General features: G+C 72.7%; 53 protein-coding genes, 2 pseudogenes and 1 riboswitch. Of the genes and pseudogenes, 18 read left to right on the top strand and 37 right to left on the bottom strand.

Annotation, left to right across the window (positions count from 1 at the left end):
- Positions 1–1,318: 1,318 nt before the first annotated feature.
- Together QI554_RS09920 and QI554_RS09915 are read left to right on the top strand one after the other, a co-directional pair.
- A complete protein-coding gene (locus tag QI554_RS09920) occupies positions 1,319–3,280 on the top strand; it encodes an AAA family ATPase (RefSeq protein ID WP_281468200.1) in 1,962 nt (653 codons plus the stop codon).
- Positions 3,281–3,699: 419 nt separating this feature from the next.
- Complete coding sequence (locus QI554_RS09915) at positions 3,700–4,902, top strand: winged helix DNA-binding domain-containing protein (protein ID WP_281468198.1); 1,203 nt, start codon at positions 3,700–3,702, stop codon at positions 4,900–4,902.
- 138 nt (positions 4,903–5,040) lie between these two features.
- Here QI554_RS09915 and QI554_RS09910 read toward each other — a convergent pair whose 3' ends face one another.
- From QI554_RS09910 to ribD, 8 genes are all read right to left on the bottom strand, one after another.
- A complete protein-coding gene (locus QI554_RS09910) occupies positions 5,041–5,523 on the bottom strand; it encodes a PH domain-containing protein (RefSeq protein WP_281468196.1) in 483 nt (160 codons plus the stop codon).
- Positions 5,524–5,573: 50 nt separating this feature from the next.
- Positions 5,574–6,422, bottom strand: a complete 849-nt coding sequence (gene hisG, locus QI554_RS09905) for an ATP phosphoribosyltransferase (protein WP_281468707.1) — start codon at positions 6,420–6,422, stop codon at positions 5,574–5,576.
- A 102-nt stretch (positions 6,423–6,524) separates the two neighbouring features.
- The gene (locus tag QI554_RS09900; protein ID WP_281468194.1) at positions 6,525–6,788 is read right to left on the bottom strand and encodes a phosphoribosyl-ATP diphosphatase; all 264 of its coding nucleotides are present in this window, start codon (positions 6,786–6,788) and stop codon (positions 6,525–6,527) included.
- A gap of 100 nt (positions 6,789–6,888) precedes the next feature.
- Complete coding sequence (gene ribH, locus QI554_RS09895) at positions 6,889–7,392, bottom strand: 6,7-dimethyl-8-ribityllumazine synthase (protein WP_281468192.1); 504 nt, start codon at positions 7,390–7,392, stop codon at positions 6,889–6,891.
- Positions 7,393–7,478: 86 nt separating this feature from the next.
- Positions 7,479–8,774 (bottom strand): bifunctional 3,4-dihydroxy-2-butanone-4-phosphate synthase/GTP cyclohydrolase II, encoded by a 1,296-nt coding sequence (locus tag QI554_RS09890; RefSeq protein ID WP_425527948.1) that lies wholly within the window; start codon positions 8,772–8,774, stop codon positions 7,479–7,481.
- Positions 8,771–9,484, bottom strand: a complete 714-nt coding sequence (locus QI554_RS09885) for a nicotinamide mononucleotide transporter family protein (protein ID WP_281468190.1) — start codon at positions 9,482–9,484, stop codon at positions 8,771–8,773. Before QI554_RS09885 ends, QI554_RS09890 begins: the two co-directional genes overlap by 4 nt.
- Entirely contained in the window at positions 9,481–10,122 is a 642-nt protein-coding gene (locus QI554_RS09880) for a riboflavin synthase (protein ID WP_281468188.1), read from the bottom strand. The genes QI554_RS09885 and QI554_RS09880 overlap by 4 nt, the downstream gene beginning before the upstream one ends.
- A 1-nt stretch (position 10,123) precedes the next feature.
- Positions 10,124–11,362: a bifunctional diaminohydroxyphosphoribosylaminopyrimidine deaminase/5-amino-6-(5-phosphoribosylamino)uracil reductase RibD gene (gene ribD / locus QI554_RS09875; RefSeq protein WP_281468703.1), complete on the bottom strand. Its 1,239-nt coding sequence runs from the start codon at positions 11,360–11,362 to the stop codon at positions 10,124–10,126.
- A gap of 178 nt (positions 11,363–11,540) precedes the next feature.
- Positions 11,541–11,686, bottom strand: a riboswitch (FMN riboswitch).
- 193 nt (positions 11,687–11,879) lie between these two features.
- Here ribD and rpe point away from each other — a divergent pair.
- From rpe to QI554_RS09840, 7 genes are all read left to right on the top strand, one after another.
- Positions 11,880–12,566 carry a ribulose-phosphate 3-epimerase gene (gene rpe / locus QI554_RS09870; RefSeq protein ID WP_281468185.1) on the top strand — a complete coding sequence of 229 codons (687 nt, stop codon included), beginning with the start codon at positions 11,880–11,882 and terminating at the stop codon, positions 12,564–12,566.
- A gap of 536 nt (positions 12,567–13,102) precedes the next feature.
- Positions 13,103–14,647, top strand: a complete 1,545-nt coding sequence (locus QI554_RS09865; protein WP_281468183.1) for a pyridoxal phosphate-dependent decarboxylase family protein — start codon at positions 13,103–13,105, stop codon at positions 14,645–14,647.
- Positions 14,644–16,218: a phenylacetate--CoA ligase family protein gene (locus QI554_RS09860; RefSeq protein ID WP_281468182.1), complete on the top strand. Its 1,575-nt coding sequence runs from the start codon at positions 14,644–14,646 to the stop codon at positions 16,216–16,218. The genes QI554_RS09865 and QI554_RS09860 overlap by 4 nt, the downstream gene beginning before the upstream one ends.
- A gap of 37 nt (positions 16,219–16,255) precedes the next feature.
- Complete coding sequence (locus QI554_RS09855; RefSeq protein WP_281468180.1) at positions 16,256–16,702, top strand: hypothetical protein; 447 nt, start codon at positions 16,256–16,258, stop codon at positions 16,700–16,702.
- A 40-nt stretch (positions 16,703–16,742) separates the two neighbouring features.
- Entirely contained in the window at positions 16,743–17,585 is an 843-nt protein-coding gene (locus QI554_RS09850) for a hypothetical protein (RefSeq protein WP_281468178.1), read from the top strand.
- Entirely contained in the window at positions 17,585–18,016 is a 432-nt protein-coding gene (locus QI554_RS09845) for a hypothetical protein (protein WP_281468176.1), read from the top strand. Before QI554_RS09850 ends, QI554_RS09845 begins: the two co-directional genes overlap by 1 nt.
- A 30-nt stretch (positions 18,017–18,046) precedes the next feature.
- Entirely contained in the window at positions 18,047–18,601 is a 555-nt protein-coding gene (locus QI554_RS09840; RefSeq protein ID WP_281468174.1) for a hypothetical protein, read from the top strand.
- Between the two features lie 75 nt (positions 18,602–18,676).
- Here the strand turns inward: QI554_RS09840 and QI554_RS09835 are convergent, their stop codons facing one another.
- A complete protein-coding gene (locus QI554_RS09835) occupies positions 18,677–19,291 on the bottom strand; it encodes a hypothetical protein (protein WP_281468172.1) in 615 nt (204 codons plus the stop codon).
- 454 nt (positions 19,292–19,745) lie between these two features.
- Between QI554_RS09835 and QI554_RS09830 the strand changes: the two genes are divergently transcribed.
- The gene (locus tag QI554_RS09830; RefSeq protein ID WP_281468701.1) at positions 19,746–20,324 is read left to right on the top strand and encodes a hypothetical protein; all 579 of its coding nucleotides are present in this window, start codon (positions 19,746–19,748) and stop codon (positions 20,322–20,324) included.
- Positions 20,325–20,667: 343 nt separating this feature from the next.
- On the opposite strand, the gene QI554_RS09825 is transcribed toward QI554_RS09830, so the two are convergent.
- The 4 genes from QI554_RS09825 to QI554_RS09810 form a co-directional block, all read right to left on the bottom strand.
- Complete coding sequence (locus QI554_RS09825; RefSeq protein WP_425527953.1) at positions 20,668–22,095, bottom strand: RsmB/NOP family class I SAM-dependent RNA methyltransferase; 1,428 nt, start codon at positions 22,093–22,095, stop codon at positions 20,668–20,670.
- Between the two features lie 8 nt (positions 22,096–22,103).
- On the bottom strand, positions 22,104–23,081 hold the full coding sequence (gene fmt, locus QI554_RS09820) for a methionyl-tRNA formyltransferase (RefSeq protein ID WP_281468168.1): 978 nt from the start codon (positions 23,079–23,081) through the stop codon (positions 22,104–22,106).
- Between the two features lie 4 nt (positions 23,082–23,085).
- The gene (gene def, locus QI554_RS09815) at positions 23,086–23,631 is read right to left on the bottom strand and encodes a peptide deformylase (RefSeq protein ID WP_281468166.1); all 546 of its coding nucleotides are present in this window, start codon (positions 23,629–23,631) and stop codon (positions 23,086–23,088) included.
- Positions 23,632–23,732: 101 nt separating this feature from the next.
- Entirely contained in the window at positions 23,733–26,294 is a 2,562-nt protein-coding gene (locus QI554_RS09810) for a primosomal protein N' (protein WP_281468699.1), read from the bottom strand.
- Between the two features lie 354 nt (positions 26,295–26,648).
- Here QI554_RS09810 and QI554_RS09805 point away from each other — a divergent pair, with 354 nt between their 5' ends.
- On the top strand, positions 26,649–26,984 hold the full coding sequence (locus QI554_RS09805) for a hypothetical protein (RefSeq protein ID WP_281468164.1): 336 nt from the start codon (positions 26,649–26,651) through the stop codon (positions 26,982–26,984).
- 244 nt (positions 26,985–27,228) lie between these two features.
- On the opposite strand, the gene metK is transcribed toward QI554_RS09805, so the two are convergent.
- The 9 genes and pseudogenes from metK to QI554_RS09760 form a co-directional block, all read right to left on the bottom strand.
- Positions 27,229–28,422: a methionine adenosyltransferase gene (gene metK / locus QI554_RS09800; protein WP_281468162.1), complete on the bottom strand. Its 1,194-nt coding sequence runs from the start codon at positions 28,420–28,422 to the stop codon at positions 27,229–27,231.
- A 199-nt stretch (positions 28,423–28,621) separates the two neighbouring features.
- Complete coding sequence (coaBC, locus tag QI554_RS09795) at positions 28,622–29,842, bottom strand: bifunctional phosphopantothenoylcysteine decarboxylase/phosphopantothenate--cysteine ligase CoaBC (protein ID WP_281468159.1); 1,221 nt, start codon at positions 29,840–29,842, stop codon at positions 28,622–28,624.
- A gap of 121 nt (positions 29,843–29,963) precedes the next feature.
- On the bottom strand, positions 29,964–30,989 hold the full coding sequence (locus QI554_RS09790; RefSeq protein ID WP_281468157.1) for a TIGR03617 family F420-dependent LLM class oxidoreductase: 1,026 nt from the start codon (positions 30,987–30,989) through the stop codon (positions 29,964–29,966).
- 221 nt (positions 30,990–31,210) lie between these two features.
- Positions 31,211–31,474 carry a DNA-directed RNA polymerase subunit omega gene (gene rpoZ, locus QI554_RS09785; RefSeq protein WP_281468155.1) on the bottom strand — a complete coding sequence of 88 codons (264 nt, stop codon included), beginning with the start codon at positions 31,472–31,474 and terminating at the stop codon, positions 31,211–31,213.
- Between the two features lie 75 nt (positions 31,475–31,549).
- Complete coding sequence (gmk, locus tag QI554_RS09780) at positions 31,550–32,116, bottom strand: guanylate kinase (RefSeq protein WP_281468153.1); 567 nt, start codon at positions 32,114–32,116, stop codon at positions 31,550–31,552.
- A gap of 53 nt (positions 32,117–32,169) precedes the next feature.
- Entirely contained in the window at positions 32,170–32,490 is a 321-nt protein-coding gene (gene mihF / locus QI554_RS09775) for an integration host factor, actinobacterial type (RefSeq protein ID WP_281468151.1), read from the bottom strand.
- 249 nt (positions 32,491–32,739) lie between these two features.
- Positions 32,740–32,928, bottom strand: a pseudogene (locus QI554_RS09770) (two-component sensor histidine kinase); the annotation flags it as partial.
- Positions 32,874–33,311, bottom strand: coding sequence for a hypothetical protein (locus QI554_RS09765; RefSeq protein WP_281468752.1), 438 nt, complete (start codon positions 33,309–33,311; stop codon positions 32,874–32,876). The gene QI554_RS09765 and the pseudogene QI554_RS09770, both read right to left, overlap by 55 nt.
- 9 nt (positions 33,312–33,320) lie before the next feature.
- Complete coding sequence (locus QI554_RS09760; RefSeq protein ID WP_281468149.1) at positions 33,321–33,470, bottom strand: hypothetical protein; 150 nt, start codon at positions 33,468–33,470, stop codon at positions 33,321–33,323.
- Positions 33,471–33,702: 232 nt separating this feature from the next.
- On the opposite strand from QI554_RS09760, the gene QI554_RS09755 reads away from it, so the two are divergent.
- Positions 33,703–34,047, top strand: coding sequence for a hypothetical protein (locus QI554_RS09755; protein ID WP_281468147.1), 345 nt, complete (start codon positions 33,703–33,705; stop codon positions 34,045–34,047).
- Positions 34,048–34,053: 6 nt separating this feature from the next.
- Here the strand turns inward: QI554_RS09755 and pyrF are convergent, their stop codons facing one another.
- The 8 genes from pyrF to pyrR all read right to left on the bottom strand — a co-directional run bounded on the left by pyrF (position 34,054) and on the right by pyrR (position 44,269).
- The gene (pyrF, locus tag QI554_RS09750) at positions 34,054–34,884 is read right to left on the bottom strand and encodes an orotidine-5'-phosphate decarboxylase (protein WP_281468145.1); all 831 of its coding nucleotides are present in this window, start codon (positions 34,882–34,884) and stop codon (positions 34,054–34,056) included.
- Positions 34,885–35,046: 162 nt separating this feature from the next.
- Positions 35,047–36,162, bottom strand: a complete 1,116-nt coding sequence (locus QI554_RS09745; RefSeq protein WP_281468697.1) for a quinone-dependent dihydroorotate dehydrogenase — start codon at positions 36,160–36,162, stop codon at positions 35,047–35,049.
- A gap of 120 nt (positions 36,163–36,282) precedes the next feature.
- Positions 36,283–39,594 (bottom strand): carbamoyl-phosphate synthase large subunit, encoded by a 3,312-nt coding sequence (gene carB, locus QI554_RS09740; RefSeq protein ID WP_281468143.1) that lies wholly within the window; start codon positions 39,592–39,594, stop codon positions 36,283–36,285.
- Positions 39,587–40,762: a glutamine-hydrolyzing carbamoyl-phosphate synthase small subunit gene (carA, locus tag QI554_RS09735; protein ID WP_281468141.1), complete on the bottom strand. Its 1,176-nt coding sequence runs from the start codon at positions 40,760–40,762 to the stop codon at positions 39,587–39,589. The genes carB and carA overlap by 8 nt, the downstream gene beginning before the upstream one ends.
- The gene (locus QI554_RS09730) at positions 40,759–41,373 is read right to left on the bottom strand and encodes a PH-like domain-containing protein (protein WP_281468139.1); all 615 of its coding nucleotides are present in this window, start codon (positions 41,371–41,373) and stop codon (positions 40,759–40,761) included. Before QI554_RS09730 ends, carA begins: the two co-directional genes overlap by 4 nt.
- Positions 41,370–42,659, bottom strand: a complete 1,290-nt coding sequence (locus QI554_RS09725; RefSeq protein WP_281468138.1) for a dihydroorotase — start codon at positions 42,657–42,659, stop codon at positions 41,370–41,372. Before QI554_RS09725 ends, QI554_RS09730 begins: the two co-directional genes overlap by 4 nt.
- Positions 42,656–43,621 (bottom strand): aspartate carbamoyltransferase catalytic subunit, encoded by a 966-nt coding sequence (locus QI554_RS09720; protein ID WP_281468136.1) that lies wholly within the window; start codon positions 43,619–43,621, stop codon positions 42,656–42,658. The genes QI554_RS09725 and QI554_RS09720 overlap by 4 nt, the downstream gene beginning before the upstream one ends.
- Before the next feature lie 3 nt (positions 43,622–43,624).
- A complete protein-coding gene (gene pyrR, locus QI554_RS09715) occupies positions 43,625–44,269 on the bottom strand; it encodes a bifunctional pyr operon transcriptional regulator/uracil phosphoribosyltransferase PyrR (RefSeq protein ID WP_281468134.1) in 645 nt (214 codons plus the stop codon).
- A 431-nt stretch (positions 44,270–44,700) separates the two neighbouring features.
- Between pyrR and bldD the strand changes: the two are divergent.
- Positions 44,701–45,183, top strand: a pseudogene (bldD, locus tag QI554_RS09710) (transcriptional regulator BldD); the annotation flags it as partial.
- 126 nt (positions 45,184–45,309) lie between these two features.
- On the opposite strand, the gene QI554_RS09705 reads toward bldD, so the two are convergent.
- The gene (locus QI554_RS09705; protein WP_281468132.1) at positions 45,310–45,765 is read right to left on the bottom strand and encodes a winged helix-turn-helix transcriptional regulator; all 456 of its coding nucleotides are present in this window, start codon (positions 45,763–45,765) and stop codon (positions 45,310–45,312) included.
- Positions 45,766–45,925: 160 nt separating this feature from the next.
- Here QI554_RS09705 and QI554_RS09700 point away from each other — a divergent pair, with 160 nt between their 5' ends.
- Together QI554_RS09700 and QI554_RS09695 are read left to right on the top strand one after the other, a co-directional pair.
- Entirely contained in the window at positions 45,926–46,789 is an 864-nt protein-coding gene (locus QI554_RS09700; RefSeq protein ID WP_281468130.1) for an NmrA family NAD(P)-binding protein, read from the top strand.
- Positions 46,790–46,923: 134 nt separating this feature from the next.
- Positions 46,924–47,130, top strand: coding sequence for a hypothetical protein (locus tag QI554_RS09695; protein ID WP_281468750.1), 207 nt, complete (start codon positions 46,924–46,926; stop codon positions 47,128–47,130).
- Between the two features lie 209 nt (positions 47,131–47,339).
- On the opposite strand, the gene QI554_RS09690 is transcribed toward QI554_RS09695, so the two are convergent.
- Both QI554_RS09690 and QI554_RS09685 read right to left on the bottom strand, forming a co-directional pair.
- Positions 47,340–48,989: an amidohydrolase gene (locus tag QI554_RS09690; protein ID WP_281468128.1), complete on the bottom strand. Its 1,650-nt coding sequence runs from the start codon at positions 48,987–48,989 to the stop codon at positions 47,340–47,342.
- A gap of 114 nt (positions 48,990–49,103) precedes the next feature.
- Positions 49,104–50,537: a purine-cytosine permease family protein gene (locus QI554_RS09685; protein ID WP_425527947.1), complete on the bottom strand. Its 1,434-nt coding sequence runs from the start codon at positions 50,535–50,537 to the stop codon at positions 49,104–49,106.
- Between the two features lie 243 nt (positions 50,538–50,780).
- Here QI554_RS09685 and QI554_RS09680 point away from each other — a divergent pair, with 243 nt between their 5' ends.
- Positions 50,781–51,335 carry a TetR/AcrR family transcriptional regulator gene (locus QI554_RS09680; RefSeq protein ID WP_281468692.1) on the top strand — a complete coding sequence of 185 codons (555 nt, stop codon included), beginning with the start codon at positions 50,781–50,783 and terminating at the stop codon, positions 51,333–51,335.
- Positions 51,336–51,453: 118 nt separating this feature from the next.
- On the opposite strand, the gene QI554_RS09675 is transcribed toward QI554_RS09680, so the two are convergent.
- Together QI554_RS09675 and QI554_RS09670 are read right to left on the bottom strand one after the other, a co-directional pair.
- On the bottom strand, positions 51,454–52,470 hold the full coding sequence (locus QI554_RS09675) for a LacI family DNA-binding transcriptional regulator (protein ID WP_281468126.1): 1,017 nt from the start codon (positions 52,468–52,470) through the stop codon (positions 51,454–51,456).
- 256 nt (positions 52,471–52,726) lie between these two features.
- Positions 52,727–53,434: a TetR family transcriptional regulator gene (locus QI554_RS09670; RefSeq protein WP_281468125.1), complete on the bottom strand. Its 708-nt coding sequence runs from the start codon at positions 53,432–53,434 to the stop codon at positions 52,727–52,729.
- 156 nt (positions 53,435–53,590) lie between these two features.
- On the opposite strand from QI554_RS09670, the gene QI554_RS09665 reads away from it, so the two are divergent.
- Together QI554_RS09665 and QI554_RS09660 are read left to right on the top strand one after the other, a co-directional pair.
- Entirely contained in the window at positions 53,591–55,204 is a 1,614-nt protein-coding gene (locus QI554_RS09665; RefSeq protein ID WP_281468123.1) for an MFS transporter, read from the top strand.
- Positions 55,205–55,312: 108 nt separating this feature from the next.
- Positions 55,313–55,813, top strand: coding sequence for a MarR family winged helix-turn-helix transcriptional regulator (locus QI554_RS09660; protein ID WP_281468121.1), 501 nt, complete (start codon positions 55,313–55,315; stop codon positions 55,811–55,813).
- Between the two features lie 24 nt (positions 55,814–55,837).
- Here the strand turns inward: QI554_RS09660 and QI554_RS09655 are convergent, their stop codons facing one another.
- Positions 55,838–56,164 (bottom strand): DUF202 domain-containing protein, encoded by a 327-nt coding sequence (locus tag QI554_RS09655; protein ID WP_281468119.1) that lies wholly within the window; start codon positions 56,162–56,164, stop codon positions 55,838–55,840.
- A 7-nt stretch (positions 56,165–56,171) separates the two neighbouring features.
- Positions 56,172–56,534: a YidH family protein gene (locus tag QI554_RS09650; protein WP_281468117.1), complete on the bottom strand. Its 363-nt coding sequence runs from the start codon at positions 56,532–56,534 to the stop codon at positions 56,172–56,174.
- Positions 56,535–56,869: the final 335 nt, after the last annotated feature.

The raw sequence follows: 56,869 nt of genomic DNA, 5'->3' as shown, positions 1-56,869 counted from the left end.
CAAAGGCACCCGCGCACCGCCGCCCCCAGCCCCCTCACCGCCCCGCGAACCACCGGCAGCGAGTTCGCCACCGTCGCGCGGAGCGCCGACGGCGAGGTCGGCATCCCGGGACGGGCCGTCCAGGTCCTCGCCCCAACCCGCGGTTCCCCCGCGCAGTTGTGGCGCCCCCGACCCGACCGAGCCGTCGTGCCGCGCCGAACGACCCGATCGGCCGCGCGGGCCGCGCCCGGGCTCATCTCCCGCGCCTTCCGCATCGCCGACGGTGTCCAGCTCGCTTTGCCCGGCGTCGGCCACGACTTCGCCAGTCGTCGCCTGTCCCGGTCCTCCGGTCGGGACCTGGTCGGTCGCAGCCTCACGCGTCGCCGCCTCGCCCGCCTGGCCGTCAGCCCACCGGGTCGGGTCGGGAGTGGTCCGTTCGTCGGAGGCCGGCACGGTTACCGCGGGCGCGTTCCGCGGTTCGGTCGCGGCTGCCGTGCCGCCTCTGACGCGGCTGGGGACCGGGAGGGGGCGGGCTGTTTCCCGGGTTGTGCCTGTGACGTAGCGTCTGGGGTCGGGGGTGGGGCTCGGACCGTCCGGGGTCGCGGGCGTTCCCGACTTGGCCGCCTTCGCCACCGCGCCCGCCGCCTTTCCTGACGTGCCGATCGTTCCGACCGCACCGCCGGAACCACCCGAACCGACCATTCCGCACACCTCGGACGCCCGCCCGGGGGCCGTGCCGGGCTCCGGGCGGGCACCCCGGCCGGCCGGGACCGCGCCAGCGTCCACCGCGGATACCCCTTCGTCGCCGATGCCCATGTACCGACCGTATCGGCGCGAACACACCCACGTCAGCTCTCCCGGGAGCGCGCAGGCAGCGCGCCACCGGAGTGCGCCCGGCGCGCACGCTCGCCCGATCGCGGTCAACCCGAAGCGCCCGAGCGCCCAGTAGTCCGGTCAAGCCGCCCCGTCGTGGGTACCATGCGAGTGCGGTTCTGTGGCGGCCCGGGCACCTTGGGTGACGGCATGTCCGGTGGCTCGTCCGCGCCCGGCACCGCAGATCGCAGCGAATACGGGCAACCCCGGCGGTCGTTCCGTTCATGGACTGCGACCGGCCCGTATGGGGCAGGAACGTCAAGGGGAACACCTGGTCGGGCGGCCTGGTGGGGACCGCCTGAGGAACGCAACGAACGGCACACGACCAGTACGGGCGCCGGAAAGCAGCAACGGGATCAACCACGGACGACACGGGCACGACACGTCCGGTCACGGTCGACCCGTTTCGTCCACCGGGGGCGGCGGCGCCCGGGGGCGGCGCGGGAGGGTCGGGGGAGGGAGCCAGATGGCGCACAGCGAGCGGGGCGCGGGCGGCGGGAGTATCGCGGAACACGCCTGGCTACGCGGGATGGACGCGTACGTCTCCGGCGAATACGGCCATGCCGAGCTGGAGTTCCGGAGCGCCGTCGAACACGATCCCGGCATGGCCGACGCCTGGCTCGGCCTGCACGCGCTCAAGGTGGACGTCGCGGGCGCCGTCGTGGCGATGCACGCGCACCGGGCCCGGTTCGGCGAGCAGCGCGCCAAGTTCGGCCGTCCGCTCAACTCCTGGTACTGGCTGGGCTGGTGGGTGCAGCTGGTGCTGGAGACGCCGCGTGACCTCGCGCTCGCGCACGCCTCGCACTGGCTCGACGGCCGCCATCTGCCGGAGTTGGACGTCGCGCTCGCACACTGTCCGCCACCGGAGAGCGACCCGGCGACCCGTTTCCTACTGGCATGCCGCGCCTACCTGGGCAAGGACTGGCAGCAACTGCTGCGGCACACCGGCGGGTTGGAGGACGATCCGCTGCTGGGCGTGGAGGCCGGCCTGTTCGCCGGCATGGCGCGCGTGCGGCTGGGGCTGTACGACAAGGCCGAGCACGTGCTGGCGACCGCGCTGGCGCGCTGCCGTTCGGAGCACCCGCAGCGCAAGGAGCTGCGCTACTGGCTGGCGCGGGCGTACGAGGAGACCGGCCGCGCGCCGGCCGCGCTCCCCCTGTACCGCGCCGTGCACCAGGCCGACCCCGCGTTCATGGACACCGCGATCCGGCTGACCACGCTGGCCGCGGACGGCGCCGACACCACGTCGACGATCACGCTGGACGCGTTCGACGCGACCGCCCGCCTGTCGCCGCCCGCGCTGGTGGCCGACTCGTCGACGGGCCTGGCCGCGCCGCAGCCGACCGCCGCGCTGACCACCCCGCCGCCCGGCTCGCTGCCCGCGCCGCGGACCGGACCGGCCGACGTCCCGCCGGGGAACGGCGACGGCAGCTCCGACGAGCCCGAAGCGGCGGACGAGACCGGCGAGTTCGAGCCCGCGCTGCCCGCCGCCGAGGCGGATCCGGGCGCCGCGCAGGACGACCCGTCGGGGTCCGCCCCGCGCCGCGGGACCCGGGCGAGTGCCGCCGCGGCCGCCGAGGACCTGGCCGCCGCACTCGACGAACTCGACCGCATGGTGGGCCTGGAGCCGGTCAAGCAGCAGGTGCGGGCGCTGTCGGCGCAGATGCGGATGGCCCGGCTGCGGGAGGCGCGCGGGCTGCCCGCGGGCTCCCCCAAGCGGCACTTCGTGTTCTCCGGCCCGTCCGGCACCGGCAAGACGACGGTGGCACGGCTGATCGGACGGGTGTTCCACGCGCTGGGCCTGCTGGAGTCGGACCGCCTGGTCGAGGCGCAGCGGCCCGACCTGGTGGGCGAGTACCTGGGGCAGACCGCGGTGAAGACCGGCGAGCTGATCGACTCCGCGCTGGGCGGCGTGCTGTTCGTCGACGAGGCGTACGGCCTGGCGGGCGCGGGCTACGCGAAGGGCGATGCGTACGGCGACGAGGCGTTGCAGGTGCTGCTCAAGCGCGCCGAGGACGACCGCGACCGACTGGTGATCATCCTGGCGGGCTACCCGGAGGGCATGGACCGGCTGCTGTCCTCCAACCCGGGCCTCACCTCGCGGTTCACCACCCGCGTCGAGTTCCCGAGCTACGACGCGGCCGATCTGGCGCGCATCGCCGCGCACTTCGCGGGCGCGGGCGGCGACATCTGGGACGAGGACTGCACGGCCGAACTGCTCGGCATCACCGGGCACGTCTGCGAGCAGGGCTGGATCGACGAGTTGGGCAACGCCCGGTTCGTGCGCACGCTGTACGAGAAGGCCTGCGCGTACCGCGACCTGCGCCTGGTCAACCAGCAGGGCGACCCGGACCGCGAGGAACTGACCACGCTGCGACTGCCGGACCTCCTCCAGGCGTACGGCGAAACAGCGGGCGGGCGTTCGTAGTCCGCGCGCCCCCAGGCTCGCAGACGCGCAGACGCGCAGACGGGCTTGCGGGCTTGCGGGCTTGCGGGCTTGCGGGCTTGCGGGCTTGCGGGCTTGCGGGCTTGCGGGCTTGCGGGCTTGCGGGCTTGCGGGCTTGCGGGCTTGCGGGCTTGCGGGCTTGCGGGCTTGCGGGCGAGCGAACCGTCCACGCTCGCACGTGCGCAAGTGCCCCGTGCGCCTCCCCTGCGTCCGTCACACGCGCCGCCCATACGCCCTCGGGCGGGGTCGTCACCGCCGAACCCCTGGCCGCAGCCGCGACGTCCCGGCCACCACCCGGTGTCGCACCGCTCGTCTGTCGGCACGGCGTGACAGGCTGCACGGAGCCCGTCGGCGCGCCCGCAGTCCGGCGTCGTCCGTCCGTGTCCCGCTAAGGAAGCCGCATGCCTCCCGCCTCGTCCGCCCCCGTCAGGCACATCGGCGTCGCCGAGCGCCGTGCCCGGTTGCTGAGCCGCCACCTCATGTCGGGCGCGGCCGCAGCGACCTCGCCGGAGGCGGTGGCCGGCGCGCTGGTGGCGCTGCATTCGACGGACCCGGCATCGGTGTTCCTGTCCGTCGCCGCCCGTTCGACGGTCCCCGCGGCCGATGTCGAGCGGGCGCTGTACGAGGACCGCACACTGGTGCGCATGTCCGGCATGCGCGCGACGGTCTTCGTCGTCCCGGACGCCCTCGCCGCGACGGTGCAGTACGCGACGACGGCCGCGACCGCGGCGCGGGCCCGCAAGGACATGCTCAAGCTGGGCCAGGGCGACGGCACCCTGGACCCGGTGTGGCTGGCGGAGGTCGAGGAGTCGGTGGTGCGCCACCTGGCCGGCCTGCCCGAGGCGACCGGCGCGGAACTCTCGGCGCTGGAGCCGCGGTTGCGCGAGACGCTCGTGTACGCGGTGGGCACCAAGTGGGAGACCCCGCAGGCGGCGGGCATGCGCGTGCTGCGGAACCTGGCGATGGACGGCCGGATCGCGCGCGGCCGCCCGAAGGGCGGCTGGACCAGCAGTCAGTACCGCTGGTCGTCGGCGACGCCGCACCCGGAGGTCGCCCCCGTGACCGCCCGCACCGACCTCCTGCGCGCGTGGCTGGCCGCGTTCGGCCCCGGCACCGAGGCCGACCTCAAGTGGTGGACGGGCTGGACGCTCACGCAGGTCCGCGCCGCGCTGGCCGCCCTCGGCGCGGTCACGGTCACCGTCGACGGCGGTACGGGCGCCAAGGAGACCGGCTACGTCCTGCCCGAGGACGTCGACCCGGTCCCCGCGCGGGCCGGCGAGTCGGAGCGGGCCGTGCTGCTCCCTGCGCTGGATCCGACGCCGATGGGCTGGCAGCAGCGCGCCTGGTATCTCGACGAGCCGCACCGCGCACCGCTGTTCGACCGGTCGGGCAACATCGGGCCGAGCGTGTGGTGGCAGGGCCGGATCGTCGGCGGGTGGGCGCAGCGCGCGGACGGGGCCGTGGTGTGGCGGCTGTTCGAGGACGTGGGCGGCGCCGCGGAGAAGGCGGCCGCGGCCGAGGCGGCGCGCCTGGAGGAGTGGATCGGCCCGGTGCGGGTCACGCCGCGTTTCCGGACGCCGATCGACAAGGAACTGACCGCCTGAGCGCCCCCCAACGCGCCGCGCGAGCGCCGCAAAGGCGCCGAGGCGCCCGCGGCCGCGCCCCGGAATCCAACCGAAAGAGGGACGCCCACACGGGTGGACGTCCCTCTTTCGATACCTCGCGCGCGGTGCGCGGCCCGGTCAGTCCCGGGTCGGCTCGACCCCGCCGAACCGGGTGACGAGGTCCCGCAGTTCGCCGGCGGCCGCGATCGCCTTGCCGCGCCCGTTGGAGGTCTGGATGCCGAGCGCGGCGAGCGACTCGCCGTCCGACAGGTCCAGGAACACCCACGGGTCGCCCTGCCGAAGGCGCACGTTCACGATCTGCGCCCAGGCGAGTTCGTGCGTGTGCAGCATGTTGACGACGGTCAGCCCGCGCTCGTGCGCGACGACCTTGGGCCGGCCGAGCACCAGCAGGAAGCCGAACGCGAGCACGCCGGTCGCGACGACGCCGGCCCGGGACCCGAGGCCCCAGCCGCCGTCCTCCGGCAGTACGACGGCGAGCACGGTGAGACCGGCCAGGATCCCCGCGCCGACGACCCGCGTTATGAGGCGGCTTCCGGACGGGTACCAGGTGCGCGGCAGCGCGACCAGGTCGCGGTCGGGCGCGGGCTGGGTGCTGCTCACGGCGTGCTGCTCCATCGGTTCCCTCGGTCGTGCGGGTACGTGACGACGGGTCAGAGGCGGCAGGCGTGGATGCCGGTGACGAGGATGGCGCGCGCGCCGATCTCCCACAGGTCGTCCATGATGCGCTGCGCGTCGCGCCGCGGGACCATCGAGCGGACCGCGACCCAGCCCTCGTTGTGCAGCGGGGAGACGGTCGGCGACTCCAGGCCCGGGGTGAGCGCGACGGCCTGCTCGACCCGCTCGACGCGGATGTCGTAGTCCATCATCACGTAGCGGCGGGCGACCAGGACGCCCTGCAGGCGGCGGACCAGCTGCTCGACCTCGCGGGACGGCTCGGAGCCGGTGCGGCGGATGAGCACCGCCTCGGACTCGAGGATCGGCTCGCCGAAGATCTCCAGGCCGGCCTGGCGCAGCGTGGTGCCGGTCTCGACGACGTCCGCGATGACGTCGGCGACACCGAGCTGGATGGCGGTCTCGACGGCGCCGTCGAGCTTGACGACGGACTCCGCCTCGACGCCCTGTTCGGCGAGGTAGCGCTCGACCAGGCCGACGTACGACGACGCGATGCGGGTGCCGGCGAGCTCCTTGACGGTGCTGAACCGGCCGACCGGCGCGGCCCACCGGAAGGTGGCGCGGGCCAGGCCCAGCTCCAGGACCTCCTCGGCGTCGGCGCCGGAGTCGAGGAGCAGGTCGCGGCCGGTGATGCCGGCGTCGAGGCGGCCCGAACCGACGTAGACGGCGATGTCGCGCGGGCGCAGGAAGAAGAACTCGACGTTGTTGTCCGGGTCGACGAGCACCAGTTCCTTGCTGTTGCTCCGCTGCCGGTAGCCGGCCTCATGGAGCATCGCCGACGCAGGCTCCGAGAGCGAACCCTTGTTCGGGACGGCGATGCGCAGCATGAGAGGACCCTTCTCCACGGGCGAGTCCCCGGCTCCGGATCCCCTGCGCGGCCACGCGGGCAGGCGCGGTCGCGGGTGCGGAGCCGGGGGACTCTGACGATGTCACAGGTGAGCGTATACGTCCTCAAGGGTGATGCCGCGAGCGACCATCATCACCTGGAGGTGGTAGAGGAGCTGGGAGATCTCCTCGGCGCAGCGGTCGGCGCCCTCGTACTCGGCGGCCATCCACACTTCGGCGGCCTCCTCGACGACCTTCTTGCCGATCGCGTGCGGGCCCTGCCGCACGAGTTCGACGGTTCGCGACCCGGTCTGGCCGGACGCGGCTTTCTCCTGGAGCTCTGCGAAGAGCTCTTCGAACGTCTTCATCGATTGGATCGACTTCTCACTGTTTCTGGTGGCGGACAGCGGTGGCGGACGCGGTGGCGACTGCTGCGGCGGGCGGCCCCGGGACGGCGCCGCCCACCCGCTAGAAGCCCGTCGCGCGTCGGCGCTTCGGCTCGGCCACTGTACGCAACGCGAGCGCGGTGGCGACCGCCGCGGTGGCGGCCTCGGCGCCCTTGTCCTCCTTGGACCCCTCGACGCCGGCGCGCTCGAGCGCCTGCTGCTCGGTGTCGCAGGTCAGGACGCCGAAGCCGACGGGGACGCCGGTGTCGAGCGCGACCCGGGTCAGGCCGTCGGTGGCCGCCGAGCAGACGTACTCGAAGTGCGGGGTGCCGCCGCGGATGACGACGCCGAGGGCGACGACCGCGTCGTGGCCGGCGTCGGCGAGGGCCTTGGCGACGACCGGCAGTTCGAACGCGCCCGGCACCCGGACCACGGTGGGCTCGGTGATGCCGAGCTCCTCGAGCGCCGTGAGGGTGCCGGCGACGAGGCCGTCCATGACGGGGGTGTGCCACAGCGCGGCGACGACGCCGACGCGAAGTCCCTGCGCGCCTTCGACGGTGAGCTCGGGGGCTCCGTGACCACTCATGATCGTTTGGTGTCCTGTTTCTTCAAGGGCCGGAACGACGAACAACTGGGAACGGCCGGGACCGCACGCGGCGGCGCGGCCGGGGTTCAGCTGACCCCGTGCGGCGTGATGTCGGCGGGCTCCAGCGGCTCGAGCCACGGCAGGTCGTGCCCCATCCGGTCGCGCTTGGTCAGCAGGTAGCGCAGGTTGTCCTCGGTCGCGTGCACCGGCAGCGGCACCCGCTCGAGGATCTCCAGGCCATAGCCTTCCAGACCCGCGCGCTTGGCCGGGTTGTTGGTCAGCAGCCGCATCGACCGCACACCGAGGTCGGCGAGGATCTGCGCGCCGGTGCCGTAGTCGCGGGCGTCGGCGGGCAGGCCGAGCTCGAGGTTGGCGTCGACCGTGTCGTGGCCGTCGTCCTGGAGCTGGTACGCCTGGAGCTTGTGCAGCAGGCCGATGCCTCGGCCCTCGTGGCCGCGCATGTAGAGCACGACGCCGCGGCCGTGCTCGGCGACCGTCTCGAGCGCGGCGGCCAGCTGCGGGCCGCAGTCGCAGCGCAGCGAGCCGAACACGTCGCCGGTCAGGCACTCGGAGTGCACGCGCACCAGGACGTCCTCGCCGGCGCCGATCTCGCCGGTCACCAGCGCGATGTGCTCGACGCCGTCGAGCGTGCTGCGGTAGCCGATGGCGCGGAAGGTGCCGTGCGCGGTGGGCAGCCGGGTCTCGGCGGCGCGCTCCACGGTCTGCTCGGTGCGCCGCCGGTAGGCGATCAGGTCGGCGATCGAGACGATCTTCAGGCCGTGCTCGCGGGCGAACGGCACCAGCGAGGGCAGGCGCATCATCGAGCCGTCGTCGTGGACGACCTCGCAGATCACGCCGGCCGGCGGCAGCCCGGCGAGGCGCGCCAGGTCGACGGCCGCCTCGGTGTGGCCGGGGCGCACCAGCACGCCGCCCTCGACCGCGCGCAGCGGGAAGGTGTGGCCGGGCCGGCTCAGCTGGTCCGCGGTGGTCTCGGCGTCCGAGAGCAGCCGCACGGTGCGGGTGCGGTCGGCGGCCGAGATGCCCGTGTGTATCCCGTCCTTGGCGTCGACAGAGACGGTGTACGCGGTGCCCTTCGCGTCCTCGTTGACCTGCGTCATCGGCGGCAGCTTGAGCCGGTCGAGGTCCTCGCCGGTCATGGGCACGCACACCACGCCGGAGCTGTAGCGGATCATGAAGCCCATGAGCTCGGGGGTGGCGAGCGAGGCGGCGAAGACGAGGTCGCCCTCGTTCTCGCGGTCCTCGTCGTCGACGACCACGATGACCTGGCCGTCGGCGATCGCCTTGACGGCGTCCTCGATCGAGTCGAGCGTCAGGTCGACGTCGGCCGCGGTCGCCTCCGCGGTGGTGTTGATGTCGGTCACGCCCGTGCCCCTTCCAAGTGCCGCACTCCGGCGGTCGTTTCCTGTGCCCCTGCCCCCGGTGCGACGGCCCGCGCGGCGGTGGAACGCTGCCACCAGTCGCGCAGCCCGGCCAGCACCATGACCAGGAAGATCCCGTACACCAGGCCGGAGAAGACCAGCCCGTTGTAGAAGGTCAGCGGGACGCCGACCAGGTCGACGGCGATCCACACCGCCCAGAACTCCACCAGGCCGCGCGCCTGCGCGACCGTGGCGACCGCGGTGCCGACGAAGATGTACGCGTCGGCGGCGATCATCCACCAGCGGTGGTCCCACACCTCGCCCCACTGGGCGAGCATCAGCGCGAACGCCGCGGTGCCGAGCCCGAGCGCGGCCAGCAGCGCCGTGCGCTCCCGCCCGGTGGCGAACCGCACCGCGATGTCGCCGGTCTCGCGCTTGCCTCGCGACCAGCGCGCCCAGCCGTAGGTCGCCATCGCGATGATGAGGATCTGCCGCGAGAAGCTGCCGCCGAGCTGGTACGACCAGTACACCGACATCAGCAGCAGCGACCCGGTGATCTGCACCGGCCACGCCCAGATCGTGCGGCGCAGCGCCAGGCCGACGGTGGCCAGCGCGAAGACGTTGCCCAGCAGGTCGCCGCGCACCACGCTCTGCCCGAAGACGGTGAACGCGGGGTCGCGCAGCCACTGCATCGCGGCGTCCCAGGTACTCACGGCCGGTCCCCTCTGACCGGGTCCGCCGCGCCGTTGTCCCCGTAGGCGTGCAGCCGCTCAACGTACTTGGCGATGACGTCGACCTCGAGGTTGACCTTGTCGCCGACGCGCTTCACGCCGAGCGTGGTCAGCGCGAGGGTGGTCGGGATGAGGCTGACGGTGAACCAGTCGGCGGCGGCCTCGACGACGGTGAGGCTGATGCCGTCGACCGTGATCGAGCCCTTGTCGACGACGTAGCGGGCCAGCGCGGCGGGCAGCGAGACCTTCACGACCTCCCAGTGCTCGCCCGGCGTGCGGTCGAGGATCTCGCCCATGCCGTCGACGTGGCCCTGCACGAGGTGGCCGCCGAGCCGGCCGCCGAGCTCCATGGGGCGCTCGAGGTTGACCCGCGAGCCGGGCTCCAGCGCGCCGAGGCTGGAACGGATCAGCGTCTCGGCCATGACGTCCGCGGTGAACACCGGGTCGGCCGGGTCGATCTTCTCGTCGACGACGGTCAGACACACGCCGTTGACCGCGATGGAGTCGCCGTGCCGCGCGCCGGCGGTGACGACGGGTCCGCGTACGGTCAGTCGGGCGGAGTCCCCGAGCTGCTCGACGGAGACGATCTCGCCGAGCTCCTCCACGATTCCGGTGAACACGCTAGATCTCCTTCGCGGGGTGGTCCGCGGTCTGCGGCCGAGCGGGGGTGTTGGCTGTCGGGTACGCGGTCACGCGGATGTCGCCGCCGAACCGGTCGCCTGCCGCGACCTCGTCGACGTGCAGCCGCAACGCCTGCGCGATGGTGGTGATTCCGGCGGGCCCCAGGGCCGCGGGGCCGGCGCCGAGCAGGGCGGGGGCCAGGTAGCCGACGACCTTGTCGACCAGGCCCTCGGCGGCGTACGCGCCGGCCAGCGTCGGGCCGCCCTCGAGCAGCACCGAGCGGACGCCGCGCGCGTACAGCGCCTTGTTGAGCGCGTGCAGGTCGAGGCCGGCGCCGTCGGCGGCGCGCGGCAGCGGGAGGACCTCGGCGCGGCCGGCGATCCGCGCGGCGAGCGCGGCGGCGGTGGCGTCGTCGAGGTCGTCCGCCACGGCGACCAGGGTCGGCGCGGCGTCGTCGAGCACCCGAGCCGAAGCGGAGATCGTCCCGCGGGTGTCGAGCACGACGCGCAGCGGCTGCCGCGCCGGCCGACCGGCGTCGGTGCCGGGCGCGTCCTGCGTGCCCGCGCCGCCGGCCTCGTCGGCGGCGGGCGCGACCGCGAGGCCGCTCGCGGCCGACGCGGTCCGCGCCTCCGGCAGCCGGACGGCCAGGTGCGGGTCGTCGGCGCGCAGCGTCCCGGAGCCGGCCACCACCGCGTCGACCTCGGCGCGGATCCGGTGCACGTCGGCGCGGGACGCGGCCGAGGTGATCCACCGGCTGGTGCCGTCCTCGGCGGCGCTGCGGCCGTCGAGGGTCGCGGCGTACTTCCAGGTGGTGAAGGGGCGGCCGAGGCGGGTGGCGGTCAGCCAGGCCTCGTTGCCGCGCGCGGCCTCGGCCTCGAGCAGGCCGCCCTCGACCGCGACGCCCGCGGCGCGCAGCGTCTCGGCACCGCCCGCGGCCTGCGGGTTCGGGTCGGAGACGGCGTAGACGACGCGGGCGATCCCGGCGTCGATCAGGGCCTGCGAGCAGGGGCCGGTGCGGCCGGTGTGGTTGCAGGGTTCGAGGGTGACGTAGGCGGTGCCGCCGCGGGCCCGCTCGCCGGCCTGCCGCAGCGCGCCGATCTCGGCGTGCGGTCCGCCCGCGACCTCGTGGAAGCCCTCGCCGACGAGCTCGCCGTGCGCGTCGAGGACGACGCAGCCGACCGTCGGGTTCGGGCTGGTGGTGCCCAGACCGCGCGCGGCGAGCGCGACGGCGCGCCGCATCAGCGGTTCCGCTTCGAGCCCCGCAGGGGCCGCCTCGCCGGACACCCGGTCTCCTCCGTGTCGACGCCGCAATGGCAACGTCGCGTGGACCGGGGCGGGGTGCGGGCAGGCCGCGGGAAGGCAGGACGGCATGGCCTCGCGCGGACCGGAGGGTATGCCGGTACGCCGAAGGACGCCGCCGCGCGCTGCCTCCCATCCGGACTTTCACCGTCGGCACCGGAATTCCACCGGTTCGGCCGGTCGACGTCTCCAGGACGGAGAACATCGGCCGGTTCGCGGACTTTTACCGCCGGTTCGGATTTTCACCGACCCCGGAGCGCGCGTACGTGACATTCGTACACCTCGAAGTGTGCCACGACCGCCCGCGCCCTTGACCTCGCGTGTTCTGTGTGTTCCATCACGCGCACAGTGCGCGACCGGACCGATACCTGACGCATCGTCAGTTAACCGACCGGTCGGTCCCGGGCTGCGCCAGGCCGATTCCGGCCGTCCCGGTGGGGGATGGCACCCTGTCCTTATGGCCGTGCAGATCAACCCCAGCATCCTTTCCGCGGACTTCGCGCGTCTCGCCGACGAGACCGCCAAGGTCGCCAACGCCGACTGGCTCCACGTCGACGTGATGGACAACCACTTCGTCCCCAACCTGACCCTGGGCCTCCCGGTGGTCGAGGCGATCATGAAGGCGTCCGGCACCCCCGTCGACGCGCACCTGATGATCGAGGACCCGGACCGCTGGGCGCCGGCCTACGCGGAGGCGGGCGCGGGCAGCGTCACCTTCCACGTCGAGGCGGCGGCCGCGCCGGTGCGCCTTGCGCGCAGCATCCGCGCCGCGGGCGCCCGCGCGTCGATGGCGCTGAAGCCGGCCACCCCGATCGAGCCGTACGAGGACCTGCTCCCCGAGCTCGACATGCTGCTCGTCATGACGGTCGAACCGGGCTTCGGCGGCCAGAAGTTCCTCGACATCATGCTTCCGAAGATCCGCCGCACGCGGGAGCTCATCGGCAAGCACGGCCTGGACCTGTGGCTCCAGGTCGACGGCGGGGTCTCCGCCGAGACCATCGAGCGCTGCGCCGAGGCCGGCGCGGACGTCTTCGTCGCGGGCTCCGCGGTCTACGACGGCCGCGACCCGGGCGCCGCGGTCGAGAAGCTGCGCGCGCTGGCGGCCGACGCCACGACGAAGGCCCCTTGGGCCTGCGCGCACTGACCGCGCCGACCGCTCCCGGCCACACCCCTTCGCGCACCCTCGTGCAGTACTGCGCGTAACCCCCGTCCCCACCCGCACCCTCCCGCGGCGCCGTCCCTTCCGGGCGGCGCCGCGTCGCGTTCCGGGACCGGTTTCCGGACCGGTTGTCGCGGATCCCGGCCACGACGCCGCCGGCCGCCCATGCGCCCGGCGTCCGGCTTTGACGGTTTGGACGTCGCGCGCCCACCAACCGGTAGCGAAGGTTCCCGTTACGCAGGGAACATCCATGTGTACGGTTGGTGAAGGCGCAGGTGGCCACCCCTGGCGTACCGCCACCTCGAGCGAAATCCGCGCGCCATACCCGCGCGCCACGGCCCGGTTTCGGACAGGCCGGAAAAACCCATGGCAGCCCGGCAGAAATGCATAGGGTGGTTCGCAAGGGGGACGCCGGCTAACCGCCGGATTAACTCACCACCGACACCCGTGCCCACGGCACCGACACGGACTTCCGCATGCCCGGACACGAATGCGGAAAGTGACTAAAGGGGGACGCCTCCGTGACGGAAACGCGGTCGACACCACCCGAACTCGACGACGGAGGCGGCGGATTACTGCCGGCCGCCTTCGACCCGCAGCTGTTCCGGGAAAATTCCGAAACCGCACTCGGCAAACTCGAAAAGCATCTGTCCGACCAGTCGATCCGCGGACTCGAACTGACCGATCCGGCGGTGCTGACCGCGGCCGCGAGATCGCTCATGACGGCCGAACAGGAACGCATCGCGGCGTTCGACGAGGAGCGCTTCTCCGGGATCCTCGACCTCTACCTGCGCACCGGCATCCAGGTGCACTCCCCCGGCTACATGGGCCGGCAGTTCTCCGGCGTCGTCCCGCTGTCGGGCGTCGTGGACTTCGTCAGCTCGGTCGTCAACCAGCCGTCGTCGTTCTACGAGGCCGGGCAGCTGCCCAACGTCGCCGAGCGGATCATGGCCGACGAGCTGAACCGCTTCATCGGCTGGGAGCCCGGCCGGTTCGCGATGGTCACCACCTCCGGCGGGTCGCTGGCCAACCTGACCGCTCTGCTCGCCGCCCGCAACACCGCCTTCCCCGGCGTGTGGGCGCGCGGCACCGCCGCCGCCGGCCGCGACCGCCCGGCCGTCGCCGTGGGCGCTGACGTGCACTACAGCGTCTCGCGGGCGGCCGGCGTGATGGGCATCGGCGAGGACCAGATCGTGCGTTTGCCGCTCGACGACGCGCACTGCATCGACGTCGGCCGCGCCGGGCCCGCGCTCACCGCGGCGGCCGGACGGGGGCTGCGGGTGTTCTGCCTCGTGGCGTCCGCCGGCACCACGTCGGTCGGCGCGTTCGACCCGCTGGACGAGCTCGCCGACCTCGCCCACGCGCGCGGCATATGGCTGCACGTCGACGGCGCGCACGGCGCCAGCCTGCTGGTGTCCGACCGGCAGCGGCACCTGCTGCGCGGCATCGACAAAGCCGACTCGCTGACCTGGGACGCGCACAAGATGATGTTCGTCCCCGCGCCGTGCACGCTGCTCTTCTACCGCGACAAGGCGCACAGCCGCGGCGCGTTCCGCCAGCAGGCCAGCTACGTGTTCGACGAAGAGCCGGACATCTATACCGCGCTGGACAGCGGCGACAAGAACTTCGAATGCACGAAACGCCCCATGATCATGACGCTGTGGACGCTGTGGGCGATGTACGGGCCCGCGCTTTTCGCGGAGAAGATCGACTACCTGTGCGCGTTGACCGCGCGCGCCCACGACATCCTCGAGGCGGAACCCGACTTCGAGACGATCCACCGCCCGGACGCCAACATCCTGTGTTTCCGCTACCGCCCGGCCGGCCTGCCGGAATCCGAAGTGCACCGGTTCCAGGTCGCCGTGCGCAACCGCGTGAAATTCCAGGGGAATTACTTCATCTCGAAAGTCGACGTGCACGGGGTGGCCGCGTTGCGCGTGGTCATGATGAACCACCAGATCACCCCCGCGCATATCCGGATGCTGCTCGCCGAAATCCGCAAGGCCGGTCAGGAACTGCTCGACGGCGCCGAAACCCGCGAACCGCAGAAGGGAACCATCCTGTGACCGCTGTGAACCTCCCCCCGGCCCGCCCGGCCGGACCGCTCGGTACGGCCCCCGCGGGCGCCCGCGAACTGGCCGCGTGGCTGATCCCCGACTGGGAGCTCGCCCCCGCGTCGGTCGACGCGGTGCCGCTGCTGCCGTCGTTCGCGGGCAAGCTGCGCGAGTGCGAGCGGGTCTGCCAGGCCCCGTACAGCGAGATCCCGCACGAGGTGCAGGACGCCGTCGTCCTGCGGCGCCTCCAGCAGATGGTCAACACCGTGCTGCTCAACCCGCTGTGGAAGAGCCGGCTGCACGGCGCGGGCGTGACACGGGCGCCCGAGTCGTACGAGGACTGGCAGCGCATCCCGCTCTCGGACAAGGACGTGCAGCGGGACTTCTTCATGGACGACCGGCCGGGCCTGGTCGTGCCGCTCGACCGCGGCGGCTTCGAGATCGTCGCCAGCGGCGGCACCACCGGCGGCAGCCCGCTGGAGACCGTGTACGCGCTGCGCGAGCTGGCCGACACCTACGAGGTCGCCGGCCGGTTCATGGGCGAGTACCAGCTCGACGGGCAGTGGCGGGCGCCCGGCCCGCGCTGGCTGTACACCACGCTGGCCGACTACCAGATGTGGAGCAGCGGCACGATGGTCGGCGGCGTCCTGGCCAAGGTGCCGGGCGTCAACTACATCGGCGCGGGGCCCGTCACCGCACCGGTGTTCGAGCACATGCTGCGCTACCCCGGGCCGAAGGCCCTGATGGGCATCACCGCCGGCGTCGCGATCCTCGGGGAGCTCGGCGCGGGCCTCGACCAGGCGGCCCGCGACAGCTTCCGGATCGCGCTGTACGGCAGCGGCGTCCTGCCGCAGCGCAAGCGCGCCGAACTCCAGGCGGTGTACCCGAACCTGGTCATCCTCAGCTACTTCGCCGCCACCCAGGCCGAGACCATCGGCCTGCAGCTGGACCCGGCCTCGCCGTGGCTGACCGCGCCGCCCGGACTGCACCTCGTCGAGATCGTCGACGAACAGGGCGACTGGGTCGCGGAGGGCGAGGAGGGCGAGCTCGTCGTCACGCGGCTGCACGCCCACGAGGCGCCGCTGCTGCGGCTCAAGCTCGGCGACCGCATGGTCCGCAGGCCGCGCCTCACCGGGCCGGGCCTGAACGCCGAGCGGTTCGAGTTCGCCGGGCGCACCGGCGACATCCTGCACATCAACGACAGCCAGTACTCCGCGGCGCGCGCCTACGCGGCGGTCCGCGACGAGCTGCGCAACCTCGGCGTCGTCGACCTCGACGAGGCCGCGCACGAGGTGCAGTTCGTCAACCACCGCGAGGCCAAGACCATCACGCTGCTCGCCGCGGTCGACGACGTGCTCGGGCTCGCGTACCGCAGCGACACGGCGCTGGGCCCGTACGGCGTGCAGCGGGTCTTCGTCAACGCCCTGCCGCGCTCGCTGTCGCTGTTCAACCACGGCGAGGCCAACCCGGCCTCGATCGAGAAGACCGGCTACGGCTTCCACGTGAAGTACGTGCCCCGCATGTCCCCGGAGATCGAGCGCACCGCGGTCGGCAAGGTGCCGCTGGTGCGCGACCGCGGCTGAACACCGGCGAATCCCGCTTCCTGGAACAGGAGTTCGCGTGAAACCACAAGTCAACATCCTCGCCCTCGTGGACGTGATCGGAGCACTGTCCGACCGCACGCTGGGCAACGGCAACCTCTCCCTGGTCGACAACGGCGACTTCCACAGCCTCGGGCAGGGCACGCCCGAGCTGTGCACGATCGTCAGCCCCGGCCAGGTCGTCCAGTGGCAGGTCCTCGCGGTGGACCTGCAGACCCCGGTGGAGATCAAGAGCATCACGTTCCTCGGCCCCGAGGGCGCGAACGGCGGTGCCCTGAACGGTGGTTCCCACAACGGCGCGCCGGACGGCGGGGACGGCGAGAAGCTCGACCTCGGCGTGTGGATCGGCATCGTGCCGCCCTACCTGCCGCCGGGCGTCGGGCACCGCTACCGGCTCGAGCTGCAGATGTACGAGGGCGACAACAGCGTCATGCACATCGACAGCCCCACCCTCATGTGTCTGTGACGGGCGACCCGGCGACCGAGGCGACAAGGAAGGCACAGCAATGCCACAACAGTTGGCGATCATCGTCCTGGTGGACGTCGGCAACGCGCTGACGGCCGAGAGCCTCAAGGACAACGTCTACCTGTTCGACAACATGAAGCTGCACGGCTCCGAGGGCGAGGGCACCGGCGACCTGGTGACCGCCATCAACGGCGCGTACTGGCGGGACGGTTCGCAGGCCAGCGAGCAGGTGCTCAACTGGCTGCCGTACAGCCTCGGTTCCATCCCGCCCACCGTCCCGCGCGGCTACCAGGCCGACCGGGCGCGGCAGAGCGACCAGGAGGCGCTGGACGAACTGGACGCGCTCACCAGCAAGCCGCCGGCGGCCGGCAACGACACCGCGTCGCAGCTGGCGAAGATCCGCAAGACGGCCGGCACCCGGGTGAAGACCACGCGCCGCACCAGCGGCCGCATGTCCGGGCAGAAGATCCTCGACGTCACCGGCAACGTGGTCGGCGAGGGCGAGACGCACGCCTACAGCTACCCCGGGCCGGTCATCACCGACATCTACGGGCAGGCCGTCGACGAGAAGATCATCTACCCGGCCGAGTACGGGTCGCCCGACCTGGTGACCGACGGCTGGTACTGGTCGGCCACCGTCGACACCTCGCGGCCCGGCACGTACGCGTACACGATGCGGATCCAGCTGCACAAGCTCGTGCAGCGCAGCGGCGAGATCCTGTGGGAGCCGGTCAACCTGACGTGCGAGTCGCGGCTGCGCGTCACCGCCGAGCCGCGGTTCAACGCCTTCACCGGCGGCGGCATGGGGCTGCTGCCGATCCCGCCGGTCGCGTACTCGTACCCGGCCGCGCCCACCGCCACGGACGAGACCGGGGAGAGCTGATGACCGCCAAACCCAGGGTGCAGCCGACCGCCCCCAAGCGGCCGATCTCCATCACCGCGGTGGTGGACTGCGTGGGCGCGCTGGCGTCCGACAGCATGCAGGGCAACCTGTACTTCTACGACACCAACAAGGCCGGCGGCTCGGCGGGCTTCGGCACCGAGGCGCTGCGCACCAAGGTCTCCCGCGGCGACCAACTCCTGTGGGGCGTCCTCGCGTTGGAGTGCGAGGCGTTCGTCGCGATCGAGGGCATCGAGATCGACCGCGACATCTGCGAGCCGGTGCGCAAGGTCTACCCCGGCACCGACGTCGCGTACTGGATCGGCACCGTCAAGAAGGACACGGCGCAGCCGATCCCGTACCTGATCAGGTTCCAGGTGGGCACGCGCGTCGAGCCCATCACCACCACGACACCGCCGATGCTCGTCGGCTAGCCGCGGCACCCGGACGCAGAAGGAGGCACGGTGACCACCACTACGCGCGGCAGCGTGGAGGAGAAGCAGAACCCCGGCCAGCTCAACTCGGTGCAGCTCAACATCGTCACGCTCGTGAACATGGAGCGGGCCGCCGAGACCGGGCAGCTGGCGGACGCCATGTACATGATGGACAACAGCATCGGCGGCGTCGGCCAGGGCACCCACCACCTGGAGACGGTCTGCAAGCAGGGCCAGGTCCTCAACTGGATCGTGCGGCCCCTCGACATGGAGAAGCGGCTCGACGGCACGTGGCCGCCCATGCCGAAGATCAACAGCATCGTCTTCCTCGACACCGAGATCGGGGACGAGGAGGACGTCGCGGAGCGGAAGATCTTCACCGAGCTGAAGATCTACGGCGCCCCGGACCGCATGCGGTCGCAGTACACCCCGGTCTACTACTACTGGGCGGGAACAGTGCTCAGCACCGCCAAGCCCGGCGTGTACCGGTACCGGCTCATCCTCGAGCTGGAGCAGGAAGGCAAGAAGGAGAGGCTGTACCTCAACACCGAGCAGCACCCGTCCATCCGGGTGCTCGAGGTCTGACGGTACGCCGGCCGGTCCGCACGGCCGGGCGGGTCCTTCGACCGGCCCGGCCACGTGGGTGCGGGCACGCGGGGCTCAGTGGCGCGCGGCGGCGCGCTCGCGCAGGCCCCGCGTGCTCGTCCACTCGACGACCTCGCGCACCTCCCGGCCGCGCCGCCACGCCTCGGCCCCGACGGCGTACGCCAGCACGGCCGCCATCCCGACGAGGTGCTCGCGTCCGGCCAGGTTGGGCTTCCACGCGACCTCGGCGATCATCAGGCCCCAGACCGTCGCCATCAGCACCATGGCGCGGTCCGCCCACGCTATGGCCACGACGAGCCCGACGACGGCCGCGGACGGACCGGTGTCCAGGGCGTGCCCGAGCTTCGAGTCGATCCCCAGGATCCGGTCCGGGCCGAGCGCGATCATCAGACGGGCCGCCATCGTGCCGCTGACCGTGGCGATGTAGGCGATCAGGACGGTCCTGGTCCGGCCCAGCGTGAGCTCCGCCAGCCCGAACACGACCAGCACCTGGGCGAGCGCGCCCCACACCGGCAGGTCCACCGCGGGCACGAACAGCGACACCGGCGTCCGCGCCACCGCCAGCCAGATCGGCAGCTCCGCCCGCACCCCGCCGAGCCACCGCGTGACGTCCCCGCCCCACGAGAACTGCTGGACGATGTGGAAGAACGCCACGAGCGCCGTCGACACGAGCGCCAAGGGAATGGCCTTCGGCCCCCGGTCCCGCAACTGCGCGACTGGCCCGGCCGTCAACCGACGCCACTCGTCGACGAGAGCCGACCCCATCCGCCACGGGGACCCCCCACGCACCAGCAGCACCGGGTGAACCCGGGGCCGAACGGATGCGACGGGCATGACAAGGACTCCAGAAGGATCGGCGTCCGGGGCTCCGGGAACGGAACCTCTTACGGCGATATGCCCCGTTTTCAGCCAATCTCCCGTCATACCAACCAGCTGTCAGCACGATCACTTGATCGGGCGACACCCGGGCCGCCGAGCCTGAAGACCCCCCTACCCACTGACGAACCGCGACAGCCAAACACCACCCAAAGGCGTGACCCGCGGCAGCCGACGTGCCACCGGCTAGAGTGACGCCCGCCCTCGCCAAGGCGTCGGCACGGCACAGGGGGGCGTGGACGTGAGGATGAACCAGGCGGGCAGGACCGAGTGGTGGGAGAGCCTCCCGGCCGGGATCCGCGACCAGGTCGACGGCTATGTGCTGCAGGACGACCTGCTGTCCGCCATAAACGTCATCGTCGACGTCGGCTTCGTTGCGCGCGGCATCGGCGTCGGCACCGCACAACTGATCGTCGGCGACCGCTACGCGCACTACGGCGACCGGATCGCCCGCACGCCGGACTCCCCCTTGGACGCGGAGTCGCTGCGCCTGCGCGCGGACGGTGCCGCGGGCACCATCGTCGCCATCGAGGCCATCTGGGACGGCGACACCGTCCACGACTGGTTCGTGATCCTCCTCGCCGTCACCGCCGACCCGGCCGCGGACCACCACCTGGCCACCATCTACCGGTCCGCGGGCGAGCGCCACCTCGGCGACGACAAGACCACCTGGAACCGCCGCCACCCCTCAGCGGCCGCCGCCGAACGCGCAGGCCGGCAGCTCGCCGCGGGGCTGAACGTGCCGTTCCACTTCGCGAGCCCCGACGACCCGGACGACAGGGCCCCACGCTGGGCGCCCCAGGGCACGACGACGCCGACAGACTGACGCACGCCGCAGTCGGCACCAGCCCAGCCGCGACCGGCCACCACACTCCCCTGCGCGCGCGGCGCCGCGGACCAGCCACGCGTGACGCCGCGTGACACCACCACGATGTCCCCCGCCCTGCACCGTCAGCGCGGGCGCCACCGGCAATCAGGCTGGGCGTACCGCGCCGCTCCCGGCACCGGTGGTCAGGCCCGTCGTCCATCGGACCTGTCCACGCCGCAGGCACCGCAGCGTCGGTCAGGTCCGTCGTCCACTCACGCCCGTCCGCGCCCCGGACGCCGCGGTCGTCGGGGCGGGCCGGACCGTCGGTCGGGCCGCCCGTCTCGGTTCGGGCCGGAGGGCGTTAGCGGCGGCGGAGGAGGGCCAGGTACATCGCGTCGGTGCCGTGGAGGTGGGGCCAGAGTTGGAGGTCGGGGCCGTCGCCGAGGTCGGTTACGCCCGGGAGGTACTCGCGGGCGTCGATCAGGTCGAAGGCTTCGCCTGCCTTCGTGGCCAGGACGTCGTCGACTACGGCGCGGGTTTCGGCTCGGTGGGGGGAGCACGTCACGTAGGCGACGACTCCGCCGGGGCGGACGGCGCCGAGGGCGGAGGTCAGCAACTGGCGCTGCAGGGGGCCCAGTTCGGCGATGTCCTCGGGGCGGCGGCGCCAGCGGGATTCGGGGCGTCGGCGGAGCGCGCCGAGGCCGCTGCAGGGCACGTCGGCGATGACGCGGTCGAAGGTCTCCGGCTCCCAGGCCGGCTTCGTGCCGTCCGCGGTCACGACCTGGTGCCGGGTGTTCCAGCCGATCGCGTTGCGTACGAGCCTCGCGCGGTGGTGGCGGCGCTCGACGGCGAGCAGTGCGACGTCGCGCTGCGTGGCGATCGCCGCCAGGAGGCCCGCCTTGCCGCCGGGGCCCGCGCACAGGTCGAGCCAGCGGGTCTCGTCCGCGGCCACGGGCACGTTGGCCAGTGCCTGGGCGACGAGCTGGCTGCCCTCGTCCTGCACGCCCGCGCGGCCGTCCCGGACCGCCGCGATGGCCCCCGGGTCGCCTTCCGGCAGGACCGCGGCCAGCGGCGACCAGCGGCCCGGCACCGCGCCGGCCTCGTACAGCTCGTCCAGCGTCGACCGTCCGGGCCGGGCGACCAGCGTCACCGCGGGCGGCTCGTTGTCGGCGGCCAGCATCGCCTCGATGCCGTCGCGCTTGCCGCCGAGCGCGTCCCACAGCGCCTCGACGACCCAGCGCGGGTGCGAGTGCACGATGGACAGGTGCCCCTCGGGGTCGTCCTCGAACGGCGGCGCGACCTCGGTGATCCACGCCTCGAGGTCGCGCGCGGCGACCTTCCGCAGCACGGCGTTGACGAACTTGGCCCGTCCGTCGCCGAGCACGCCGCGTGCCAGCTCGACCGTCGCGGACACCGCCGCGTGCGTCGGGATGCGCGTCGACAGCAGCTGGTGCGCGCCGAGGCACAGCACGTCGAGCACCGGCGGGTCGACCTCGCCGATCGGCCGGTCGACGCACCGGTCGAGGATCGCGTCGTACGTGCCCTGGCGCCGCAGCGTCCCGTGCACGAGCTCGGTCGCGAGCGCGGCGTCCCGCCCGGTCATGCGCCGGTCGCGCAGCAGGCCGGGCAGCACGAGGTTCGCGTACGCGTCCCGCTCGTCGACCAGCCGCAGCACGTCGAACGCCGCACGGCGCGCCGCGTCGGGCTTCGGCCGGCGGTACGTGCGGGCGGCCTTGCCGCGTCCGCCGCCGCCGTTCCCGGACGACTGGGGCGTGCGCCCCGGAGTCACCGGACGTGTCACTGTGCCGCGCCTTCCGTCGAACCCTCATTCACGGCCGCGTCCACGGGCGCGTCGAACAGCTCGCCCGCCTCGGGCCGAACGCCGCGCGCCCAGTCGACGGCGGCCATCATGCGCTTGCCCTGCGGCTGCACCTCGGTCAGCTCGACGGCATGGCTGCCGGTGCCGACCCGCACGGCCTTCTTCTCCACGACGATCGCGCCGGGCGTCAGCTCGTTGTCGCCGGCGCGCAGCCGCACCGGGGCGAGCTTGACCCGCTCGCCGCGGAACGTCGTCCACGCGCCGGGCGCGGGCGTGCACCCGCGCACGAGGCGGTCCACGCGCAGCGCGGGGGCCTTCCAGTCGACGCGGGCGTCCGCCACGGTGATCTTCGGCGCGAGCGAGACCCCGTCGGCCGGCTGCGGGACGGCGACCAGCGAGCCGTCCTCGACGCCGTCCATCGTCGCGACCAGCAGCCGCGCACCGGACTTCGCCAGGCGCTCGAGCAGGTCGCCGCTGGTGTCGGTCGGCCGCACGTCGTCCGTCATGACGCCGTACACCGGGCCCGAATCCAGGCCCTCCTCGATCAGGAACGTGCACGCACCGGTCACGTCGTCACCCGAAATGACCGCGTGCTGCACGGGGGCGGCACCGCGCCACGCCGGCAGCAGCGAGAAGTGCAGGTTCACCCAGCCACGCGCCGGGACGTCCAGCGCGGCCTTCGGCAGCAGCGCGCCGTACGCGACGACCGGGCAGCAGTCGGGGCCGATCTCGGCGAGCCGGGCCAGGAACTCCGGCTCCCGGGGCCGCGCCGGGCGCAGCACCTCGATGCCGTGGTCCAACGCGCACTCCGCCACCGGCGACGCGTGCAGCTTGCGCCCGCGGCCCGACGGCGCGTCCGGCCGCGTCACCACCGCGACCACCTCGTGCCGCGACGCGATCAGCGCCTCGAGAGACGGGACCGCGACCTCGGGCGTCCCCGCGAAAACCAAACGCATCGGCTCACAGCGCCTTTCCGAACGTGCCGTGCGGCGACACCTTCACCGTCGGCGGCGCCTGCCCGGACCACTCCGCGTCACGGATCGCCTTGAGCGCCGTCTTGCGCTGCTCGCGGTCGAGCCGGTCGATGAACAGGATGCCGTCCAGGTGGTCGGTCTCGTGCTGGATACAGCGGGACAGCAGCTCGGTTCCCTCGATCGTGACGGGGTCGCCGAACATGTTGAACCCCTTGGCCACGACCCCGAACGCGCGCTTGGTGTCGAACGCGAGGCCGGGCAGCGACAGGCACCCCTCGGGGCCGTCCTGCTCGTCGTCCGACAGGTCCAGGTTCGGGTTGATCAGGTGCCCGACCTCGCCGTCCACGCAGTACGTGAACACCCGCAGCGACACCCCGATCTGCGGCGCCGCGAGCCCGGCGCCGGGGGCCTCCATCATCGTGTCGGTGAGGTCCTTGACCAGGACCCGCAGCTCCTTGTCGAACGTGGTCACCGGATCCGCCGCGGTACGCAACACCGGATCACCGAAAAGGCGGATCGGCTGGACTGCCACAGATGAACTCCCGTTCGACGGCCGACGACGACACTCGCCGCGAGGCCCGTTCACCCCCGCAACCGCCCCAGTCTACCGACGGGACACCCGCCCCCGACCGCTCAGCCGATGTCGAGGGGGTCCATCCGGACCCAGAGCGATTCCGAGGGGCCCCGGGCCATGCGGAGGGCCTGGGCGGCTTTGAGGGCGGCGGCGAGGTCGGCGCCTCGGCCCGGGGGGACGCGGAGGAGGACGCGTTCGCGGCGGTCCTCGGGTGGGGCGGCGGGGGTCGCCGGCCTGCGGGAGCCGGCGGCGGGGGCGGTCGTGGGCGCCGCCCACAGGGCGAGGTCGGGTGGCGGCTGCGGGCTGCGCTCGATCGCCGCACGGGCGGCGGCGGACTTCGAGCGCTTCGGGCCCTCCTTCGGCCTGGGCTGCGCCGGGCGCGGCAGCGGCGGTGCCGGTACCGGGCCGAGCACGTCGGTGCCGTCCGGGAGGCGCAGCAGCGCCATCATGTCGGCCACGGCCGTCGGCGAACCGGTGATCGAGGCCATCCGGGAGACCGGCGGGAAGCCCAGTTCGGCGCGCTCGCCGAGTTCGATGCGGGCGAAGCCCTGCGGGTCCCAGCGCACCAGCGCCTGGACGGGGCGCAGCGTCGGCTCGGCCAGGATCACCACCGAGCCCCCGTCGGCGGCGGACCTCACCAGCGACGCGGCGCTCAGCCAGCGCCGCAACGCCTCCTCGCCGGCGCGCAGGTCGGGCCGGTTGAGCAGCAGCCAGCCGTCGAGCAACAGGGCCGCGGCGTAGCCGCGTTCGGCCACCGGCTCGGCGCCCGGGGTCGACACCACGAGCGCGGGCACGTCGGGGACGGAGACGAGCACGCCGTCGCGTCCGGAGGTACGGACGGGCACGCGGGGAAAGGCCCGGCCCAGCTCCTCCGCCGTACGCCGCGCCCCCACGACGCTTGCGCGCAGCCGGTCCCCGCCGCACCGCTCGCACCGCCACCCCGCCTGCGGACGCCCGCACCACGTGCAGGCCAACCCGCCGTCGGCGCCGGTCACTTCGAGCGGCCCGGAGCAGGCACCGCAGCGCGCGGGCTCGCGGCACCGCCGGCAGGCCGCGTGCGGCACGTAGCCGCGCCGCGGCACCTGGACCAGGACCGGCCCGAGTTCGAGTGCCTTGCGCGCGACGTCCCACGCCATCGACGGGAGCCGGGCGGTGCGGGCGGCCTCGTCGCGGGCGACGTCGAAGTCGCCGACGGTACGGATCAACGGCGCCGCCTCGCGCACGACCGTACGCGCCGCCTCGACCGGCCGCGCCCACCCCGACCTGACCAGCTGGGCGGCGTCCACCGACGTCGTGAGCCCGCCGACGACGAACGCCGCGTGCTCGCGCAGCGCCCGCATGACCAGCACCTCACGGACGTGCGGCTGCGGCGCGTGCGGCTCGGCGTGCGCGGAGTCGCCGTCGTCCCAGATCACCACGAGCCCGAGGTCCGCGACCGGCGCGAACATCGCGGCGCGGGTACCCACGACCGCCCTGACCACGCCCCGGCTCACGGCCAGCCAGCGCCGGTACCGCTCCTCGGGCCCGGTCTCCGCCGTGAGCGCGACGTGCCGACCACGGCCCAGCAACCGCTCCAACGCCTCGTCGACGCGCCCGACCGCCTTCCCGTCGGGCAGGACGGCAATCACCCCGCGCCCGGACGCGAGCGTCGCAGCGACCAGTCGGGCGAGCTCGTCGGGCCAGGTCGGACCGGGCAGCGCGGTCCACACGACACGTGGCGGGACGCGCTGTGGCGGACCGGGCTGCGCTCCGGACCGCATGGCGACGTCACGCGAGGCCGGCCCGGCCGGATCAGTCTCGACAGGCACGCCCTCGCCGTCCCTGACCGCGACGGACTTGGGCTCGGCGTCCGCGCCTGAGTTCCCGCCCGCGGCTAGCGGCTGCTGGACGACGGATCCCGTGGTCGTGTCACCGACGACGTATTGCGCGTCGCCCTCGGCGGTCGCGGCATTTGCACCATCCGCGATGGGACCACCCGTCGGGCTGCTCGCGGCGTCGGAGGCGGCAGCCACCGCATCCGCGGAGGGCTGCTCGGCCGTCCTGCTTTCGACCACCGCGCTCGGCAATCCGGCCAGGGCGTCGAGCAGTTCGGGTCCGCCCTCGTAGCGCGCCCACCCGTTGTCGTCCGGGCGGCCCGATGTGGGCAGCGGCTCGCCCGACGCCTCCGACTCCGCGCGTTGGTGGCGTGGCGGCAGAGCCAGTGACAGGACGTCGGCGAGCGTGCCGGCGTAGCGGTCGGCGACGGCGCGGGCGAGCGAGAGCATGCGGGCGGGCAGGACGGGTTCGGGTGACAGGACGCGTTCCAGCCTTGCGAGCGGTCCTGAGTAGTCGCTTTCGGCGAGGCGTTCGACGACGATCCCGTCGACGAGGCCGCCGCCGCGCCGCCGGTCGCCCGCCGCGTGGCCGCCGAAGCGTACGCGCACCCGCACGCCCGGCTGCGCGGCCTCGGACATCGTCTCGGGGACGGCGTAGTCGAAGAACTGGTCGAGGTGCGACAGCCCCTTGTCGACGACGACGCGCGCGACCGGCAGCTCGGCGGCCAGCGCGGGCGGCTGCTTGGGCTTAGCGGTACGCACGGCTTTGCGCGCGGCCTTGCGGGCCGCGCTGACGGCGATCTCCATCTGCTCGCCGGACTCCGGCCCGGTCTCCGCCGCGGCCTCGGGCCCGGCCTCGCCCGCAGTTTCGCCCGCGGCCTCGCCGTGCGGCGTCTCCCCCGTGTCGTGCTCACCCACTCCGGCATCCTCGCAGATCAGGACGACAGGGACGGCGTACGCGGGGCCGACGTGTGCCGACCGCCGCGTCCACCCGCATGCGTCTCATACGCCTCATCAGCCCCATCGCACTGATCCGATCAGGCGATATCTCCAACCAAAGCTTTGGTTACGTTCCGTGATGCGCTTTGACTGTTCGTGCGCACCGATGTCCCACCCGAGGCCGGGGAACCCACCCCGGCCGAGTCGCGAAGGAGCGTCCCGATGTCCTCGTCTTGGTCCCCGCCCGTGTCCCCGTCGTCCCCGTCGTCCCCGTCCCCGTCCCGCGCACGCCGCGCGGGCGCCGTCGTCCTCGCGTCGGCCGCCCTCGCGTTCGCCGCCGTCGTCCCGACGGCCGGCACCGCGTCCGCCGAACCCTGCGGCGGCATGCACCACGTCGCCGACGACGCCGTCTACTTCAACTGCACCGACCACGACGTGAAGATCTACGTCTCGTCGTACCCGATCGACTACGAGGCCTGCGTCGCACCGCACGGCGAGTTCCACTCGCCGTGGTGGCGCACGGTCAACCAGTACAAGATCCGCGACAACTGCGACTGACGGCGGCGACGGGAGCGACGCGACCACGGGGACGGCCCGGACCGACACCCCGTCCGTCACTCTGCGCTACACCCGGCCCGCCCGGCTCCCCCGCCACGCGGCCGCGCGTCCGCCCGCGCTTGCCCAAGCGGCATGCAAGCATCACCAACGCGCATGTCCCGGCGACGGGACCCGCACACGACGACGGCCCGGCGCCCCCGCAAGGGGGTCGCGCCGGGCCGTCGTTCAGCGTCCGAGGACCAGGTCAGAGACCGAGCGCCGACTTCAGCGCGTCCACCCGGTCGATCCGCTCCCACGTGAAGTCCGGCAGGTCGCGGCCGAAGTGGCCGTACGCCGCGGTCTGCGCGTAAATCGGCCGCAGCAGGTCCAGGTCGCGGATGATCGCGGCCGGCCGCAGGTCGAAGACCTGCGTCACGGCGGCCTGGATCTTCTCGACCGGAACCGCCTCGGTGCCGAACGTCTCGACGAACAGGCCGACCGGCTCGGCCTTGCCGATCGCGTACGCGACCTGCACCTCGCAGCGGCGCGCCGCGCCCGCCGCGACGATGTTCTTCGCGACCCAGCGCATCGCGTACGCCGCCGAGCGGTCCACCTTCGACGGGTCCTTGCCCGAGAACGCGCCGCCGCCGTGCCGGGCCATGCCGCCGTACGTGTCGATGATGATCTTGCGGCCGGTCAGTCCGGCGTCGCCCATCGGGCCGCCGATCTCGAAGCGGCCGGTCGGGTTGACCAGCAGGCGGTAGCCCTCGGTCTCGATGCCGAGGCCCGCGAGCTCCGGCTCCACGACGTACTCGCGGATGTCGGGGGCGAGCAGCGAGTCGAGGTCGATGTCCGCGGCGTGCTGCGTCGAGACGACCACGGTGTCGAGGCGGACCGGGCGGTCGCCGTCGTACTCGATGGTGACCTGCGTCTTGCCGTCGGGGCGCAGGTAGGGGATGGTGCCGTTCTTGCGGACCTCGCTGAGGCGCTTCGACAGGCGGTGCGCCAGCGTGATCGGAAGCGGCATCAGCTCGGGCGTGTCGTCGCACGCGTAGCCGAACATCAGACCCTGGTCGCCGGCGCCCTGGCGGTCCAGCTCGTCGTCGTCGCCCTCGACCCGGGCCTCGTACGCGTCGTCGACGCCCTGCGCGATGTCCGGCGACTGCGAGCCGATCGAGATCGAGACGCCGCACGAGGCGCCGTCGAAGCCCTTCTTCGAGCTGTCGTAGCCGATCTCCAGCACACGGTCGCGCACGATCGTGGGGATGTCCGCGTAACCCTTGGTGGTGACCTCACCGGCGACGTGGACCTGGCCGGTGGTGATCAGCGTCTCGACGGCGACGCGGGACGTCGGGTCCTCCTTGAGGAGGGCGTCGAGGATGGAGTCGCTGATCTGGTCGGCGATCTTGTCCGGGTGACCTTCGGTCACGGACTCCGAGGTGAAGAGACGGCGGGACACTTCGCTCCCTGTGGTTGCAGCGGCTGCTGGCTGACGATCCACGCAGGTGAGCGCGGGGTCGCCGGGTCTGGCCCGAGTGTAGCCCCAAGGCATGGCCGACCGTAGCCGCCGTCCAGCGTTCGGAAGGACGTGGCGTTCCTCACGCGCTGTCAGCGGAAGACGGCCGCCGTCGGCGCTGTTCCGCGGTCGGTCCGGGCCGTCAGGAGCCCGCGGAATCCGGCAGCAGGGCGGCGACCCGGTCCCATACGGCGTCCGCGAGATCCTCCTTCGGGCCGAACGGTACGGGCGTGTCGCTGCCGTCCGCGCCGAGGATGACCGCCTCGTTTCCGTCCGCCCCGAATGTGCGGGTTTCGCCGACCTCGTTCACCACGAGGAGGTCGCAGCCCTTGCGGGCGAGCTTGGCGCGGCCGTACGCGAGCACGTCGTCCGTCTCGGCGGCGAAGCCGACCACCACCTGCCCGGCGCGCACCCGGTCGCGGGAGATCTCGGCGAGCACGTCGGGGTTCTTGACCAGCGCGATGGGGTCCGGCTCGGCGTCGGTCTTCTTGATCTTGCCGCCGGCGTACGCGACGGGCCGGAAGTCGGCGACCGCGGCGGCCATGACCACGCAGTCGGCGTCCGCGGCCGCCTTGACGACGGCCTCCCGCAGCTCGACGGCGGTGCCCACAGGCACGACGTCGGCCCCGGCGGGGTCGGGCAGCGCGACGTTCGCCGCGACCAGCGTGACCCGCGCGCCGCGCGCGAGCGCGGTGCGGGCCAGCGCGTACCCCTGCTTGCCCGACGACCGGTTGCCGAGGAACCGCACCGGGTCGAGCGGCTCGCGCGTGCCGCCCGCCGAGATCACCACGTGCCGCCCGGTGAGGTCCGGGGTCTGGTTCCCGCGCACGAGTGCACGGCGCGCCGTCCGGAAGATCTCCTCCGGGTCGGGCAGCCGGCCCTTGCCGGTGTCCTTGCCCGTGAGCCGGCCGACAGCCGGCTCGAGCACGATCGCCCCGCGGCGGCGCAGCGTTGCGACGTTCTCCTGCGTCGCGGGGTGCTCCCACATTTCGGTGTGCATCGCGGGCGCGAACACGACGGGACAACGCGCGGTCAGCAGCGTGTTCGTCAGCAGGTCGTCCGCGAGCCCGTGCGCGGCCTTGGCCAGGAGGTCCGCCGTGGCCGGAGCGACAACGACCAGATCCGCGGCCTGCCCGATCCGCACATGCGGCACCTCGTGCACCGCGTCCCACACCTCGGTGGCCACCGGCTGCCCCGACAACGCGGCCCACGTCGGCGCCCCGACGAACTGCAGCGCACTGGCCGTCGGCACAACCCGCACCTCGTGCCCCGACTCCGTGAACCGCCGCAACACCTCACACGCCTTGTACGCGGCGATCCCGCCCGCGACACCGAGCACCACACGGGGACGGGGGTTGGTCATCGCTGCCGCTCCTGTAAGCGCTAGGGGCTGACGCCCGAAGTCTCGACCCGGCCAAGCCGGCCCTTCGAGCGTAGCGACGCCCCGACACCCCAAGCGAACGGGCCACCCTGTGACGGCACTCTCACCCCCGGAGCGCGTCGAGGACTTCGGAGACGGTCTGGTCGTCGGCCTGGTAAGGGAGGTAGAAGCCCAGGCGGTCGGCGCCGGAGGCTTTGATGCGGTGGTGGAGGGTGGCGGCGGCCTGTTTGGGGGTGCCTATGGCGACGAGGCGGGCCAGGAGGGTGTCGTCGATGGCGGCGGGGAGGTCGGACCAGCGGCCGGCTTTGGTGAGGGCGTGGAGTTCGGGTTGGAGGTCGCCGTAGCCTTCGGCGTCGAGGACGGGGCGGTAGGCGGGGGTCGAGCCGTAGAAGGCGACCATCGCGCGGGCGCCGGCGAGGGCTTTGGCCTGTTCTTCTTCGGTGCGGCCGGCGGCGACGATGACGTCGAGGACGACGGAGAGGTCGGCGCGGGCGCGGCCCGCCTCGGCCAGGCCGGCGGTGACGGCGGTGTGCAGCGGTCCGGCGAGGTAGGCCTCGGTGTTGAACGGATGGACGAGGAGGCCGTCGGCGGTGCCGGCGACCATCCGCAGCATGCGCGGGCCCACCCCGCCGGCCAGCAGGGGTGGGACGCCGTACGGGTTGGGGCCCGGCGACAAGGTGGGCGGCATCAGGGTCAGGTCGAAGAACTCGCCGTGGAAGGCCAGCCGCTCGCCGGTCTGCCAGCAGTCCAGGACCGTCCGGACCGCGCGCAGCGTCTCGGCCATCCGTTCGACGGGCTGCGACCAGGTCGCGCCGTAGCGGCGTTCGATGTGCGCCTTGATCTGGGTGCCGAGCCCGAGGCGGAAGCGGCCGCCCGACGCGTGGTGCAGGTCGTAGGCGGCGTGCGCGAGGTGGACGGGGCTGCGCGGGAACGCGACGGCGATGTTGGTCATCACGTCGAGCCCGGCGGCCGCGGCCGGGACGAGCGGGAGGAAGACGTCGTGCGGGCCCTCGAAGGTGAAGACGCCGTCGAAGCCGGCGTCCTTGAGCGCGCGGGCGCGGTCCGCGGCCTGGTGCAGCGGCGTGTCGAGGAGGGTGTCGACGGGCACGGCCCGCCCCGAATCTGACATAGCGTCAGGGATAGGGGGTCGTGGGAATCCCCGTCAAGATCCGGACCCGAAGATGCACGGCGGCAAGATCCGGACCGGAGATGCACGGCGTCAAGATCCGGGCCGGGCGCGGGACCGGCCGGGCCCGCCCCGCAAAAGCCCCGCACATGCGTCGGGCCCGGCCGTCAAAACGACGGCCGGGCCCGAAAGAGCAGGTCCCGCGGGAACCGAGGGGAAGGCGCTCAGCCCTCGATCGGCTCGGCGGTCAGCATGCCCGAGTTGATCTCGCGCATCGCGATCGACAGCGGCTTCTCGTGGACGTGGGTGTCCACCAGCGGGCCGACGTACTCCAGCAGGCCTTCGCCCAGCTGCGAGTAGTAGGCGTTGATCTGCCGAGCCCGCTTCGCCGCGTAGATGACCAGGCTGTACTTCGAGTCAGCGATCTCAAGGAGCTGGTCGATGGGCGGGTTGATGATGCCCTCGGGCGCGGAGGAGGAGACAGACAAGGCGGGGCCTTCCCTAACGACCCGGCGCCGCCGATCAGGCCCAGCGGGAACTCGGCGGCGAGGATCTCATTCGATTCAGGAAACGTTCATCAAGGCTAGCAGTTCGCGCGAGACATCCTCGACGGACGTGTTCACGAGCGTCACGTCGAATTCGGATTCGGCCGCCAATTCGACTTTCGCCTGCGCGAGCCGCCGCTCGATGACCTCGGGCGACTCGGTGCCGCGGCCGACCAGGCGGCGGACCAGCTCGTCCCAGGACGGCGGGGCCAGGAAGACCAGGAGCGCGTCGGGCATGGCCTGACGGACCTGGCGGGCGCCCTCGAGTTCGATTTCCAGAAGCGTCGGAACCCCGGCCTCCTGCCGGTCGAGGACCGGCTGGCGCGGCGTGCCGTAGCGGTTTCCCGCGAATTCCGCCCATTCGAGGAGTTCGTCGGACGCGACGAGCTTGTCGAACTGCTCGTTGTCGACGAAGTGGTACTGCACGCCGTCGACCTCGCCCGGGCGGGGGCGCCGCGTGGTCGCGGACACCGACAGCCACACGTCGGGGTGCTGGCCGCGGAGGTGCGCGACCACCGTGCTCTTGCCGACCCCGGAGGGGCCGGAGAGCACGGTGAGTCGGCGCTGCTGCGTGGAGTCGTGCATGGTGCTGATCTCAGAGCCGTTCTGCCGTAGAGGGCGGTCGTCGGCGGACGAGCTTACTTGCCGCCGCCGAACTCGCGCTCCAGCGAGGCGATCTGGTTCGAGCCCAGGCCGCGGACGCGACGGGTCTCCGAGATCGACAGCTTCTCCATGAGCTGCTTGGCGCGGACCTTGCCGACGCCGGGCAGGGACTCGAGCAGGGCGGAGACCTTCATCTTGCCGATGACGTCGTTGGTCTGGCCCTCCTTGATCACCTCGCTCAGCGAGGCGTTGGAGTGCTTGAGTCGGTTCTTCACCGCGGCGCGCTCCCGCCGAGCCTCAGCGGCCTTCGCGAGCGCGGCTGCGCGCTGTTCGGGGGTCAGGGGCGGAAGAGCCACGCCGTGTCACCTCGGACTTCATACACCGGATGGTTTGTGTTCCGGCCGCCCCTCTTTGGGCGACCGCAAGTGTGGAACCTAGCTGGTCACAGCGTTCGCGGCAACGCGAAACGCTCTACCGAGTGAGCTCGTGAGGGAGCCTAGTCCGCGGAACGCGCCACGTCGCCCGAAACCGCCGAAAAGACCACCCCAGGGCACGTTAGGAGGACGAACAGACACTGTGTTCGACCGTGCAGAAGCCTTTCTCTCCTACGAACGTGACATATCGGAGCGCCCGGCGGCCGGCAGCTCGAGGACGGCGAGCGCGCCGCCGTCCTCCGCCGTCCCGAAGGTCAGCGTCGCGCCGATCACCGCGGGGAAGCCGGGCCCGTGGTCCCGCACCGTCACCCGCCGCCCGTCGACGACGACCTCGACCGGCGGCGCTCCCGGACGCGCCGCCTGCGGCGGCTGATTCCGGCCGCGACGAACACCCCCACCAGGGTCGTCACACCCACCGCGAACAGGGCGGACGCGATGATCGCGTTGTCCGGGCCGTCCTCGGCGCCGCACCAGAGCACGGCCGCGACCACGCACAACACGGCGGCCGTCCCGACCGCGATGCGCAGCCGGGTCGACGGCCGGAATCCGCGCGGCGCGCCCGGGTACCCGCCGCGCCGCGCCGGCTTGGAACGGCCGGGGAGCAGGTGCGGGAGGAAGAACGGCGGGACCTGCCAGCGGCCCTCGCCGGGCCCCGGCGTCCGGTCGCGTCCCGTCCCGTTACCGGTCGACTTCCGCCCGTCTCCTGATCGGTCCTCGCCCCGATCCCGGTCGTCCTCGGCCATGATCGACCGTCACCGGCGCAGCTTGCAGCCGAGAGCACCGTCGGGTTGGCCTGATCCGGTGCCCGGCTCCGCTCCGCCGCCGACCGTCGCGGCGGCGGGCGGCGCGGTGTGTGCGGGCCGTCGGCGGCGGGGCCGGAGCCGGCCCGGGGGCGTGGTCACGCCTCACATCATGACCGAATCCTGCGATTCGCCCCATTTGCCAGGCCGGGCGCCGCGCCAATACCTCGGTCGTGTAACAGCCGCCCATCGACTTGCCGCCGACCGTCCGTTTCGGGACCTTTGGCGACCGTTTGCTAACCGCGCCGCGCATACGGTCGAGGAACCGCACCGGAGCAGCCGCTCCACCGCGCCGCGTCCCGCACGCGCAGCCCACCGACCTCGGGAGCCCACTATGCCGTCGCCCCGCATCCGCATCCCCCGTGCGCGCCGCATCGCAGCCGCCACCGGAGTCACGGCCGCGCTGCTGCTGGCGGGCCCCACCGCGGTCGCACACGCCGCCGCGCCCGCGCCGGAGGCGAGCGTGACGGTCTCGCGCGCCTCGGACACGCCGGGCCGCGCCGACGTGTCGATCACGCCGCAGCCCGAGACCGCCGCGTACCAGAGCACCACGTCCACACCCGACGGTGACCAGCAGACGAACCTGGTCCTGTTCCTCGGCGGAGCACTGGTGGCCGCGGCGGCCGCGGCGGGCGTGGGCCTGTCGGTGATGCGCAGGAACGACGACGGGACCGCCTGAGCCCGCTCAGCCGATCGCCGCGCGGCACTCCTCCGCGTAGCGCGCCGCCGCCTCGCGCAGCGCCTCCACCGACGGCCCGTGCCGCAGCACCTCGCGGCTCACGCTCGGGACGACGTTGCGCGCGGCCGCGCCGAAGACCGTCGGGATGTCCGCCGGGGTCGCGCCCTGGGCCCCGATGCCGGGTGCCAGCAGCGGACCGTTGACGGCCAGGTCGACGCCGACGTCGCCCAGCGTCGCGCCGACGACCGCGCCGACCGAGCCGAGTCCGCTCGCCCCGAGGTTCTCCATGGCGATGTGCCGCAGCATCAGCGCCGCGATGCTGCCGCCGTCGGCGGCCGTCGCGCGCTGCACCTCGGCGCCCTCGGGGTTGGACGTCAGCGCGAGCACGAACACGCCCGCGCCGTGCTCCGCGGCCAGGTCGAGCACAGGCCGCAGCGAGCCGAACCCGAGGTACGGGCTGACGGTCACGGCGTCCGACGCCAGCGGGCTGTTCTTGTCGACGTACGCGGCCGCGTAGCCGGCCATCGTCGAGCCGATGTCGCCGCGCTTGGCGTCCATGATCACCAGGGCCCCGGCGGCGCGGGCGTCGGCGACGGCGCGCTCCAGGACGGCGATGCCGCGCGAGCCGAAGCGCTCGAAGAACGCGCTCTGCGGCTTGAGGACGGCGACGCGGTCGGCGAGCGCGTCGACGACCGTGCGGGTGAAGGTCTCCAGGCCCGCGATGTCGTCATCGAGCCCCCAGGCCCGCAGGAGGGCCGCGTGCGGGTCGATGCCGACGCACAGGGGCCCGCGCTCGTCCATCGCGGTGCGCAGACGGGTGCCGAACGGCTGGACCATGGAAGTCCCTCTCTCCGATTCAGGTTCAGACAAGGAATGCGTTGAGCTCTGTGCCCCGGAAGACGCCCGGGGAGACGCCCGGAAAGGCGCCTTGGAGGCCCTGGAAGACGCCGGGGAGGCCGGGAAGCTGGTCCTCCGGGCAGCCACCGGGGCCCGCCCCCGCTAGGCCGGCGTCGACGGCGCCGTCGCCGTCACGTCCGCGATCGACAGGCGCCCGGACGCGCGCAGCCGCGCGGACAGCCCCTTGTGGATCTTCCGGCCCCAGAACGGCCCCTCGTAGATGAACGCGGTGTACCCCTGCACCAGCGTCGCCCCGGCCTCCAGGCGCTCCCAGACGTCGTCGGCGGTCTCCACGCCGCCCACCCCGACCAGCACCAGGCGGTCCCCCACGCGGGCGCGCAGCCGCCTCAGGACCTCCACGGAGCGGGCCTTCAGCGGCGCGCCCGACAGCCCGCCGGCGCCGCACGCCTCGACCTCCTCCGCCGAGGAGTCGAGCCCCTCGCGGCTGATCGTCGTGTTGGTCGCGATGATGCCGTCCAGGCCCAGTTCCAGCGCCAGGTCGGCGACCGCGTCGACGTCCTCGTCGGCCAGGTCCGGAGCGATCTTCACCAGCAGCGGTACGCGCCGCGCGGTCACCGTGCGGTCCGCCGCGTCCCGCACCGCCGCCAGCAGCGGCCGCAGCACCTCGACGGCCTGGAGGTTGCGCAGCCCCGGTGTGTTCGGCGAGGAGACGTTGACCACGAGGTAGTCGGCGTAGCGGGCGAGCTTCTCCGTCGAGGCGACGTAGTCGGCGACCGCGTCGGCCTCCGCGACGACCTTCGTCTTGCCGATGTTCACGCCCAGCACGGTCGGCCGCTTGGGGCGGCGCGGACCGCGCGCGTGCAGCCGCGCCGCGACGGCCGCGGCGCCGTCGTTGTTGAAGCCCATCCGGTTGACCACGGCCCGGTCCGCGACGAGCCGGAACAGCCGCTTCTTCGGGTTGCCGTCCTGCGGCTGCGCGGTGACCGTGCCGATCTCGACGAAGTCGAAGCCGAGCGCGCCCAGTTCGTCGATGCCCACGGCGTTCTTGTCGAAGCCCGCGGCGAGCCCGAACGGGCCGGGGAAGTCGATGCCGAACGCGCGCACCGCCAGCGCCGGGTCGCGCGGCGCGAGCACCTTCGCCATCGCCTGCCGCCCGCCGGGCACGCGGCCGACCGCGCGGATCGCCCCGAACCCGAGGTGGTGGGCCTGCTCGGCGTCGAGGTTGCGGAAGACGTACTTGAAGAACAGCGGGTAGATCATCTGGAGTGTCGTGTCCTCGTCCTCGAAGGTGGCCGGCCGCGGGCCGGCCGGGTCGTGCGCACGGGCATGCCAAGGGGTCCCCCAGGCGACTCCCCGGAGGACCCCTCGGTCATGCCGTCAGCTCTCGCGCGCGGCGATCAGGTGCTCGGCGTGCTCCTGCAGCGAGCGCACCCCGATGTCGCCCGCGCTCAGCGAGGCGATGCCCTGCACCGCCGCCGCGAAGCCCTGCACCGTGGTGATGCTCGGGACGCCGCGGCTGACCGCCGCCGTGCGGATCTCGTAGCCGTCCAGGCGGCCGCCGGTGCCGAACGGCGTGTTGACGATCAGCTCGACGCCGCCGTCGTGGATCAGCTGGACGATGGTCGGCTCGCCGTTCGGGCCCGGGCCCTCGCTGTGCTTGCGCACGACGGTGGCCTCGACGCCGTTGCGGCGCAGCACCTCCGCGGTGCCCGCGGTCGCCAGGATCTCGAAGCCGAGGTCGACGAGCGCCTTGACCGGGAACACCATCGAGCGCTTGTCGCGGTTGGCGACCGAGACGAACGCGCGGCCCTTGGTCGGCAGCGCGCCGTAGGCGCCCGCCTGGGACTTGGCGTACGCGGTGCCGAAGTGCGCGTCGATGCCCATGACCTCGCCGGTCGAGCGCATCTCCGGCGACAGCACGGTGTCGACGCCGCGCCCGTGCTCGTCGCGGAAGCGGTTCCAGGGCAGGACCGCCTCCTTGACCGCGATCGGCGCGTCCATCGGCAGCGTCCCGCCGTCGCCCTCGGCCGGGAGCAGGCCCTCGGCGCGCAGCTCGGCGATCGTCGCGCCGAGCGAGACGCGCGCGGCCGCCTTGGCCAGCGGCACCGCGGTCGCCTTGGAGACGAACGGCACGGTGCGCGAGGCGCGCGGGTTGGCCTCGAGCACGTACAGGATGTCGCCGGCCAGCGCGAACTGGATGTTGATCAGGCCGCGCACCCCGACGCCCGCGGCGATGCCGAGCGTCGCCGCCCGCAGCCGCTTGATGTCGAAGCCGCCCAGCGTGATCGGCGGCAGCGCGCACGCCGAGTCGCCGGAGTGGATGCCGGCCTCCTCGATGTGCTCCATGACGCCGCCGAGGTACAGGTCTTCGCCGTCGTACAGCGCGTCGACGTCGATCTCGATGGCGTCGTCGAGGAACCGGTCCACGAGCACCGGGTGCTCGGAGACCAGGCCCGCGTTCTGCTCGAGGTAGGTCGCCAGCGACTCCTCGTCGTACACGATCTCCATGCCGCGGCCGCCGAGCACGTACGACGGGCGCACCAGCACCGGGTAGCCGATCTCGTCCGCGATGGCCTTGGCCTCCTCGAACGAGAACGCCGTGCCGTGCTTGGGCGCGGTCAGCCCCGCCTCGTGCAGGACGCGGCCGAACGCGCCGCGCTCCTCCGCGAGGTGGATCGCCTCGGGCGAGGTGCCCGCGATCGGCACGCCCGCGTCCTTGAGCGCCTGCGCCAGGCCGAGCGGGGTCTGCCCGCCGAGCTGCACGAGCACGCCCGCGACGGGGCCGGCCTGCTGCTCGGCGTGCACGATCTCCAGCACGTCCTCGAGCGTGAGCGGCTCGAAGTACAGGCGGTCGGAGGTGTCGTAGTCCGTGGACACGGTCTCCGGGTTGCAGTTGACCATGACCGTCTCGTAGCCCGCGTCGGCGAGCGCGAAGGCGGCGTGCACGCACGAGTAGTCGAACTCGATGCCCTGGCCGATGCGGTTCGGGCCGGAGCCCAGGATGATCACGGCGGGCTTCTCGCGCGGCGCGACCTCGGTCTCCTCGTCGTAGGACGAGTAGTGGTACGGGGTCTTCGCGGCGAACTCGGCGGCGCACGTGTCGACCGTCTTGTAGACCGGCCGGATGCCGAGCGCGTGCCGGACCTCGCGGACGACGTCCTCGCGCAGACCGCGGATCGCGGCGACCTGCGCGTCGGAGAAGCCGTGCCGCTTGGCCAGGCGCAGCAGCTCGGGGGTGAGCTCGGAGGCGGCCTCGATCTCCTGCGCGACCTCGTGGATCAGGTAGAGCTGGTCGAGGAACCACGGGTCGATGCGGGTCGCGTCGAACAGCTCCTCCGGCGTGGCGCCGGCCCGGATCGCCTCCATGACGGTGTTGATGCGGCCGTCGGTGGGGGTCTGCGCGATGTCGAGCAGCGTCGCCTTGTCGCCCGGGGTGCCGGCGAAGGAGAACTGCGAGCCCTTCTTCTCCAGCGAGCGCAGCGCCTTCTGCAGCGCCTCGGTGAAGTTGCGGCCGATCGCCATGGCCTCGCCGACCGACTTCATGGTCGTGGTGAGCGTGGCGTCGGCGAGCGGGAACTTCTCGAACGCGAAGCGCGGCACCTTGACGACCACGTAGTCGAGCGTGGGCTCGAACGACGCGGGGGTCTCGCGGGTGATGTCGTTGGGGATCTCGTCGAGCGTGTAGCCGACCGCGAGGCGCGCGGCGATCTTCGCGATCGGGAAGCCGGTCGCCTTGGACGCCAGCGCCGAGGAGCGCGACACGCGCGGGTTCATCTCGATGACGATGATGCGGCCGTCGTCCGGGTTGACCGCGAACTGGATGTTGCAGCCGCCGGTGTCGACGCCGACCTCGCGGATCACCGCGATGCCGATGTCGCGCAGCCGCTGGTACTCGCGGTCGGTCAGCGTCATGGCGGGCGCGACGGTGATCGAGTCGCCGGTGTGCACGCCCATCGGGTCGAAGTTCTCGATGGAGCAGACGACCACGACGTTGTCGTGCTTGTCGCGCATCAGCTCCAGCTCGTACTCCTTCCAGCCGAGGATGGACTCCTCCAGGAGCACCTCGGTGGTCGGCGAGAGCGTGAGGCCCTGTCCGGCGATGCGGCGCAGGTCCTCCTCGTCGTGCGCGAAGCCGGAGCCGGCGCCGCCCATGGTGAAGGACGGGCGCACGACGACGGGGTAGCCGCCGAGCGTCTCGACGCCGGCGAGCACGTCCTCCATCGAGTGGCAGATGACCGAGCGCGCGGACTCGCCGTGCCCGATCTTCTCGCGGACGCGCTCCACGACCCCCTTGAACAGGTCGCGGTCCTCGCCCTTCTGGATCGAGTCGATGTTCGCGCCGATGAGCTCGACGTTGTACTTCGCCAGCACACCGTTCTCGTGCAGCGAGACCGCGGTGTTGAGCGCGGTCTGGCCGCCGAGGGTCGGCAGCAGCGCGTCGGGGCGCTCCTTGGCGATGATCTTCTCGACGTACTCGGGGGTGATCGGCTCGACGTACGTCGCGTCCGCCACCTCCGGGTCGGTCATGATCGTCGCCGGGTTGGAGTTCACCAGGATGACCCGCAGGCCCTCGGACTTGAGGACGCGGCAGGCCTGCGTGCCGGAGTAGTCGAACTCGGCGGCCTGTCCGATGACGATCGGGCCCGAGCCGACGACCAGGACGGACTTCAGGTCGTTGCGCTTAGGCACTCTTGCTCTCCATCTGGGACATCAGCGATACGAAGCGGTCGAACAGGTAGGCGGCGTCGTGCGGGCCGGCCGCCGCCTCGGGGTGGTACTGCACGCTGAACGCGGGCCGGTCGAGCAGGCCGAGGCCCTCGACGACGTTGTCGTTCAGGCACACGTGGGTGACCTCGACACGGCCGAACGGCGTCTCGGAGACCTCGTCCAGCGGCGCGTCGACGGCGAAGCCGTGGTTGTGCGCGGTGACCTCGACCTTGCCGGTCGTGCGGTCCTGCACCGGCTGGTTGATGCCGCGGTGCCCGTACTTGAGCTTGTAGGTGCCGAAGCCCAGCGCGCGGCCGAGGATCTGGTTGCCGAAGCAGATGCCGAAGAACGGCGTGCCGCGGCCGAGCACCTCGCGCAGCACCGCGACCTGGTGGTCGGCGGTCGCCGGGTCGCCGGGGCCGTTCGAGAAGAACACGCCGTCGGGGTTCACGGCGTAGATGTCCTCGGCGGTGGAGTTCGCGGGCAGCACGTGCACCTCGATGCCGCGCTCGGCCATGCGGTGCGGGGTCATGCCCTTGATGCCGAGGTCGACGGCCGCGACCGTGAACTTCGCTGCGCCGATCGGGACGGCTTCGCCGTCGGGCCCGATCGCGGGGACGACGTACGGCTCGGCCGTGGCGACCTCGCCGGCCAGGTCCGCGCCGGCCATCTCGGGCGCGTTGCGGACCTTCGCCAGCAGCGTGGCGTCGTCGGCCAGCGCCGCGCCGGAGAAGATCCCGACGCGCATCGCGCCGCGCTCGCGCAGGTGGCGGGTCAGCGCGCGGGTGTCGATGCCGGAGATCCCGACGACGCCGTACTTCACCAGCTCGTCGTCGAGCGTGCGCTGCGAGCGCCAGTTGGACGGGCGGCGGGCGGGGTCGCGCACGACGTACCCGGACACCCAGATCCGCGAGGACTCCGGGTCGTCGTCGTTGACGCCGGTGTTGCCGACGTGCGGCGCCGTCATGACGACGACCTGGCGGTGGTACGAGGGGTCGGTCAGCGTCTCCTGGTAACCGGACATGCCGGTGGAGAACACCGCCTCGCCGAAGGTCTCCCCCACCGCGCCGTACGCGCTGCCGCGGAAGGTGCGGCCGTCCTCCAACACGAGGACGGCTGGGCCCGCGGCCTTGGCGTTCTGAGCGGTCACTGTGCGGTGCCTTCCTTGTTCGTGCCGGTCGGGGTCGGTACGTCGCCCGCCACCAGGCGGTTGACGGCGTCGACCCACGCGTCGTGTTCGGCGGCGTGGTCGCCGCGGAACCCGGAGTCCAGTTCGGTGTCGCCGAGCTTCCAGGTGACCACCAGCAGGCCGCCCTCGGGCAGGACCTTGCCGGCGACCGCCTTCTCGAAGCGGGCGCCCACCAGGTCGGCTGCCGGGATGTAGAAGCCTGCCGCAGCGGGCCGGTCGACCCGCAACCCCTTTTCGGTCAGGGTCAGGTCGGCGGCGCTGCGGGTGCCCAGGCCGTGCGCGACGATGCGGTCGAGCCACTGGCCGGCGGTGGTGGAGCCGAAGTAGCGCCCGGACAGCTCCGGGAGCAGCGGCGTGCCGGGGTCGGCAGGCGCGCCAGCAGGCACAGTGGCGGGCGCGGGCAGCGCGGCCTGGCGGGCGCCGCGCTTCTTCCACGCGCGCCACATCAGGGCGTACACGCCGAGGATGAGGACCGCGAAGATCCCGACCCAGAGCAGGTAGCCGCCCCAGTCGGACACCCCCGCGGACTTCTTCTCGTCGGCCGCGAGCTGCAGGTGCAGAAGAGTGGTCACGCCAGCTTCCCGTCGATCACCGTCGGTACGCCGCGCAGGAAGGTGGCCACGACCCGGCCGGGCAGTTCCATCCCGGCGTAGGGCGTGTTGCCGCTTCGCGAGGCGAGTTCGGACGGTTCGACCGTACGCCGTGCGCTCGGGTCGACCAGCACCAGGTTCGCCGGTTCGCCGACCGCGACGGCACGGCCGTGGCCGTCGAGGCGGCCGATACGGGCGGGACGCACCGACATGCGGTCGGCGACGCCGGCCCAGTCGAGCAGCCCGGTGTCGACCATGGTCTGCTGCACGATGGACAGCGCGGTCTCCAGGCCGAGCATGCCCATGGCCGCGACCGCCCACTCGCAGTCCTTGTCCTCGGACGGGTGCGGGGCGTGGTCGGTGGCGACCGCGTCGATGGTGCCGTCGGCGAGGCCCTCGCGCAGCGCGGTCACGTCCTCGGCGGTGCGCAGCGGCGGGTTGACCTTGTAAACCGGGTCGTAGGTGCGCACCAGCTCGTCGGTGAGGAGCAGGTGGTGCGGGGTGACCTCGGCGGTGACGTCCCAGCCCTTCGACTTGGCCCAGCGGATGATCTCCACCGAGCCGGCCGTGGACACGTGGCACACGTGCAGGCGGGAGCCGACGTGCGCGGCGAGCAGCACGTCGCGGGCGATGATCGCCTCCTCGGCGACGGCCGGCCAGCCGCGCAGGCCGAGCACGCCGGAGACGGTGCCCTCGTTCATCTGGGCGCCCTCGGTCAGGCGCGGCTCCTGGGCGTGCTGGGCGACGACGCCGTCGAACGCCTTCACGTACTCCAGGGCGCGGCGCATGAGCACGGCGTCGTGGACGCACTTGCCGTCGTCGGAGAAGACCTTCACGTTGGCGGCGGACTCGTGCATCGCGCCGAGCTCGGCGAGGCGCTCGCCGGCCAGGCCGACGGTGACGGCGCCGACGGGGTGCACGTCGCAGCGGCCGGCCTGCTGGCCGAGCCGCCACACCTGCTCGACGACGCCGGCGGTGTCGGCGACCGGGTCGGTGTTGGCCATGGCGTGGACGGCGGTGAAGCCGCCGAGCGCGGCGGCGCGGGTGCCGGTCTCGACGGTCTCGGCGTCCTCGCGGCCCGGCTCGCGCAGGTGGGTGTGCAGGTCGACGAGGCCGGGCAGCAGGACGTGGCCGTCCGCCTCGATGACCTGGGCGCCCTCGGGGGCGGTCAGGCCGGTGCCGAGCCCGGCGACGCGGCCGTCGGAGACCAGCACGTCCTGCGCGTCGCCGCCAAGGACCTTGGCGTTCCTGATCAGGTACGTGCTCACTTCGCGGTCTCCTCAGAGGTGGTGATGGCGGGCTCGGAGCCGCCGAGCAGCAGGTAGAGCACGGCCATGCGGACGCTGACGCCGTTGGTGACCTGCTCGACGATGGTGGAGCGCGGCGAGTCCGCGACGTCGGCGGCGATCTCCATGCCGCGGTTCATCGGGCCCGGGTGCATGACGATGGCGTGCTCGGGCAGCGCGGCCATGCGCTTCTCGTCCAGGCCGTAGCGGCGGGAGTACTCGCGCTCGGTGGGGAAGTACGAGGCGTTCATGCGCTCGCGCTGCACGCGCAGCATCATCACCGCGTCGGACTTGGCCAGCACGGCGTCGAGGTCGTAGGAGACCTCGCACGGCCACGTCTCGATGCCGATCGGCAGCAGGGTCGGCGGGGCGACCAGGGTGACCTCGGCGCCGAGGGTGGCGAGCAGCAGCACGTTGGAGCGCGCGACGCGGCTGTGCAGCACGTCGCCGACGATCGTGATGCGGCGGCCTTCCAGGTCGCCCTTGCCCGCGTTGAGGCGGCGGCGCATGGTGAACGCGTCCAGCAGCGCCTGCGTGGGGTGCTCGTGCGTGCCGTCGCCGGCGTTGACGACCGAGCCGCGCAGCCAGCCGGAGTTGGCCAGCGTGTGCGGGGCGCCGGAGGCGTTGTGCCGGATGACGACGGCGTCCGCGCCCATCGCCTGCAGGGTCAGCGCGGTGTCCTTGAGCGACTCGCCCTTGGAGACCGAGGAGCCCTTGGCGGAGAAGTTGATGACGTCCGCGGACAGCCGCTTGGCGGCCGCCTCGAAGGAGATGCGGGTGCGCGTGGAGTCCTCGAAGAAGAGGTTGACCACGGTGCGGCCGCGCAGGGTCGGGAGCTTCTTGATGGGCCGCTCGGCGATGTGCGCGAGCTCCTCGGCGGTGTCGAGGATCAGCAGCGCGTCGTCGCGGGTGAGGTCGGCGGCCGAGATGAGGTGACGCTTCACGGCTTACTCCGCTTCCGGGGTGGCGGGTACCTGGGCGGCTGCGCCGCCGATCGGTGCGGCGGCTGCGGACGCGGAGCCGCGGGTGCCGAGCAGGACGGCGTCGCGGCCGTCGTACTCCTCCAGCAGGACCTGCACGGTCTCGCGCTGCGAGGTGGGCAGGTTCTTGCCGACGTAGTCGGCGCGGATGGGCAGTTCGCGGTGGCCGCGGTCGACGAGGACGGCCAGCTGCACGGCCCGCGGGCGGCCGATGTCGTTGAGCGCGTCGAGCGCGGCGCGGATGGTGCGGCCGGAGTAGAGCACGTCGTCGACCAGGACCACGAGCTTGCCGTCGAGGCCGTCGGCGGGGATCTCGGTCCGCTCGAGCGCGCGGGCCGGGCGCAGCCGCAGGTCGTCGCGGTACATCGTGATGTCGAGGGCGCCGACGGGGACCTTGGCGTCCTCGATGTCGTCGAGGCGGGCGGCGAGGCGGCGGGCGAGCGCCACACCGCGGGTCGGGATGCCGAGGAGCACCACGTCGTCGGCGCCCTTGGCGCGTTCGACGATCTCGTGGGCCACCCGGGTGAGCACCCGGGCGATGTCGGAGGCCTCCAGGACCGCCCGGGCGGATGCCGGGTCGAGGTCGCCGGGGCGAGGGGTGTGCTTGGTCATGCGGATGCAGACCTCCTTCCCCGTCTCACGGGACGGGCTTTAAAGGACGTCGAGGTACGTCCTCACACTAGCAGGGCCATGATCTCTCCTGGTTTGCTGGACTTCCCACCAAGTTCCCACCAACCGGACGGCCTGCACGGAGCGCACCGGATAGCCCGATTCACGGGGACCTTCGCCCTTATCGCCGTCCGGGACTTGGTCCGTTATTCGTCCGGGTGTACCTATGGGTTAGCCCGTTCGGCTTGACGGACCCAAATTACTCTGCGTAACCTCACAATGAGTGACCACCGGGCGAATCGCGACACACGCGACGTGTCGGCCGAGATTCAGGCCGGCGTCCGGGTTCGCGAAGCGCGGCGGTGGTGCTCCCCCATCGGCTCGACAAGGGAACCGGTGGGCCTTCACGGTCAGTCACCTGTTTTGGGAGCCAGATGTCCAGCGACTACGCCAAGCAGCTCGGGGCGAAACTCCGCGCCATCCGTACCCAGCAGGGGCTGTCCCTGCACGGTGTGGAGGAGAAGTCCCAGGGGCGCTGGAAGGCCGTCGTCGTCGGGTCGTACGAGCGCGGCGACCGCGCCGTCACGGTGCAGCGTCTCGCCGAGCTCGCCGACTTCTACGGTGTTCCGGTCCAGGAGCTGCTGCCCGGCGGCACGCCGAACGGCGCCGCCGAGCCGCCGCCGCGCCTCGTCCTCGACCTCGAGCGCCTCGCGCAGGTCCCGTCCGACAAGGCCGGGCCGCTGCAGCGCTACGCCGCCACGATCCAGAGCCAGCGCGGCGACTACAACGGCAAGGTGCTGTCGATCCGCCAGGACGACCTGCGCACGCTCGCCGTCATCTACGACCAGTCGCCCAGCGTGCTCACCGAGCAGCTGATCAGCTGGGGGGTCCTCAACCCTGAGGCCCGCCGCGCGGTCGACACGACTCCGGGCGCCTGCGGCCCCGGACCTGACACAGCGTCACATCCACGGCGGGGCCGGGAGGTTCACGAACCTCCCGGCCCCGCCGTCGTCATGTCCGCAGGGCGGTACGCGCTGTCCGCGTCAGGCCTCGGCCGCGGCTTTCGCCTCGTCGTAGCGCTGCTGGGCGGCCAGGACGCCGGCCATGTTGGCCTCGACGAACTCCACCAGGCCGGAGAGCCGCTCCACGACACCGCTGCCGAACTCGGTCAGCCGGTACTCGACGTTGGGCGGTATGGCCTGCTTGACCTCGCGGACCACCAGGCCGTCGCGCTCGAGCGCGTGCAGCGCCTGGGCCAGCATCTTCTCGCTGATGCCGTCGACGCGGCGCCGCAGCGCGTTGAAGCGCATGTCGCCGTCGGCGAGCGCGACGAGCACCAGCCCGCCCCAGCGGCCGGTCACGTGCTCCATCGTCGGGCGCGAGGGGCAGCCGCGGGCGAACACGTCGAAGACGACGTCCTCCAGGCCGTCGTCCGGCGCGCCGTCGGGGCCCGCCGCCGGGGACCGGCCGGCGTTCGTCTCGGTCGATTCGGTGTTCATGGCGTCCACGGTACCTCCACTGCACTGCGATCACGAGAGCACTCACCCCAGGATTGCACTTTCCAAAAGTTAGTGCCATGCTCCTCGAAAGCACCGGCCACGTCAGGGGTCGGCGCGGGCGCGGCCACGCGTCACCCCTACGCACCACCGAGGAGAACCCGTGATCGTCGTCACCGGAGCCACCGGACGCCTGGGCCGCCAGACCGTCGAGAGCCTGCTCGCCCGAGGCGTCGCCGCCGCCGACATCGCCGTCGCCGTCCGCGACACCGCCAAGGCCGCCGACCTCGCCGCGCTCGGCGTCCAGGTACGCGAGGGCGACTACGACCGCCCCGAGACGCTCGCCGCCGCGTTCGCCGGCGCCGACCCGCTGGTCCTGGTCTCCGCCAACGCGCCCGACAACGACCTGCGCATCGCGCAGCACGCCGCCGCCGTGGCCGCCGCCGCCGAGGCGGGCGTGGGCCGGATCGTCTACACCTCGATCGTCGAGGCCGACACCAACCCGATCGCGCTGGCGAAGGTGCACAGCACCACCGAGGACGCCATCCGCGCGACCGGCCTGCCGTTCACGTTCCTGCGCAACGGCTGGTACTTCGAGAACTACACCGCCAACCTCCCCGGCGCCCTGGAGCACGGCGGCCAGGTCGGCACCGCGGGCGAGGGCCGCATCGCCGCCGCCGCGATCGCCGACTACGCGGACGCCGCCGCGGTCGTCGCGAGCACCGACGGCCACGCCGGCGCGGTGTACGAGCTGACCGGCGACGCCTCCTGGTCGCTCACCGAGCTGGCCGCCGAGGTCGCCAAGCAGACCGGCACCGAGTTCGGCTACACCGACCTGCCCGCCGAGGCGTTCGCCGACATCCTCACCGGCGCGGGCCTCCCGGCCGGCCTGGTCGACCTCCTCGTCGACGCCGAGACGCACACCCGCGCCGGCGCGCTCGGCCTGATCACCTCCGACCTGCGCACCCTCATCGGCCGCCCCACCACCGTGCTGTCCCAGGCCGTCGCCGAGGCCCTCAAGGGCTGACACGCCGCGCCGCAACCGCCGAGGGCGGGCCGCCCCGAATCCCGGGACGGCCCGCCCTCCGCGTTCCCTCCCCCGGCCCAACGAGCTGGCGGCCCCGCCCGGGGTGGCGCAAGGTGGGTTCAGGAGGCACTGCCATGGACAAGATGCGAGCCCGCCACACCCCGAGCGCCGACCCGCACAAGCCCGCGGGCGTCGAATGGCACGTCGTGCACGACGACAAGGCGGTCGCCCTGTGCGGGGTGAACGTCGAGGGCGGCTCCGAACGCCCCATCGCCGACTGGGCCACCGTCACCGACCCCCGCTGCCGCCACTGCGGCGACGCCTACTCCAACGAGGCCTAGGGCTCCAACGAGGCCTGGTGCCTGTCCGAGGGGCTTGCCGGGGCCGCGCCGCCCGGCACAGCACGCCGGGCCCTGCGGCCCTCCTTCGGCCTGACAGCCCTCCTCGCTCGCCGCGCTCGCTCCGCGGCGTTGCGTAGGAGGGCTGTCGAGCACGCCCAGCGCCGACAAGATCCCCCGGACAGGCCCGCGCCGCCCGACGCGCGTCCCGGTCAGGCCTGGTGGGCGATCTCGCCGCCGACCACGACGACGTCGCACACCGTGCCGGGGATGTCCTCCGGGGCGGCCGCCATCACGTCCCGCGACAGCACCACGAAGTCCGCGAGCTTTCCCACCGTCAGCGAACCGCGCTCGTGCTCGAGGAAGTTCGCGTACGCCGAACCCATCGTGTAGCCGTGCACCGCGGTCTCCACGTCGACCGTCTCCGCGGGCATCCACGCCTCACCGCCGGCCAGCGGCTTGCGGGTGAGCGCGGTGTAGATGCCGACCATCGGGTCCATCTCGGCGACGTTCCAGTCGCTCGAGAACGCGAGCACCGCGCCCGCGTCGCGCAGCGACCGCATCGGCCACGCCTTGTGCCAGCGCTCCTCGCCGACGTTCTCCGCCCAGTCCTGGCCCGGTCCGGCGATCTCCGGCGCGCAGTGCCGCGGCTGCATGCACGCGACCACGCCCAGCTCGCGGAACCGCGAAACGTCGTCGGGGTCGAGGCACTCGACGTGCACGACCTGGTGCCGGGCGTCGCGCGGCCCGTTCTCGGCGCGGGCGTGCTCGACGGCGTCCAGCACCGTGCGGATGCCGCGGTCGCCGGTGGCGTGCACGAAGCACTGGAAGCCGCGCGCGTCCAGCTTCGCCAGCAGCCCCGCGAACTCCTCGGCCGGGTAGAACGTGTCGCCGCGGTGGTGCGCGCAGCCGCGGTACGGCTCCAGCAGCGCCGCGGTGCGCGGCTCGACGACGTCGTCGATGTACAGCTTGAGCGGGCCCACGCGGAACCGGTCGTCGTCGAACTCCTTCGCCGCCGCGGCGAACTCGTCCAGGTCGGCGTCGGTGGTACCGCGGGGGTGGAACAGCGCCGCGACGATCCGTGAGCGCAGCCGGCCCTCGGCGCGGGCGCGGGTGAACAGCGCCAGGTCGTCGAGGGAGTTCTGCGGCTCGACGACGGTGGTGATGCCGAAGCGGATCGCGTCGTCGAGGCTGCGCGCCAGCCGGCCGTACTGCCGGTCGTCGCTCGCCCACGGCACGCCGAGCGCCTTGAGCGCGCGGTGCCCGTCGCGGGACAGCCCGCGCACCGCGAAGTCCTTGACGAAGCCGGTCGGTTCGCCGGTGGCCTCGTCCTTGTGCACGCGGCCGAACGGGAGGACGTCGCTGTCGCGGGTGATGCCGAGCAGGCGCAGCGCGGCGGTGTTGAGCCACGCGGTGTGCACGTCGTAGGAGAACACGATCGCGGGGACGTCGCCGGTGACCGGGTCCAGGTCGGCGGCGGTGGGCATGCGGCCGCCGGGGATCGCCGAGTAGTCGAACGCCTCGGCCTCGATCCAGGCGGCGTCGGGGTTCGCGGTGTGCCACGCGCGGATGCGGGCGTGGATCTCGTCGAGCGTGCGCGCGCCCGCGAGCTGGACGCACGCGGCGTCGGAGCCGAGCCGCACGTGGTTGTGCGCGTCGACGAAGCCGGGCAGCACGCGCCGGCCCTCGCCGTCGAGGACGACGGTGTCCGGGCCGGTCCACGCCGCCGCGTCGGCGTCCGCGCCGAGCCACGCGATCCGGCCGCCGACCACCGCCAGGGCCTCGGCGGCGGGCAGGTCGGGGTCGACGGTGTGGATCAGCGCGTTGCGCAGGACGAGGTCGGCGGGAGCGGGGCGGGACACGGGTCCTCCAAAGGGGTGGTACGGGTGAAGCGGGTGGAGCGGATACGGCTGCGCGTTACGGGCCCGGGGCCGGCGAACCGACGGGGGCGGTCCTCCGGCCCCGGGCGTCTCGGGTCAGGCGCCGTGCCGGAACTGCGGTTCGCGGCGGGCGAGCGCCCAGTACGCGAGCCCGGCGACGACCGCGCCGAGCAGCGTGAAGTCGCCGCCGAGCGGGGCGACGAGCGGCCCGGTCCACAGCGCGGACTCGGCGCACAGCGCGGCCACCGCGATGCCGGAGGCGAGCGCCGCCATGCCCGGCAGGTGGAAGCCTCGGTGGTACCAGTAGGCGCCGCCGGACATGTTGTGCAGCGCGTCCGCGTCGTAGCGGCACCGGCGCATGAGGGTGTCGGCGATGAACACGCCGCCCCACGGCGCGAACACGACCAGCAGCACGGACAGGAAGCTGGTCAGCGACTCGGTGAAGTCGAACCAGAACAGCGTCGCGAGCGAGCCCGCGGCGATGAACGCGGTGCTGACCCAGATGCCGCGCGCCCGCGACCACGGGATGCCCAGCACCTGGAGGTTCAGGCTCGAGGAGTACAGCGTGATGATCGAGTTGGTGACCGACCCGCCGACCACCAGGAACAGGAACAGCGTCTGGAACCAGCCCGGCAGCAGCGAGGCGAAGCCCTCCACGGGGTCGGTCATGTCGGCCTGGGTGGCGGCCGCGACGCCGACGACGCCGAGCAGGACCGAGGAGAGCATGCCGCCGAGCGCGCCGCTCCAGGTGATGGAGCGCAGCGTGGTGGTGCGCGGCAGGTAGCGGGTGTAGTCGGACGGCATCGGCAGGTAGGAGACGGGGCCGGCGATCATGACGACGAGGGCGAGCGTCCAGGCGTGGAACGTGCCGCCCTCGACGGGCCCCGGGTCGTAGCCGGTCACGACGTCGGGCAGGACGAGGACGAGGACGACCGCGAAGCCGGCGGCCAGCACGTACGCCGCCCACTTCTCGGCGGCCTGCACGGTGGCGTGTCCCCACATGGCGACGACGAAGGTCAGCGCCAGGGTGACGGCGAGCGCGAGGGCGAGCGCGGGGTCGCCGCCGTCCCAGCCCAGATCGGCGAACAGCGCTTCGAGGGCGAAGGTGCCGACCACGGTGTTGAGGATGATGTACCCGATGCCGACCACCCAGTTGAGCAGTCCGGCGGGGAAGTTGCCGAGCACCCCGAAGGTGGCGCGGGAGATGACCAGCGTCGCCGTGCCGGTGCGGATGCCGGCCAGGCCGAGCGCGCTGACCACGAAGAACGCCAGGCCGCCGAGCACGACGACCGCGGTCGCGGCCCAGAAGGACAGGCCGAAGGCGACCGCGAGGGTGCCGTTGATGACGTAGGTGAAGGTCAGGTTCGAGCCGAACCACAGCCAGAACAGGTCCTTGGCGCCGCCGTGCCGTTCGGCGTCGGGGATGGGGTCGATGCCGTGCGTCTCGACCTGGAACAGCTCGTCCGAGCCGGGCGCGGCCGCGACGGGGGTGGCGGGCGTGGCCGCGGCGTGCACGGGGGTCTGGGTCACCGTGCCTCCCCTCATGGGTGGTGGAATGGGCGCTGAAGTTTGAATGACGCTCAAGAAACTTGAACGACAATCAAGGTCCAGGGCGAGGCCACGCGGTGTCAAGGGTTCGCCGGGAACGAGAGAGAAACTTGACCAGTGTTCAAAGTCACCGCGGCACCGGATAGGGTCGGGCCCGGACACGGCGGGAGAGACGGGAGACCGGTGGCAACACGGCGGCGCGACGGGCAGCTCGCCCGGGACCGCATGCTCGAGGAGGCCGTCACGGCGATCGCCGAGAACGGCCTGGCCGGCCTCACCATGGCGGGCCTCGCCGAACGCCTCGGCACCAGCGGCGGCCACATCCTGTACTACTTCGGCAGCAAGGACCAGCTGCTGCTCGCCGCGCTGCGGTGGAGCGAGGACAAGCTCGCCGAGGAACGCACCGCCGTGCTCGCGCGCCGCGTCCAACCCCCGCGCAAACTCGACCTGTTCCTCGACCTCTACCTGCCCGTGGGCGCGCGGGACCCCCGCTGGATGCTGTGGATCGAACTGTGGGCCCGCACCGCCGGGAACGACGAACTGCGCAGCGCCCAGGAGGAGATCGACGCCGGCTGGCAGCGCGACCTGGCCGCGATCCTCGCCGACGGCACCGCGCGCGGCGCCTTCACCGTCGACGAACTCGACGCCGACACCTCGGAGTTGCTCGCCCTGCTGGAAGGGCTCAGCACGCGGGTCGTGCTCGGCCTCGCCGGCGCCACGCGCGCCGACGCGCTGACCGCGGCCAGGCGGGCCGCGGCGCGGCTGACCGGTACCCGCTGACCGACGCACGCCGACCCGACGCGGGCCGCGCGTGCGGGCCGCCCCGCGCCCGGCGTCAGGCGTCAGGCGTCAGGCGTCAGGCGTCAGGCGTCAGGCGTCAGGCGTCAGGCGTCAGGCGTCAGCCCGACTCGCGCACCACCACGCGCGGGTGCACCACCATGCGGTCGCGGTGCTTGTACGGCTTGCCCGCCATCAGCGACGTCAGGGCGTCCGCCGCACCGCCGCCCATCGTGCGCGTGTGCATCGCGACACTCGTCAGCCGCGGCCACACCAGGTCGCAGAACGGCAGGTCGTCCGCACCGACGACGGCCATGTCCCCCGGCACCGTCCAGCCGCACTCACGCAGCGCCGAGATGATCATCAGGGCGAAGTCGTCGTTCCCCGCGAACACCGCGGTCGGCGGCTCGGTCTCCTGCTGCCAGCCGCGCACCACCCGCAGGATGTCCTCGCGCACGTACCCGACGTCCACCCGGCGCATCACGCAGCCGGCCGCCTCGGCCGCCGCCTTCGCGCCCTCCCACCGCTCCTGGCCCAGACCCGCCAGCGGGCCCGACGGCACCAGGCACGCCAGCCGGCGGTGGCCGCGGGATATCAGGTGCCGCACCGCCTGGGCGCCGGTGTCGCGGTTGTCGAAGATCGCCGTCGGCACGCCCGGGTGCTCCTCACGGCCCCACGCGAAGATCGCCCGCACGCCTGCGCGGCGCAGCACCTCCACGCCGCCGTCGGTCAGCCGCGCGGACTCCGCCATCACGGCCAGCGGGCGCAGCGCCGCCCACGAACGCGCCGCGTCCACGCCGCGCGCGTACCGGTCGCCGTGGATCAGCAGGTTCAGGTCCTGGCGGCGCAGCGCCTCGGTGAACTCGTCGATGAACTGCTCGAGCAGCTGGCCCATCGGCTGCAGCGGCAGCGGGAAGAGCACCACGTCGCTGTTGCCGGAGCGCAGCGAACGGGCCGGCGCGCTGGGGGCGTAGCCCAGCTCCCGCACCGCCTTCAGCACGCGCTCGCGGGTCTCGGCGCTCACCCGGGCACCGGGCGGCGAGTTGAGGACGTACGACACGGTCGACCGCGAGACCCCCGCGGCCCGGGCGACGTCGGCACTGGTCGGCGGCTTGGCCCCGGACTCGGACATGCTCATGGCCGACACCCCTCCCCACGCGGCCGCGCGCGGCCGCCTCCCGGTGCGTCGATCGGGGTCGGACGGAACCCCACGGCGAGCACCCCCGTAGCTGTCGTGCCCGCACGTGCGGGCACACCAACCGACCACGACCTGGCGACGTGATCTTGGGCACGCATCGCATGCCGAGCAAACCTTACTGGTCAGTCCGTTAAATCTGGGCCTCGTCGGACGACGAATTCGACGGATCGTCAGATTGCCTTACCGCCGGCCGGGATCAGTCCTCGTCCGACGCCCAGCCGCTGCCCAGCCAGCCCGACTCGATCAGGCCGGCCATCGCGCGCCACGCCTCGTCGATGGCGGCGGCCAGCTCGCTGGTGTGCATCGCGCCGCGCTCGGTCCACTCGTCCATCGCCACCCGCACGACGGCGTTGAAGCAGCTGACGGTGAGCGCGGGCCGCAGGTCGGTGTGCGGGTCGACGCCCTGGCGGCGGGCGATCTCCGCGGCCATCAGGCGCTCGGTCTCCATCGCGTGCCGCAGGGTCGCGGCCATCAGCGTCGGATTGGCCTCGATGAGGCGCCGGGTGCGCACGTACGCCTCGGACGAGCCCCGCTTGGGGTCGCCCTCCAGCGCGGCCATGATCGCGCGCGTGGCCTGGCGCAGCGCGACGACGGGCGGCTCGGCGGACGGGCGCTCCGCGAGGGCGCCCACCAGCGAGCGCTCGACCTCGTTGGAGCGCGCGAGGGCGACCTCCTCCTTGCCCGCGAAGTAACGGAAGAAGGTACGGCGGGACACGTCGACCGCGGCGACGATCTCGTCGATCGTCGTCGCGTCGTAGCCCTTGCGCCAGAACAGCTCCAGGGCGGCGTCGATGAGCGCCTCGCGGGTGCGCTCCTTCTTGCGCTCGCGCAGCCCCGCGGGAGCGGTCGCGAGGCCGCCGGTGCCCGCGGTGGTGCCGCTGGTTCTGGATGCGCCGTGGTCCACGATCAGGCTCCCTTTCCATCTTTGGGCGCGAGTATGCCACCTGCCATCGAGTGCAACTTGGCTCACATTGCCATCTGTCACTCAGTGCCATTAGCCTACGAGAGGCAGAACCCGCCGGACAACACCCACGCACCACCACCCCACGGGGGAACACCCATGCCGAACACCGACACGCTCGAACGCGGCCGGCGACAGCCGCACTCCCCCTCTCCCGACTCCGCCGCGTCCCACAAGGGCCTGCGCGGCCACCCCTGGCTCACCCTCATCGCCGTCGCGCTCGGCGTCATGATGGTGTCCCTCGACGGCACCGTCGTCGCGATAGCCAACCCGTCGATCGCCGAGGACCTCGGCGCCTCGATGTCCGACCTCCAGTGGGTCACCAACGGCTACCTGCTCGCCCTCGCCGTCTTCCTCATCCCCGCCGGAAAGCTCGGCGACCGCTACGGCCACCGCACGATCTTCCTCACCGGCGCCGTCGGGTTCGCCCTCACCTCGGTCGCCATCGGCGTCGCCGGCAACATCACCGCGCTCATCGCCCTGCGCGTCTTCCAGGGCGTCTTCGGCGCCATGCTCCAGCCCACCGCGCTCGGCCTGCTGCGCTCCAGCTTCCCCGGCGACAAGCTCAACATGGCGATCGGCATCTGGGCCGCGGCCATCTCCTCCGCGTCCGCCGCCGGACCCATCGTCGGCGGCCTGCTCGTCGAGAACGTCGGCTGGGAGTCGGTCTTCTTCATCAACGCCCCCGTCGGCCTCATCGCCGTCGCCGTCGGCCTCGCCGTCCTCGCCGACACCCGCGAACCCGGCCTGACCGGACGCATCGACCTGCCCGGCGTCGCCCTGCTCTCCGGCGCGATGTTCAGCCTCGTCTGGGGCGTCATCAAGTCCGGCGACCACGGCTGGACCAGCGCCTACACGATCGGCTTCCTCGCCGCCGCCGTCGTCCTGCTCGTGCTGTTCGCCCTGTGGCAGGGCCGCGCCTCCGAACCGCTCATGCCGCTCGCGCTGTTCCGCAACCGCAGCTTCTCGGCCGGCATCGGGCTCATGCTCGTGATGGCGTTCGCCATGTTCGGCGCGCTGTTCTTCCTCACCTTCTACCTGATCGGCGTCGGCGGGCTCTCGCCCGTCGAGGCGGGCGTCCGCATGCTCCCGCTGACGCTGATGATGATGCTCAGCTCCGGGCTCGCCGGCGCGCTGGTGAGCAAGCTCGGCCCGCGCGTCCCGATCATCGGCGGGCTCGCCGTCTCCGCCGCCGCGATGTTCTGGATGGGCCAGCTCGGCAGCGACGCCTCGCTCGGCGCCACCGCGCCCGTGTTCGCGCTGCTCGGCCTCGGACTCAGCCCGATCATGGTGGCCGCCACCGACGTCATCGTCGGCAACGCCCCCGTCGCCCTCGCGGGCGTCGCGTCCGGCATCCAGCAGGCCGCGATGCAGGTCGGCGGCGCGCTCGGCACCGCGATCCTCGGCGCCGTCATGTCCGCCAAGGTCGCCTCCTCACTGCCCGGCCACTGGGCCGCCGAAGGCCTCGGCCCGTTGTCGTCCGGCGACGCCGACAAGATGAAGAGCGCCGTCGCACAGGGCTTCCCGCCCGTGGACGCCAAGACCCCCGTCGAGGCCGTCCCCCACATCACCGACGCCGCGCACGCCTCCTTCCTGGACGGCATGCACCTGGCGTTCACCCTCAGCGGCATCGCGCTGGTGTGCGCGATCGTGCTGGCACTGCTCGTCCGGGCAGGCGAACACCGCGATGGCTCGGTGTCCGTACACGTCTGACCCGGCGTACGGGGGAAACCCGGGGCGACCCGGAACAGGAGGGGCCGACTGGTGAAGCAGTCGGCCCCTCCGGCCGTGCGGGGACAGATAGACAGGTACTCTGACCGCGTGCAAAAGGACGCGGTTGCCGGGGCCCACCCCGGGTCGGAACTCGTGACACTGCTCGTCGGCGCCGTGCGCGGCATCAGCCAGGTCTTCTCCGACCGCATGACCGCCGCCGGATTCGACGACGTGCGCCCCACCCACGGCTTCGCGCTCACCCTCGTCGGCGAGCACGGCACCACCGCCACCGAACTGGGCCGCCGCCTCGGCATGACCAAGCAGTCCGCCGGCGAGGTCGTCACCCACCTCGCCCGCCAGGGCTACGTCGAACGCCGCCCCGACCCCGAGGACCGCCGCGCCCGCCGCATCACCCTCACCCAGCGCGGCGCCGACTGCGTCGAGATCATCTGGGCCGAACTCGCCGACATCCAGGGCGCGTGGTCCGAGGCCGTCGGCGCCGACGGCCTCGACGAACTCACCACCGGCCTGCGCAAAGGCCTGCGCACCCTCCGCGACGGCGGACAGATCCCGGAGGGGCTGCGCCAGGCGTGGTGGTGGTACGCCTGACCCGGACCTCCGGGTCGGGGCCTGTTACGCGCGCGTCGCCAGCATGACGACGCCGAACACCGACACCAGCGTCGCCGCGGCCCCGACCGCCACGATCAACCGGCCGCCGTGCACCGGAGCGCCCGCCCGCAGCGCCCGCTCGACCCGCTCCGCGCGCACCAGACCCGCCAGGTAGACCAGCAGCGACAACGCGATCACCAGCGCCCCGGGCAGCAGCCACGGCCAGGCGTCGCGCTCGTGGCCCGCGTGCAGCAGCAGGCCGCCGTTCGCCGCGAACGCCAGCGCCGTACGCGACCACGCCAGCCGCGTCCGCTCCTGCTGCAGCCCGGGATCGCGCGGCGCGGTCGTCAACGCCGGCTCACAGCGCCAGGAACACGACGCTCAGCGTGATGGCCACGGCGACCCCCGCCGAGATCACCAGCGGCATCGGCGTCGACGGCAACGGGTCCCCCAACCGCATCGCCCGCTCGACCCGGAACCACCGCCGGTACGACGACACCGCCAGCACCAGCGACAGCCCCACCAGGATGAACCCGAGCGCCAGCCTGTGCGGCCGCGACCCCAGGTCCGACGCGAACTGCACCACCGCCACCCCACCCGCCACCAGCGACAACGCGGTACGGATCCACGCCAGGAACGTCCGCTCGTTGGCGAGCGTGAACCGGTAGTCGGGCTCGTCACCGATCTCACGCAGACGGGGGCGGCGGCGATCGGCGGTCATGGTCACGATTGTGCCGCGTGCCTCACCAACCCGCCGTCCCGGGGCCCAGCACAGCCCACGACCAGGGGCCTCAAGAACAGTCGTGGACGACGTCCTGATGAGTAGCGGCCGAAAATCCACCGAAGCAGCACGGGCCGGAATGGGCCTTGGAGACCGACCAGTGCGTGCGGCAATCGGCTCACCTCGCCCGTGAGCCGCCAATACCGATCCAGGGTCGATCGACCAGCGGATGACAAGGATGAGGGCGGCAAGCCTGCCGCGTCGGCCCTTTGCCGCAAACCCCCAGTAACAACCCGCGGGGTACATAGGCTGACCGCCGCGCGCGACAGCGCGCG

It is taken from the genome of Yinghuangia seranimata (assembly GCF_029953285.1).
GTDB lineage: Bacteria > Actinomycetota > Actinomycetes > Streptomycetales > Streptomycetaceae > Yinghuangia > Yinghuangia seranimata.
The sequence above is the reverse complement of the archived record's forward strand: the minus strand, read 5'-3'. Positions and strand labels throughout refer to the sequence as shown.

Bases quoted from the DNA above. Each gene is read 5' to 3' on its own strand.
- QI554_RS09920 (WP_281468200.1), top strand. From the start codon at position 1,319: ATGGCGCACAGCGAGCGGGGCGCGGGCGGCGGGAGTATCGCGGAACAC.
- QI554_RS09915 (WP_281468198.1), top strand. From the start codon at position 3,700: ATGCCTCCCGCCTCGTCCGCCCCCGTCAGGCACATCGGCGTCGCCGAG.
- hisG (WP_281468707.1), bottom strand. From the start codon at position 6,422: ATGCTGCGCATCGCCGTCCCGAACAAGGGTTCGCTCTCGGAGCCTGCG.
- QI554_RS09900 (WP_281468194.1), bottom strand. From the start codon at position 6,788: ATGAAGACGTTCGAAGAGCTCTTCGCAGAGCTCCAGGAGAAAGCCGCG.
- ribH (WP_281468192.1), bottom strand. From the start codon at position 7,392: ATGAGTGGTCACGGAGCCCCCGAGCTCACCGTCGAAGGCGCGCAGGGA.
- ribD (WP_281468703.1), bottom strand. From the start codon at position 11,362: ATGCGGCGCGCCGTCGCGCTCGCCGCGCGCGGTCTGGGCACCACCAGC.
- rpe (WP_281468185.1), top strand. From the start codon at position 11,880: ATGGCCGTGCAGATCAACCCCAGCATCCTTTCCGCGGACTTCGCGCGT.
- QI554_RS09850 (WP_281468178.1), top strand. From the start codon at position 16,743: ATGCCACAACAGTTGGCGATCATCGTCCTGGTGGACGTCGGCAACGCG.
- QI554_RS09845 (WP_281468176.1), top strand. From the start codon at position 17,585: ATGACCGCCAAACCCAGGGTGCAGCCGACCGCCCCCAAGCGGCCGATC.
- QI554_RS09830 (WP_281468701.1), top strand. From the start codon at position 19,746: ATGAACCAGGCGGGCAGGACCGAGTGGTGGGAGAGCCTCCCGGCCGGG.
- fmt (WP_281468168.1), bottom strand. From the start codon at position 23,081: ATGCGTTTGGTTTTCGCGGGGACGCCCGAGGTCGCGGTCCCGTCTCTC.
- QI554_RS09810 (WP_281468699.1), bottom strand. From the start codon at position 26,294: ATGGAGATCGCCGTCAGCGCGGCCCGCAAGGCCGCGCGCAAAGCCGTG.
- QI554_RS09805 (WP_281468164.1), top strand. From the start codon at position 26,649: ATGTCCTCGTCTTGGTCCCCGCCCGTGTCCCCGTCGTCCCCGTCGTCC.
- coaBC (WP_281468159.1), bottom strand. From the start codon at position 29,842: ATGACCAACCCCCGTCCCCGTGTGGTGCTCGGTGTCGCGGGCGGGATC.
- QI554_RS09790 (WP_281468157.1), bottom strand. From the start codon at position 30,989: ATGTCAGATTCGGGGCGGGCCGTGCCCGTCGACACCCTCCTCGACACG.
- gmk (WP_281468153.1), bottom strand. From the start codon at position 32,116: ATGCACGACTCCACGCAGCAGCGCCGACTCACCGTGCTCTCCGGCCCC.
- QI554_RS09765 (WP_281468752.1), bottom strand. From the start codon at position 33,311: ATGGCCGAGGACGACCGGGATCGGGGCGAGGACCGATCAGGAGACGGG.
- QI554_RS09755 (WP_281468147.1), top strand. From the start codon at position 33,703: ATGCCGTCGCCCCGCATCCGCATCCCCCGTGCGCGCCGCATCGCAGCC.
- pyrF (WP_281468145.1), bottom strand. From the start codon at position 34,884: ATGGTCCAGCCGTTCGGCACCCGTCTGCGCACCGCGATGGACGAGCGC.
- pyrR (WP_281468134.1), bottom strand. From the start codon at position 44,269: ATGACCAAGCACACCCCTCGCCCCGGCGACCTCGACCCGGCATCCGCC.
- QI554_RS09705 (WP_281468132.1), bottom strand. From the start codon at position 45,765: ATGAACACCGAATCGACCGAGACGAACGCCGGCCGGTCCCCGGCGGCG.
- QI554_RS09695 (WP_281468750.1), top strand. From the start codon at position 46,924: ATGGACAAGATGCGAGCCCGCCACACCCCGAGCGCCGACCCGCACAAG.
- QI554_RS09680 (WP_281468692.1), top strand. From the start codon at position 50,781: ATGCTCGAGGAGGCCGTCACGGCGATCGCCGAGAACGGCCTGGCCGGC.
- QI554_RS09675 (WP_281468126.1), bottom strand. From the start codon at position 52,470: ATGAGCATGTCCGAGTCCGGGGCCAAGCCGCCGACCAGTGCCGACGTC.
- QI554_RS09665 (WP_281468123.1), top strand. From the start codon at position 53,591: ATGCCGAACACCGACACGCTCGAACGCGGCCGGCGACAGCCGCACTCC.
- QI554_RS09650 (WP_281468117.1), bottom strand. From the start codon at position 56,534: ATGACCGCCGATCGCCGCCGCCCCCGTCTGCGTGAGATCGGTGACGAG.